Origin of the sequence: Nocardia sp. NPDC051750, from assembly GCF_044453135.1 — a bacterium.
Taxonomy (GTDB): domain Bacteria; phylum Actinomycetota; class Actinomycetes; order Mycobacteriales; family Mycobacteriaceae; genus Nocardia.
The window spans coordinates 915,781-973,451 of record NZ_JBITCK010000003.1; the positions used below are offsets into that span (position 1 = coordinate 915,781).

A 57,671-nucleotide genomic window follows, 5' to 3' on the forward strand; every position below is an offset into this window, starting at 1 on the left:
AACAGATGACAGGCTATGCGGGACGCGGCGTCCACGGTACGACGGTGGAACTGCTCGGTTCCCGGATCGTGGACGGCACCATGGCGCCCGGTGAGGTCCTCGATCTGCGGGAGCTCGGCGCGCGGATGGACCTGTCGCTGACCGCGCTGCGCGAGGCGATCAAGGTGCTCGCGGCCAAGGGCCTGGTCGATTCCCGGCAGCGCCGCGGGACCTTCGTCCGGGAACGAGCCGAGTGGAACGTACTCGACAGTGATGTGATCCGCTGGCGGCACTCCGCCGGCGACGCGTCCGCGATGCTCGACGAACTCGCCGAGGTGCGGGCGATCATCGAACCCTCCGCCGCGGGGCTGGCCGCGCTGCGCCGCACCGACGAGGACCTCGCAGACTTCGAGCGGGCCCTCGCCGACATGGCCTCCGCCGCCGCGACGGGCACCGCGCAGCAGGCCGCGGCCGCGGACCTGGCCTGGCACGGGCTGCTGCTGCGGGCCGCCCACAACGAGATGCTGGCCAGTATGAACGTGCTCGTCGAACCGGCGCTGATGGTCCGGGATTCCCTCGTGCACAACCACACCACCGACGACCCGGTGCCGAGTCACCGTGCGGTCGTCGATGCTATCCGGGCGGGCGACCCCACGGCCGCGGTGGCGTCGACCCGGGCCCTGCTCGACAAGTCCGCGGACGACCTCTCGCGCGTGCTCAATCTTCTCGACAGTAAGGAATCCGGGTGAAGATCACCGCTATCGATACCTTCGCAGTCGCCCCACGCTGGCTGTTCTGCCGTATCGACACCGATGCCGGCATCGTGGGCTGGGGCGAGCCGGTGGTCGAGGGCCGGTCCGATACGGTCCGCGCCGCGGTCCACGAACTCGCCGAACTGCTCATCGGGAAGGATCCGCGCACTGTCGAGGCGCACTGGCAAGTCCTGACCAAGGGCGGCTTCTACCGGGGCGGCCCGGTGCTTTCGAGCGCTGTCGCCGGCATCGACCAAGCGCTGTGGGACATCCTCGGCAAATCGCTGGGCGTGCCGGTGCACCAGTTACTCGGTGGCGCGGTGCGCGACCGGGTCCGCGTGTACGGGTGGGTCGGCGGCGACGAACCGAACGAAGTCGCCGACGCCGCCCATGCCCAGATCGAGGCCGGTCTGACGGCGCTGAAGATGAACGCGTGCGGACGGTTCGGCCGGTTGGCGACGTCCGCCGAACTGGACGGCGTCGTCGCGCGCGTCGGCAAGGTCCGGGACGCGATCGGCGACCGGAACGATATCGCGGTCGACTTCCACGGCCGCGTGGGCGTTGCGGACGCGCGCCGGCTCGTGTCGATGCTCGCACCCATGCGGCCGCTGTTCGTCGAGGAACCGGTCCTGCCGGAACTGAGCCACCGGTTGCGGGATGTGGTGGAGTCGACCACCGTGCCGATCGCGACCGGCGAACGCCTCTACTCGCGCACCGAATTCCTGCCCGTGCTCGAGTCGGGCGTCGCGATCGTGCAACCGGACCTCTCGCATGCCGGCGGTATCTCCGAGGTCCGGCGCATCGCCACCCTGGCCGAAACGTTCGGCGCGCTGCTCGCCCCGCACTGCCCGCTCGGCCCGCTGGCGCTGGCGGCCAGTCTGCAGGTCGCGCTCGCGACCCCGAACTTCCTGCTGCAGGAACAGTCCATCGGCATCCACTACAACGAGGGCAGTGCCGAGCTGCTCGACTATGTCCTCGACCGCTCCCCGTTCCGGTTCGCCGACGGGCATATCGAGCGGTGGGACGCTCCGGGGCTCGGGGTCACGATCGACGAGGCCGCGGTCCGCGCGGCCGACGCGGTCGCCACCAGCTGGCACGGGCCGATCTGGCATCACCCCGACGGGTCGTTCGCCGAATGGTGACCCCTGGTGACAGCCGACGATATGAGAACCGACGAAATCGAGGCATCTGATGACCCTGCTCGACGACCTGCGTGAACACCGGCTCCTCAGCATTATTCGTGGCACCGACGCCGCCGCGTCGATCGACACCGCACTGGCTCTCGCCGACGAGGGTGTCCGGCTGTTCGAGGTTTCGCTCACCTCCGCCGACGCGCTGCGGGTGATCGAGGCGATCGCGACCAGGCTGGACGGACGGATCCAGCTCGGCGCGGGCACCATCCTGACACCCGACGACGTGATCCGGGTACGGGACGCCGGCGCTACCTACGTCGTCACCCCGGGCCTGGCACCTTCGGTGCCCGCGGCGATCGATGCCGGCCTCCCGGTGCTCTGCGGTGCCCTCACCCCCACCGAGATCGTCACCGCGGCCGGGCTCGGTGCGGACGCGGTGAAGATCTTCCCCGCGTCCACGATGGGACCCGGTTACTTCAAGGATCTGCGCGCACCGTTCCCCGATATCCCGCTGATCCCGGTCGGCGGTGTCGGCGCGGACACCGTGCCCGCGTACCTGGCCAACGGTGCGATCGCGGTCGGCGTCGCGAGTCCGCTGAGCGGCGACGCCCCCAACGGCGGCGACCTGGACGCGCTGCGCTTGCGGGCGCGATCCTTCCTAGAGGCCGTGCGGGACCGGGCATGAGCGGGTCAGGCCCGGAGGCGGTAGCGAAGCGTCACCACGCAGGGCCCCCGCTCGTGCCCGATAGACACAGCATGAGCGGGTCAGGCCCGCTCGACGTCGTCACCGTCGGCGAAACGATGGTCGCGGTGCGTGTCGCGGATCGGATCCGGTTCGGTGGTGACGCCACGCTGGCTGTCGCGGGTGCGGAGTCCAACGTGGCGATCGGCCTTTCTCGCCTCGGGCACCGGGTGCGCTGGGGTGGCAGGCTGGGCGCCGACGAGTCCGGTGAACTGGTGCTGCGCACCCTGCGCGCGGAGAACGTCCTTGTCGACACCGTCTCCCGTGACACCGAACGCGCCACCGGCCTGGTGCTGTTCGAGCAGCGGCTGCCGGACGTGACCCGCGTCGAATACCACCGCCGCGACTCCGCGGGCGCCCGGGTCGGTCCGGTGGATTCCGTTGCGGCACTGACGGAAATACCTCGGATCCTGCATGTCACCGGGGTGACACCGGCCCTGTCCGTCAGTGCCGCCGAGGCCGTCACCGAGGCCGTGCGCATCGCCCGCGACGGCGGCGCGCTGGTCTCCTTCGACGTGAATTTCCGTTCTCGGCTGTGGGATTCGGAGATCGCCGCGTCCGCACTCCGGCCGCTGGCCCGCGCCGCGGACATCGTCGTCGCCTCCGAGGACGAACTCGGTCTCGTCGCACGTGATCCCGCCGAGCTCATCGACTGCGGGGTATCGGAGGTGGTGGTCAAGCTCGGCGCCGACGGCGCGGCGGCGCACACCGGTGCAGGCATCACCACCGCTCCGGGGCACCGGGTGAGTGTCGTCGACTCGATCGGCGCCGGCGACGCCTTCACCGCGGGATACCTCTCCGCGCTGCTCGACGGCGGCGATATCGCCGAGCGGCTCGCGCGCGGAAACACCCTCGGCGCGTTCGCGGTGTCGAGCCGAGGGGACTGGGAAGGGTTGCCGAACCGCGACGAGCTGTCCCTGATCGCGGCGACCTCCGGGGCGGCACTGCGATGAACAAAGTGGGCGAGTGGACCGCGCTCGGCGCGGTGCGGCACGAACTCGGCGAGGGCGCGCGGGCGACGGACGACGGATTCGTGTTCGTCGACCTGCTCGCGGGAGTCCTGCTGGAGACCGACGGCAGGCCCTCCATCGGAACCGGCGGCAATCCGTCCCTCGGGACCGAGGCTGATTCGGCGAGTGAGCGATTGAGGCTCGACGTCCCGCTCGGTGCCGTCGCGCCACGTGCCGGCGGCGGCTGGATCGCGGCGGCCGGCACCGGGATCGCGCTGCTCGGCATTCCGGACGATGCAGACTCGGCCGCCGCCGTTGAAATCGAATGGCTGGCACGGCCTTTCGGCGACCCCCCGGTGCCGATGCGAATGAACGACGGTGTCGCCGACCCCCACGGGCGGTTCTGGGCCGGCGCCATGCCCTACGACGGCACCCCCGGCGCCGGGCGGCTGGTGCGGGTCGACCCCGACGGCTGCGTCCAGGTGGTTCTCGACGGGCTCACGATCCCCAACGGACCGGCGTTCAGCCCCGACGGCGCCACCATGTACCTCGCCGACAGTGCGCGCGGGGTGATCCTGCGGTACCGGGTGGGGAAGGATGGCGGAATCGATGGGCCCGCGGAGGTCTTCACCACGGTCGACGACGCGAGTCCCGACGGCATGACCGTCGACGCGGACGGAAATGTCTGGTCGGCGCTGTGGGGTGGCCACCGGCTGCACCGGTACAGCCCCGACGGCGAGCTGATCGACGTGGTGCCCGTACCGGCAGCGCAGCCGACGAGCATCGCGTTCAGTGCCCGCGCACCACACCGGATTCTGGTCACCACCGCGACCCACGGGCTGACCGAACCGGGGCCGTTCGACGGTGCCACCCTGGTCGCTTCGACGACCGTTGCGGGCCTGCCGACGGCACACTTCGGGGTGTGAGACAGCCGGAGTCACGAAATCTGTGCGGGTGGTCGGTGCGCGAGGGTGGGCACCCGTTGCTGCGGCGGGAGGGGTTCCCGGCACGGCCGGCGTCACGCCTTCTGGTTACCGGTCCGGGCGGTCGGGGACGGGTGGGGCCGAACGGACGGCAGGCCAGGGGCGGGGTTCCGGCGTGCCCGCCAGGAGCTGACCAGCCCGCCGGTCCCGACAGTGAGGCGGCGGGTCAGGGAAACCTGGGCGCGGTGGGTGAAGACGGCGAAGTCGCTGTCTTCGATGCGGTCGAGAATTTCCGAGTACAGGATCAGCGCGGTCGTGACGCACGCACGTGATCGCGGGTGCAGCGTCGCGATCCCGCGCTCGGCGTAGGCGTAGTGGTCCCGGACGAGGGCGTGCTGGTGGGCCAGGGCGCGGCGGACACGGGTATCGGTGCGGCGATGGGCCCGGCACCACTGCAGCAGTTCCCGGTCCACACCGTGGGCGGCGAGCTCGTCGGCCGGCAGGTAGATCCGGCCGCGGGCGAGATCTTCGTCGATATCACGCAGGAAGTTGGTGAGCTGGAAGGCGTAGCCGAGCGCGGCAGCGTAGGGCGCGGCTTCCTCCCGCGGCACCACGGTGCCGAGTACGGGCAGGACTTGCAGGCCGATGACCTCGGCGGACCCGTGGACGTAGCGGTCGAGCGCGGCCCGGTTCGGATAGTCGGTGACGGTCAGGTCCATGCGCATGGAAGTGAAGAACGCGTCGAACAACTCGGCGGGAATTCCGTGGATACCGGCGGTGTGCGCGACGGCGGCCAGAACCGGGTCGGCGGCGACGTCGCGGGTGCGGAACTGCTGTTGCAGGGTGTCCAGGTGTGCGGCGCGGTCGGCGACGCTGATCGCGGGGGCGAGGGTGTCGAGGATATCGTCCGCGCGGCGGGCGAAGCCGTAGAGGGCGTGGACGGCGGGGCGCTGGTCGGGTGCGAGCAGCCGGGTGGCGAGGAAGAACGTCCGGCCGTGGCGGGCGTTGAGGGTGCGGCATGCGGTGTAGGACTGTCGCAGTGCCGGGTCGAAGATTTTCGCGGCGTCGAGTTCGCGGCGGGTCATGGTGTCGGGCTCCGGTATGTATGGGTGAGGAGTGGCTCGGCGGCGAGGGCTGTCCGGGCGGTAACAGTGCCGGTGATGCGATCGGCAGCGAGGCGTCCGGATACGAGCACGGGTGGTATGCCCACTCCGGGAACGGTGGAGCTGCCGGCGAGGACGACGTTGTCCAGGCCGCGGATCATGTTGGCCGGTCGCAGCGGTCCGGTTTGGGACAGGGTGTGCGCCAAGGCGAATGGGCTGCCGGCGAGCATGCCTTGGCGGGCCCAGTCCGCCGGGGTGCGCACGTGCAGCACCTCTACGCCGGTCAGCGGGGTGGGTAGGCGACGGTTGACCGTGGCGAGTATTTCCTCGGTGTAGTCGGGCCCGTATCGGTCCCAGTCGATCGGCGCCCTGGCCAGGTTCGGGGCGGGGGCCAGCACCGAGATCAGGTCACGGCCGGGCGGGGCGAGGGTGGAGTCGGTTGCGGTGGGGCGGGTGAGCAGCAGCGACGGGTCGCGCATGGGCCGGCCGTCGGTGAGGAGGTCGTCGAAGGTCTCGTTCCAGGCGCGGCCGAACAGCAGCGAGTGGTGCGCGAGCCGCGGGGCGGGGTCGCAGCTGACATGCACGACGACTGCCGACGGTGCGGGGATCGGTCGTTGCGGGCGCCGTGACCGGTGAGTGAGCAGTTCGTAGGTGTGGTGCAGTTCGGCGGTCGAAACCAGTGCGTCGCAGTCGATGCGCCGGCCGTCGGCGGTGGTGACGGCTCGGACTCGGGAGCCCGATCGTTGTGCCGAGGCCACGGTGGTCCCGTATCGGATGTCCACCCCGGCCCGGGTGGCGACAGTGGCGAGGGCGTCGGGCAGCGCCCGCATACCGCCGAGGGGGAAGAACACACCTCGGATGGTGTCCATGTAGGCGATCACGGCGTAGGCGGCCAGTGCCCGCGCGGGTGCGACCCCGGCGTAGAGGGATTGGAAGGTGAACAGTCTGCGGACATCCGGGTCGTGCAGGTGGTCGGCGACCGCGCGGTCCCAGCGTCGTAGCCCGCCCGCCATGATCAGCCGTGCCGTATCCGGGGTCAGCAGCGAGGCCGGGGAATCGATGTTGGTGGCGATGAACCGTTCGAACTCGGTGTCGTAGAGGCGGGTCAGCCATCGCCGTAGTTTCCGGTAGCCCGCTGCCTCCCGCGGCCCGGCGAAATCGGCTATCGCGCTGCTCATCCGGTCGGCGCCGGTGTGCACGTCCAGTTCGCGGCCGTCGGCGAAGCGGGCTCGGTACGACGGGTCGACCGGGACCAGCCGCAGGTGATCGTCGGTGTTCTCGCCGACGGCGGCGAACACTTCGTCGACCAGATCCGGCATCGTCAGCACTGTCGGCCCCAGATCGAGCCGGCAGCCGCCGATATCGGCGCGGCCGGCGCGACCCCCGGGTACGGTGTCGCGTTCCAGAACGGTGACCGCTCGGCCGCGCCCCGCCAAGTGGATCGCGGCCGAGAGCCCGGCCAATCCCGCGCCGATCACCACGATATGCCCGGCGCGACCGGTTACCTGACGCATCGTCTGCTCCTTGTCCTCAGAATCGGCGAGTCGTGCATCGGGTGGCCAGGCCGTCCAGCACTGTGCGCTGCTGCGCGGGTAGCGGCGCATCGGTGATGACCCGACGCGCGGCGGTGACACGTTCGCTGATCATCGACTCGATCCGTGCGGGTGCGCCGGTGGCGGTGATCAGCGAACGGACTCGCCGGACTGCCGACTCATCCAGCGCCGGCGCTTCCAGGAGAGAACGCAGTTCGCCGCGCAGCCGCGGGCCGGCCATCTCCACTGCGGCCACGAGCAGGGTGGTCGCCTTGTGTGCGGCGATATCGGTGTCGCCGGGCTTGCCGGTGACCTCGGGCAGACCGTAGACACCGAGTACATCGTCGCGCAGCTGGAATGCCTCCCCGATCAGGCGCCCGTATTCGGCCAGCCCTGCACAGACCTGTTCGCCGCAGCCCGCCATGGACGCACCCATGATCAGGGGCCATTTCACCGTGTAGTCACCGGATTTGGCCCGGGCGATCGCCAGCACTGATTCCAGCGACGGCAGCGTCCGGATATCGTTGCCCAGATCGGCGAATTGGCCCAGTGCCAGCTCGATGCGCATCCTGTCGTAGTGCGGCCACACCCGGGACAGCGCCGGCGCGGGCACACCGCTGTCGCGCAGCATCTGCTCCGACCAGACCAGGCACAGATCACCGAGCAAGGTGGCCGCCGACTCCCCGAAACGTCGCGCGCACCCCGGGGCCCCGCGGCCGCGATGCTGATCGGCCAGCCGCACATGCGCCGCGGGTTCGCCGCGGCGCACGGCGGCTTCGTCCATCACATCGTCCTGCAGCAGCGCGAACGCATGCAGTAATTCGGTCGCCGCGCTGGCCCGCAGCGCCGCGGCGTCGTCCTCGGCGCCACACAACCATCCCGAATACATGAAGGCCGGCCGCACGCATTTTCCGCGACCGGTGTACTGCCACAGGACCTGATCCACGGCGATTCCGGCCACGTCGAGGTGCTGGCCTTTCAGGAACTCGTCGAGCTCGGCAAGCACTCGCGCCCGGAGCCGGTCATGCCACTCCGGCACCACCTGCTCGGCCCGGGTAGTTCGTGGCGGCCCGGGGCGTGATCGGGTGAGCTCCGCGATGTCTGCGTCCATGAGCGCTCCTCGGCTCCGATCGGTGACGAGTGTTGCTCCCCACCGTACTCCAAAAGCGATGCATAAGCGATGCATTGCTCAGAGTGAATGTGCAGCGCGGACGAGGTCGCCCAGGGCGTCTTCGAGCGAGTCGATCCGCTGCGCTCCGGGGTAGACCTCGGCTGCGGGGCGGATCCAACCGGGACCGGCCAGCAACACTTTCGCCGGCAGCCGGCTGCCGGCCGGGATCGGCACGGGGGAGGCGGTGTGCCGGGTCTGCGACCACAGCACCACCACCGGGCGGCGCGGTTGCCGGGCGATGGCGGCAGCCAATGCGTCGGCGGGCACCGCGGCGCCGAGCAGTACCGCGGGAATACCGGCCTCGGCCAGTGCCGCGCGTAGCATCTCCAGTGGCAGCACATGGTCCTCGCCCGCGGTGCAGGCCAGCAATATCGGCACGAGCCCGGCCGCGGCGCGCAGCGGCGGCGCGGTGCGATGCAGGCCGGCGGTGATCGCCCAGGACATCACGTGCTCCACGTCGACCAACTCTGTTTCGTGGGCCTGGCGGTCGACGATGTCGGCGAATGCGGGCCGGCACAACCGGTTCCAGGTTCGCACCACCCCGAAGTGTGCGAAATGAGTGGTGAACAGCGCCAGCAATTCGGCGGCGTCGAGGAGGTCGGCGGCCGCCAGTACCGGCTCCACGTCGCCGAGAACGGGGTCCGAGGCGGCCACCGCGGCCCCGCGCACCGCCTTCGCCGCATTGACCGGACTGACCCCGGCGCCGACCAGGTCGACCATACGGCCCAGCATCGCTACGTCACTGGAGGTGTAGTACCGGTGCCGGCCCGGGTTGTGACCCGAAGGGCCCAGATCGTAGCGCTGATTCCAGCTGCGCAAGGTCGCGACCGGGATCCCCAGGGTCCGCGCCACGGCGCTGACGGTGAATCCTGCCACCGAATCCTCGCCCGGGACATCACCCTCACGTGCGGGCACCTGCGCACCTCTTTCGCGGTCCACCGAACAGGAAGCGAGGCGAGGCCGGGAAAGTGCCTTGCCCGCCGAAGACGACCGGCTGCGCCCGTGCGGGCGCGGCCCCGCTCAGCGCATGGACACACACCCCTGCAAGGTCTGGAAATCCCCGGCGAATCCGGGACCGCCCGTGCAGGTCGGCGCCGACGTCCCGGTGACGGTCACCGACGCGCCGGGCCCGGCGATGCCGATGGACAGCCCGGGCCGCACCCCGGTCGTGGTCGCCCGGGCGCCAGGCCCGACCGCGATCGCCGCGGGCCCGGAGAGGAACTGTGACGTCGAGGTCGCGGTGCCGCCGTTCTGTGCGATGGCCAGCGACAAACTCGTGGCCGCCGCCTCCGCGCCGGCGGTGCCGTCGATCCCGTACGCCGCGGCGGCGCCACCCGCAGTGCTCGTCGCGGAGCAGGCGGCGCCGGCGTCTCCGGCTCGAACGGCCGCGGCACCCGGGGCCGGGCAGGAAGCGGGGGGCGCGGCCGCTGCTGTCGGCCCCCCGACGAAAGCCCACATCGTCGCCGCGCTCACGCTCACCAGCAAACCCAGCGAGCGTGCGGTAGTGATATGAAACATGACGGTCTCCTCCATCGTGTCGAAGCCGCGCCCCGAGAGGAAAGGGCCGGCGGCCGAACTGAAAATTTCCGTCTATGACCCCCTTCACAGTACGCCTCGAATGATGCAAACTCGATGCATCAATAGAAATAACCGCGGGGTGCACGACCCACCGGAGCCGCAGGCTCGACCAGCGCCATTGCACGACCCGATCTGAGCCATCGGCAGCAAGGCGCCCCGCCCTTCGAGAAGGGGCACGATATGAGAATCCGCAAGAGCTCCGCGGCATTGATCGCCGCACTGTCGGCGATCGCGATCGCCGGCTCGGCATGCGCCGAGGAAACCGCAAACTCCGAACCGTCCGCATCGGACACCACAGTGCCGGTGGCACCGGAGGAGGAAGCCGTCATGGCCGGACCGGTAGGACCCGGGTGTGCCGACTACGCCCAGCAGGTACCGGACGGGCCGGGATCCATCGACTCGATGGCCCGGGAGCCGGTGACAGTGGCCGCGTCGAACAACCCGCTACTGACCACCCTCACCGCGGCGGTTTCCGGTCAGCTCAACCCTGAGGTGAACCTGGTCGATACCCTCGACAGCGGTGAATTCACCGTCTTCGCGCCGGTGGATTCCGCGTTCGCCGCACTCGACCCCGCGACCCTGGAAACGCTGAAAACCGACTCGGCGCTGCTGACCACCATCTTGACCTACCACGCCGTCCCGGGCCGCCAGGCGCCGGACGCGGTGGCCGGAACCCTGCGCACCGCAGAAGGATCCGACCTCACCGTCACACGCGCCGGTGACCAGATCACGGTCAACGACGCCTCGGTCATCTGCGGCGGCGTCCAAACCGCCAACGCCACCGTCTATCTCATCGACACCGTGCTGATCCCGCCCACCGTCGGCGGCGCCTGACCGTTACACCTGGGCGAGGGCCCGGAGTCATCCTCCGGGCCCTCACTGCGGGTAGGCAATCGGCACCCTTGCCGGCACTCGGTGCCGCGGGCGGGCTCAGACGGCCTTCGCCAGTGGGTCGACACCGACGAGTTGGGCGAGAGTCGCTCCCATGATCTTCTTGCGGTCCTCGAGCTCCAGCTCGTCGAGCTCGTCGACCCAGGTCACCGGGTCGAATATGCCCTCGGGATGGGGATAGTCCGAACTGTACGACCTGTACGGCCTCGGGGTCGTGCGGCCGAGAAGATTGTGTGCTTCGGACGCCTCGCACTCCGTGGGATGTCCGGCCCGGCAGGACGGGCAGTGACCGCACGAATCGAAGCTGAGCAACGCCGTCGCCTCCAGCCCGTAGAACTTCTGTCGAAACCGGCCATGGAACCGGCGTCCATCAGCGGGAGTAGGTAGTCGAGGTAATCCGGCGTGATCACACTCGCGCAGTGGCTGGTCGGCAACTTGTTGCACCCGTTCCCGGGCGTAGCGGTGTGCGCGTGGTCGATGGTGAGAGGTAGGCATTCCACTGGGATGGAGCCGGTCAACACTGCATACTGACGTTGACATCGACATTGATGTCGATGTGTTGCCACGCCCGGCCGGTGAGTAGCGGAAACCGTCGCTCGGGGCCGGTTTCCCGGGCAACTTGGTGGAAGGCGGTCCCATGAACAGCCCAGTGATGAGTTACGGGAGACGGCTGGCCGAGCTGGCCCGGAATCATTCGAACGATCCGGCAGTGCGGTTCGTCCTGGTCGATGGCACGGAGTCCGCGTTCACGTGGCGGGAACTGGACGATCGCTCGGGGCAGGTCGCAGCAGCTCTGTCGGCGCGGGGTCTGGCGGTCGGGGACCGGCTCGGCCTGGGATTGCGCAACACTCCGGAATTCATGCTCGGGGCGCTCGGTGCGTGGAAGCTCGGGGCCGTCCCCGTGCCGGTCCGCTGGGATCTGCCGGACTGGGAGTTGTCCTGGTTGCGAGAAGTCGTCGACGCGAAGGTGTACCTCGACGAATCGGATATCTCGTGGATCCGGGCGACCGCCGAGTCCGCCGTGCCCGATCTTCCGGATGCGGTCGCCCCGCAACGCTTCGGCATCTGCAGCAGCGGATCCACCGGTACGCCGAAGGTGATCCTGCCCGGGGAGCCGGGGATCTACCAGGAGTGGCGGGCGGCCCCGTTCGCCGAAATCTGGCAGCCGATCCCGCGGCCCGAGACGATCATGGTGCTCGCGCCGCTCTATCACACGAATGGTTTCTCGACGCTGCTGAACCTGCTGGCCGGTGACCGGCTCGTTGTCCTGGAGAAATTCGGGGCGGCGCGCGTGGTGGACGTCATCGAACAGCATCGGGTGTCGACGTTCACCGCGACGCCGACCATGCTGAAGCGCATCGCCGATGTTCCCGGGATAGACCGGCGTGACCTGTCCAGTCTGCAATGGTTCCTCCAGGGCGCGGCGCCCATGCCGCCGTCGCTGGTACGCCGCTGGGCCGAGCTGATCGGCCCGGAGCGAATTTTCATGGCGTACGGCATGACCGAGGGTTTCGGGCTCACCGCCTTGCGCGGTGACGAGTGGCTGACCCACGAGGGAAGTGTCGGCCGCGGATTTCGGGACACCGAACTGCGCATCCTGGGCGAGGAGGGTGAGGAACTTCCCGTGGGGGAGATCGGCACCGTGTATCTGAGGTCGTCCGTGGGGGGTTCGTACACCTACCTCGGTGACGCGCCGCGCGCCGCCACGACCGCCGACGGCTTCAGCAGCGCCGGCGATATGGGCTACCTCGACGACGAGGGATACCTGTATCTGAAGGACCGGGCGGTGGATCTGATCATCTCCGGGGGCGCGAATGTGTTCCCGGCCGAGGTGGAGGCCGCGCTCATCGACCATCCGAAAGTCGCCGACGTGGTGGTGATCGGCCTGCGCGACCCGGAGTGGGGGCGCCGGGTGCACGCCGTCCTGGAACCCGCCGACCACACCGACCCGCCCACCTCCGACGACATCATCGCCTACGCCAAAGGGCGTCTGGCCGCGTACAAGGTGCCCAAGACAGTCGAGGTCGTCGATGCGATCCCCCGCAGTGCCGCGACGAAGGTGAATCGCAAGGCCATGGTGGAAGCGCGAGGCGGCTGAGCACCGCCGGCGGCTGCCGGTCGGCCGCCTACTCGTGCTGAACGAGTCGTGGTCTGCGACGGCGGATACCAGGATTTCGCCACATCGACGACGAGCTACCAGTAATCTGTGGCTCGGCAGCAATGTCGACGTCGATATCGATGTTGCTGATTGGATGATCGATATCGCGCAATGTCTCCCGGCTGCGGCGGCCGGGCGGCCGAGCCGATATCGGAAGCTCAGCACGACTCCGGGAGGACCAATGACGGTCGAACCCTCTGATGGCAACCACCGCCTACCTGCTCGTGGGCGCGGGCTCCGCCGCCACCTCCGGCCCCACGCCGCGCACCCCGGGACGAGGTTTCGACCCTGACTTCGACATATCGGCGGGATTCCGCCAGAGGGCAATGTCCGTGCCCACCCCAGTTCGACCCGAGATGAGGTTCAATGACAAACCTGGTTCCTTCTGCTGCCGGTTCCGCGCCGGTGAAATCCCACTCGCTCAGAAATCTGACCGGCCTCGGCTGTGCCGCGATCATGGCCGTAGGACTATGGTCGGCGGGCGCCGCGCAGGCGGATGCCTTCGTGGCGCTACCCGACGGCCGGGAAACGGCGCCGGGGGTAACACTCACCCGGACCGGCGAGCATGCCACCGTATCGCCGTCGATGGCAGCCAACGGGGCCGGCCGTGTGGCGTGGGTATCCGGCACCATCGTGGCCGAGGTCACCGCTACGCCCGAAGTCGAACGGCCGGGCCCGTATTCGCGTCCCGGCAACGGGAACGGCACCAACAACTCCTCCACCCACGGTGCGTCGCAGGTCAATGCGGGCTACATCATCGGGTGTCAGGTCAGTGTCGGTGACAAGGCGATTTCGGCCGGGATGTCGGCCAATGTCGGCACCACGAGCGCGGGGGTCAGCGGTTCGGTGGGGGTCCAGCTCGGTCCCGGCGAGGTGAAGCTGGTTCAGGTCGGGTTCAAGGACATTCTCGAACCGGGCAGGTATGCGGTCGGCTACCGCGATTTCGGAATCGACCTTCAGGGCTGCGGGGGCTACGCCCAGGCGCGTTCGTATGCCGTTGTCGAAATCATCGGCAACAACTACTCCAAGACCGTCCTCTACGGGGCTCCCTTCAGTATCGGCTGACGGGCAATCCTGTCTTCCGTCTCGATCCGCCGGCACACCCGGTCCTGAACTCTCATGAAAGCACCGATGACGATGCTCCATTTCACCGCGATCGCACGTACTGCGATATTCGCTGCCGCCTCCGCCGTGGCGCTCGGCTTCCTGTCGGCCGGCGCGGCCCGTGCCGATACCTTCGTGCCACTGCCCGGCGGCACCCTCAGCGAGACACTGGCCGACGGGACAACTGTCACGCTGTCGCTGACCGCCGAATCGGCCCTGATCAATCCCTCGATGGGTGCCACGCCGCTCCATCGCAACGTCTGGGTGTCGGGCACCGCGCGGGCGGATCTGGCCGGGGCCAATGCGGCCGGCGCCCGCAGCAAACTCCGCCCGGGCTATGTCGTGGGTTGCCAGGTCAATATCAGTGGCGGCAATGTCACCGGCGGCGCGGGAGTCACGCAGCCCTACGCGAGCGACAGCCTGCAGGGCAGCACCTCCGTGGGTGGTGCGCTGAGCCTGGGGCCGGGCCAGGCCCAGGCCGTGTATCTGCTGGACACCGAGAGTGCTGATGCCTTCGGTGACAGTGTCCACAAACCGTTCAATATGTTCACCGGGCCGCAGGGCAGCGTCACCTGGCGCAACGCCACCATCGGGTTGAACGGCTGCGCGGGCTACGCACAGGCGCGCTCGTTTGTCCGCATCGAAGTCGAAACCCGGCAGGTCAAACAGGATGTGACGCTCTGGGGTCTGCCTTTCAGCCTCGGGTAACCAGAGTGCTGATCGGGGCGGCGGGTTTTCACATGAGCGCCCGCCGCTCCGCGTTTCCGAGCGGAAACTCTTGTGTGCCAGGTCACAAGACGCTATCGTTCGGATGACCGGTGTTGAGGTACAAGCACCGGTCATTGCACGCTCATCCTCTGTCACGCACCTTCCGTACGGGCTGCGAGTTCCGGAACCGCCGTCTTGCTTCTCCGGTCCGAGATGCGCGGACCTCGACCCTGTCGGGCGCGCGGCCGTCGGCCGTCTCGGAATTCATGTCCCAGCGAAATCCTTCGTGACTCGGCCGGTGTCGCACGACCAGTTCTACGAAGGGACCGATCCATGACGAGCATTCCGCACTGGTGCTCCTATGTGGCCGGGAAATGGCTGGACGGCGGTGACGTGTTCACCGTCGAGAACCCGGCCGACGAATCGGCTGTAGCGGAGGTCGCCGCCGCACCGGTGGGCGATTTCGGGCAGGCGATCGAGGAGGGGCGCCGCAGCTTCGACAGCGGCGTGTGGGCGGACCTGCCCGCGCGGGCGCGGGCGCGGACGTTGCACGCATTCCTCGACCACCTCGAGGCCGTCCATACGGCGCTCATCGATGTGATCGTCGCCGAATCGGGTCAGCCGGTGTTCTTCGCGGAGGGGACCCAGTTCCGGACCTCTCTGACGATGGCGCGGGAGACGATCGAGCTCTACCTGTCGATGACGCACGAGGAAGCCGGCCCGGTGCCGGTCGCCGAGCTGGTCCGGGGCGGAACGACGTTGAGTATCCGCCGGTACGAGCCGGTGGGGGTGGTCGCCGCGATCACGCCCTGCAACGCGGCGCTGATCATGGGCTTGCAGAAACTGATCCCGGCGTTGATGGCGGGAGCGTCGGTCGTCGTGCGGCCGAGCCCGCTGACACCGATCTCGTCCCTGATGTTCGGTGCCGCGGCAGAGGTCGCCGACATACCGCCCGGGGTGCTGAGCGTGGTAGTGGAGCCGGGAGCAGCCGGTGCGGCGCTGCTCACCACGCATCCGGACGTGGATATGGTGTCGTTCACCGGGTCGACCTCGGTCGGGCGGATGATCCTGGCCCAGGCCGCACCGACGGTGAAGCGGGTCGCCTTGGAGCTCGGCGGTAAATCGGCTCAGGTCTATCTGCCCGACGCGGTGGAGCGTGCCGCCCGAGGTGCCGCCGCCGTGGTGGCGGCCACGGCGGGTCAAGCGTGTGCCGCGGCCACCCGCATGCTGGTGCCGCAGGAACGCAAGGACGAAGTCGTCGCGGCAGTCGCCCAGGCGTACGCGGGCATCACGGTGGGTCCGCCGAGCGAGCGCACTGCCCTGATGGGCCCGCTGATCAGTGCGGCCCAGCGGGAACGGTGCGAGCGGTATGTGGCGCTCGCGCAGAACGCCGGTGCCCGAGTGGCATTCGGGGGTGAGCGGCCCGAAGGACTGGACCGGGGCTACTACTTCCAGCCGACCGTTCTCGACCTGCCGGACAACGGGAATCCGGCGGCGCGGGAGGAGATCTTCGGCCCCGTTCTCGGGGTGATCGGTTACCGGGATATCGAGGACGCGGTGCGGATCGCCAACGACAGCGAGTATGGACTCTCGGGCCAGGTGTACGGCGCTGATGTCGCAGCGGCCACGGCGGTGGCTCGCCGGCTGCGAACCGGTGCGGTCACTGTCAATACCGGGATGTACAGCGCGTACGCACCGAGCGGTGGGTACAAACGCAGCGGTCTGGGCCGGGAGCGGGGCACCGACGGGATCCGCGCGTTCCAGGAAGTCAAACATCTGGCCATCGCGGATCTGCGCTGAGCCCGGCCCGGCCTACCGAAAACCGCCACCGGCCTCGGGCGAAGGTCGATGACAACATCCACCAGGCCCGGACGCATCTTCCCTCGTGAGGCTCGCCCCGCAGTGAGGCAGGCGGAATCGGTGTGCCCGAACACTGTTCAGCGGCTGGTCTATTCCGGCTTCGGGGTGTAGCGCATACCGAGCGCGTTCACCCAGATACGCGTGAGTTGTTCGGTGGCGGTGTCCGGATCGAAGTCGTTCTCGGTGTTGAACAGGCGGTCGGTGAAATGGGCGACCATGCCACCGAGCGCATGGGCCGCGTAGGCGGGTTCCAGCCCGGGGTCGGCGTCGCCCGATTCCTGGAGCAGGCGGATCCGTCGTTCGATGGCCTGCGCGAAGGCGTTCTGCCGCTGCAGCCGGATATCGCGGACCTCGGGATCGATGGTGGAGACCTGATGGATAACGCTCATGATCTTGGCGTTGGCGCCGTAGACCTGCAGATAGTGCTCATTGGCCAAGCGGATGCGCTGCACCGGATCGGTGTCCTCGGGCGTGGGTTCGGTGGTGAGCAGCTCGAGTTCGACCGAATCGGCCACCTCGGTGAAGATTTCTTCCTTGGTGACGAAGTAGGTGTAGAACGAGCCGTGCGAGATGCCGGCGGCAGTGCAGATATCGGTGATCCGGGCATGGACGAAACCGTCGCGTTCGAAAACCTCCACGGCGGCCTCGAGGAGCCGGCGTCGCGTCTCACGGCCTCGCTGGGTGCGTCCGGTGCCACGTCGCTTCTCCGGTTCCGCGGCGCCGCGGCCGCGGCTGGCGTTGGAGATGGCCGGTTTCCGGCCGGTGACTTTCGGCATCGGTGTCCTCTCTCGCGGGATGATCGCGGACATTGCCACGGCGATCGTGTCGGGCCGGACGTGACCGTGCGGTGCGGCGGGCCCACCCGCAACGGCCGACTATAGCGACCCCGGTATCGGTGTCGGGTTTCGTGCGGTCGCGCTGGGCGGATCCCCTCGGATCATCGTACCGAAGACCAATATCGATATCGATATCGAAAATATCTGCCACCTCTGCTCGAATGATGCTGGGCAGCCCGCCGGTGGCCCGCCGGTGGCCCGCGATTGACGCCGTCACCACCCGGCGCCCCGGGCAGCATCCGCCGCGACGGGCGACATCGAGCAACCTAACGGGGGTGCCCGGTGCCGTCGAGCCATTCGGCCGACGGCCAGGCGCCGGACTCGACGAGAGTGCGCACCACCGCGACGATTTCGCGTGCGACGACCTCCGCGGCCGGGGCCGGGCGACCGGTGCGGGGGAGACCGAGGACGAGGTCTCGGGTCGCCTCGGGATCCTGGAGCGGGGCGGCGCTCAACGAACCCGCTGCCACGTCCGAGGCCACGCCGGCGGCGGGCAGAATTGTCCATCCGGAGCCGGCCAGGACGAGTTGTTTCTGGACGTGCATGGAGTTGGTTTCGATCGCGATCTCCGGTGTTCCCCCGGCCCGGGCGTACACCTGATCGATCAGGGTGCGGAGTCCGTGTCCGGCCGCCGGCATGACCATGGGCCGGGCGACCAGGTCTGCAAGGGGAAGGGGTCTGCTCATGGTGAGTTCCGCGTGTGGTGGTGCGACCGCCCACAGTTGCTCCCGGAGCAGCGGCCGGACGTGCAACGACGGGGTGCTGCGCAAGTTGTAGAGCAGGGAGAGGTCCACATCGCCCTGGTCGAGCCAGTGCTGCAGATGTCCCGAGTAGGCGGTGAGCAGGCGTAGCCGGATTCCGGGTTGCCGGCGCCGCATATGGTCGACCAGGGGAGCGGCGATCACCTCGAGTGTGCTCTCCAGTAAGCCCAGGGTGGCGATTCCGGTGACGGGTCCCGGGGCGGGGCGTATCTCGGCCCGCGCCCTGTCGAGTTCGGTGATGGCCCGGCGTGCGCGTTCGACGAGGACGGTGCCGGCGGTCGTGAGGCGCATGCCGTGCCGGGTGCGTTCGAACAGCGGGACCCCGAGTTCTTGTTCGAGGGTCTTGATCTGCCGTGTCACCGCGGGCTGCACCAGGTGCAGCAGCTGGGCGGCCTTGGTGACGCTCCCTGCTTCCGCGACCGTCACCAGCGCGGTGAGCTGTTTGAGGTCCATCTCGCGCTCCTATGCGCCCGAAGAATTCGGACATCACAAATCGGCATTTCACAATACCGTGGATCAGGAGTAATGATGGATGTCGTGGTCACGCGCCCCGGCTGGCTCGAAGGAGCACTGGATGTCCACACACATCGCAACGCCGCGTCGCAGAGTGGTCGCCCCCGGCCCGGACCGGGCGGCCCGTCGCGCCCGTCTCCGCGCGGTCGCCCGGTGACCACCTCTGCGAAAGGATTGTCCGGAATGTATGAATTGGACGAGGACGAAGCGGCCATCGTGGCGCTGGTAGCGGAATTCGTCGATCGCGAAGTCGCCCCCGTCGTCCGCGAACTCGAGCACAGCAACACCTACCCGGAACAACTCATCGAGCAGATGAAGCGGATGGGGATCTTCGGGCTGGCGATACCCGAACCGTGGGGTGAGGCCAGTGTGTCGGCGCCCTGTTACGCCGCCGTCACCGAGGAACTCGCGCGTGGCTGGATGAGTCTGGCCGGGGCGATGGGGGGACACACGGTTGTCGCGAAACTGTTGCTGGCGTTCGGAACTCAGGAACAGAAGGACCACTACCTGCCGCGGATGGCGACCGGTGAAATCCGCGCCACCATGGCGCTGACCGAGCCCGGTGGCGGTTCGGACCTGCAGGCGATACGTACGTGGGCGAAACGCGACGGCGACGACTACGTGATCAACGGCGCCAAGACCTGGATCACCAATGCCCGTCGCTCCCAACTGGTCGCGTTGCTGTGCAAGACCGATCGCGACGCGGTACCCGCGCATCGTGGCGTGAGCATTCTGCTGGTGGAGCACGGGCCCGGCTTCGGGGTGTCGCGGGATCTGCCGAAGCTCGGCTACAAGGGTGTGGAGAGTTGCGAACTGAATTTCGCCGACTTCCGGGCCCCGGCGAGCGCGCTGCTCGGCGCCGAGGAAGGACACGGATTCGCGCAGATGATGCGCGGATTGGAAATGGGCCGTATTCAGGTGGCCTCGCGCGCACTGGGCGTCGGCCGTGCCGCGCTGGAGGATTCGCTGCGCTACGCGCAGGAGCGCGAGAGCTTCGGCCGTCCTATTTGGGAGCATCAGTCCATCAGCAACTACCTTGCGGAGATGGCGACCAAACTGACCGCGGCCCGGCAGCTGGTGATGTATGCGGCCCGGCGCTACGAATCCGGGCAGCGCGCCGATATGGAAGCCGGGATGGCGAAGCTGTTCGCCTCCGAGACCGCGATGCAGATCGCGCTCGACGCGGTCCGGATCCACGGCGGTTACGGCTATTCCACCGAATTCGATGTCGAACGATATTTCCGCGACGCCCCGCTGATGATCGTCGGTGAGGGCACCAACGAGATCCAGAAGAACGTCATCACCCGCCAGCTGATCAGGCGCGGCAAGGAGCGCGGATGACCGGCGCACCGCCCCGGGCCGGTAGGGAAGGGTTGGGCGTATATCCACTCGAGGGCATCACGGTTGTCGCGCTCGAACAGGCTGTCGCGGCACCGTTCGCCACCCGCGGGCTCGCCGATCTCGGAGCCCGCGTCATCAAGGTGGAACGGCCCGGCGCCGGTCGGCGAGTGGATGATGCAGCCGACGTACTTCTCCGTCTACGGGCAGCAACCGCCACGCCGCACCAGAGCCCGCTATGCCTCGATCGCGCCCTACGGTCGCTATCGCTGCGGTGACAAATCCTCGGTTTTCCTGAGTGTGCAGAACGACCGGGAGTGGTCCCGGCTGTGCGGTGTCGTACGCGGCCGGAACTGGCCGATGATCCGCGCTTCACGCACAACACCGACCGCGTCGCCCACGACGACGAGATCACAGTCGTCCTCGAGAACGTGTTCGCCGCATACACCGCAGACGAAACCGTGGACATTCTCGACGGTGCCGGGATCGCCTGCGCCCGGCTGCGCACCCCCGCCGAATTCGCGGCGCACCCCCAGTTGGCCGCCCGCGACCGGTGGCGCGAGATCGACACACGGGGGGAGCGGTCCGGGCGCTGCTGCCGCCGGTGACAGTGGCCGGCCGGGAGGCGTGGATGGGGTCGGTGCCGCGGCTGGGTGAGCACAATGAAAGCATCACGGCCGAATTCGCCGGTGGGAAGGAAGGTGTCGCGTGAACGATATCGCCGAACGGTCCGAGGTTCTCGTTCGCGGCCCGGCCGAGGGGCCGGCTGCTCTCCTCGGCGTGCCCCTGCCCGACACCGAAACGGGCCCACCGCCGCTGTGGTGCCCGACCGGTACGGCCGGCAGACCCGCCACCGGCCCGCTCACCACGATATGAGTGAGCCCGCCGACGGTGTCACGTCCGGTCCGGCGGTGCGGCTCGCCGACGGCACGACTGTCGCCTGCCAAGTGAGCGGCCCGGCGACTGCTCCGCCGTTGCTGCTCCTCCCGGGCCAGGCGAATTCCCATCGATGGTGGGACGGCCTTCGGCCCGGCTTCGCCCGGCATTTCCGCACCATCTCCTTCGACTACCGTGGAACCGGCGACACCGTGGCCGGCGACACGGACGGCCCGGAGTGGACCACCCGGCTCTTCGCTGCTGACGCCCTCGCTGTCCTCGACGCCCTGCACTGTCCATCCGCTCGTGTCTATGCCACCTCCATGGGCGGCCGGGTCGCGCAGTGGTTCGCGGCCCTGTACCCCGAGCGTGTCCACCGCCTGGTGCTGGCCTGCACCTCGCCGGGCGGAGCCGCCGCCCGCGAGCGGGGGGCCGAGGTCCGGCGGCTGCTCGCCGACCCGGACCCGCACACCAGACGGACCGCTCTGCTGGAGTTGATGTACACACCCGCATGGACTGCCGCGCCGTCACGCCGCTCGACCCTTCTCGGCGATTCGCGAATGACCGCGACCGCTGCGCGGCGGCATCTGCGCGCCAGCAACGGGCACGACGCGTCCGAGGTGCTCGGCGATATTCACGCACCCACCTTGGTGTTACACGGCAGCGACGACCGCATGGTGCCCGCGCACAACGCGAGTCTTCTCGGCGATGCCGTACCGCGTGCCGTCGTGGAGATCTTCCCGGGTGGGCGGCACGGCTTCTTCGACGAATTCCCGGCTGTCAGCGATAGGGTGACCGAGTTCCTGCTGTCCGATCGATAAGGCGCATACTCGTGCTACTGCCCTGGATCCGGCGACCCATGCGTAGTGACGGTTCAGGGCTCGGTGATCGGCGCATGGACAAGCTTGTCGGGGAGCAGTAGAACAGCGAGCCGCTCGAGGAGTTCGGCCGCTTCGCGGGCCGCTTCGGGGTCCCGCCTGCTGATCGTCGACCTCGGTCAGCGGGGCCGTGCGCCTCGGAGGAAGAGGCGCACGGCATGTTCGAGGTGTCGTTTCTCCTGCTGCTCGGACCGGTAGAAACCGAAATCTGCCAGTCTGCCGGGAACCAGTTCCACCATCGCCAGGAAGTGCTCGGCCGCCAATTCGATATCGTCGAGCTCCACTTCGCCCGCCGCCGCGCCACGACGCAGCACCTCCACCACGGCTCGCTGCCGGCCGGACCACATCATGGAGTCCGCGGTGACGGCGAATTCGGGGAACCGCGCCGATTCGCTCATCGCGATGCGGGTCAGGCGCACGTTCTCCGGGTTCACCGCGCGCTGCAACGCGACGCGGCCGATCTCGAGCAGTGCGGTCTCGATGTCTTCATCGCCTACTACGGCTTCGTGGTCCGATGCCTCGTATCGTGAGAGGGCCCAGGGGATCACCTCGGCGAAGACCGCACGCTTGTCGGGATAGCGTGCGTACAACGAGCGCTTGGTGATACCCGCGGCCTTGGCGATCGCCTCCATGGTCGCTCCGGCGTACCCGAACTCGAGAAATATCGCGACAGCGGCCTCTCGGACCGTTCGGTCCAGCATCTTGGCCTCGGCATGAGTAGGTCGCCCCCGTCTGGTCGTCGACATCCGATAAATATACCACCCAGGATATTTATCGCGTTGGTGCGATGGTGTCGGGCCCGGTCGTCCGGACTGTTCGGTGCGACCGGGAGTTGTGTCGCGAGGGGTGGGAGAAATCGGATTAAGTATACGCCGAAGGGTATTTATGGATACCCTGAAAGCCGTTGACGCTGTAGTTCCAGCCCGGCGGCCCGTGCGGTCGACGACGAGAGAGAAACATGACTGGCGCAAACCGTTTCGTGCCCATGATCTACGACGGCGGCAAGGAGGCTGTAGCGATCGGCCGTGCCCGCGTGTGGCGTCGTGGGTCCCGTATGCGGATGGTGGTGCTCGCGGCCAATGCGAGCGACGCGGTGCGCGGAGCGGGGGGCTGGCTGTTCGACCGGTCGATGGCCGGCTGGGATATCACCGTGCTCGCCGACAGCATGACCGATTCGCGATCGGTGCGAATCCTGGGTGCCGACGCCCGGGACCTGTCGTCTGCACTCGGCCCCCGCGTTCGGGGGTCACAGCCGCAGGCGCTGGCGGTTTCCTCGGCGTTGCTCGCAGGGAACGCCCGGGTGCGCGATGAAGTACTGGGGGTCCTCGATCGCGGCGTCACCGAGGTAACGGTCTGGGGGCGCGGCCGACCGGCCGCACTGGAGGGCCGCATGGGATCGACCGCCCATCGGCTGAGCCGGGCGGCGTGGGTCTTCAAATGTCACGCGCTGCACGCCACCGGCGCGGTGGGTGCGGACGTGTCACTGACAGAGTCGTTCGGCACGAACCACTTTCAATGGTGTGACCGCAGCTGCCGGGACTTCGGGCCCGTCCGTTGAAGACCTCCGACACCGCCGGTGAATGTGGTGGGCAGGACGCTACCGGTCGGTGCGGCCGTCGACGATGACGTCGGTGGACGCTTCGATCGTTTTCACGATCGTGGTGAAATCCGACTCTGCGCCTTGATCGTCCAGAGTCTTCTCCCACAACCCGGCGACGGCGCTCGCCAACTCGGCGGGAGTTCCCAGCGCCAGGGCCTCCTGGAGGTAGAGTCGCACATCCTTGACCATCAAACCCGTGGCGAACCCGAAATCGAAGGTGCGGGGCAATACCGCACGGGGGAACTTGTCACGGCTGGCGTGGGTGGCGCCGGACCCGGCGTTGAGCACCTCGATCATCACCGCCGGATCCAGTCCGGCCTTGACGCCCGTCACCATCACTTCCGCGGTCGCGGCCAGCGTCGTGGCAGCCATCAGGTTGTTCACCAGCTTCATCGTCTGTGCGGCACCCGGCTGGGCACCGACGAAGATCGTCCGGCCCAGGAGGTCGAGAACCGGTTCGGCGACGGCGAATTCGCCAGGGGGCCCGGACACCATGATCGCCAGTGAACCCGCGCGGGCTCCGGCTACGCCGCCGCTGACCGGGCAGTCCAGCGCCGCGATGCCGCGCTCGGCCAAGAGCGTCGAAATCTGCTGTGCGGTGCGGGCGCCGATGGTGGACATGTCGAGGAAGCGCCGCACCCGCTCGCCTTCGATGACACCGTCGCTCATGGTGGCTACATCCAGAGCTGCCTGCTCCGAGGGCAGGCTGGCGAGGACCGTCTCGGCGCGGTCGGCGACATTCCGAGGGGAGAGGGCGGCCTCGGCGCCGAGCGCGACCGCGCGCCGGGTCGTCTCGGCGCTGACGTCGAACACCACGACCCGGTGACCGGCCTGCAGCAGCCGCGTGGCCATCGGAAAACCCATGTTGCCCAGGCCGATGAACCCGATACACACGGTGGTCACCTGCTCTCGTCGAGGTCGGCGAACGCTTCGCGGGCCACGCGGAAACTGTCCACCGCCGCCGGTACCCCGGCGTAGATCGCGACCTGCATGAATATCTCCCGGATCTCGTCGCGGCTCACACCGTTGTTGAGCGCTCCTCTGACGTGGGTACGAAGCTCGTGCGGCCGGTTGAGCAGCGCGATCATCGCCAGGTTCAGCATCGACCGGGTCTTCAGCGGCAAACCGTCGCGACCCCACACCGCGCCCCAGCAGTACTCGGTCACGAGATCCTGTAGGGGGCCGCTGAAGTCGTCGCCCGCGGTATTGCGGACGTAGGATTCACCGAGCACCTGAGTGCGGATCCGCCGGCCTTTGTCGTAGGTCTCCTGGTCCATGAAACCCTCTCTCGCAAAACTGTTCGGGTGTCGGGACACCTGCCGCTGTCCGGCAGGTGTCACAGCTTGATCACCACGGTCTTGGTGGCCGTCATCGCATCGAGGGCATCGAGGCCCTTTTCCCGTCCGTATCCGGACTTCCGGAAGCCGCCGAACGGTAATTCGACTCCGCCGCCCGCGCCGTAGGTGTTGACGTAGACCTGGCCCGCGACGATATCGGCGGCCAGGCGGTGCGCTCGCGAAAGGTCTCGCGTCCACACTGCGGCCAGCAGGGCGTAGTCGGTGCCGTTAGCCAGCGCCAGCGCCTCCTGCTCCTCGGTGAACGTATTGACGGTCAGGACCGGCCCGAATATCTCGTCCTGGGCGATCGGCGCCGTGGGGTCCACGCCGTCGATGAGCGTGGGCGCGAAGAAGGCCCCGTCCGACAGGCCGGGAACGTTGGGCGGACCACCGCCGCAGAGGATCTCACCCTGCGTGACCTCGCTCAGCATGGAGGTGACCCGGGTCTGCTGTGTGCGTGAGATCAACGGTCCGAGATCGGGGTCGTCGAGGCCGCGCCCGAGACGTACACCGGAGAAACGGTGTAAGACCTTTGCTACGACGGCGTCGTGCACCGATGCCTCGACGAGCAGCCGGGACCCCGCTGAGCAGGTTTGTCCGGCGTTCTGCAGGATCGCCTTGGCGACGGTGTCCGCGGCGGTATCCAGATCGGCATCGCCGAACACGATCTGGGGTGACTTTCCGCCCAGCTCCAGCACTGCCGGCACCACCCGATCCGCTGCCGCGTGGGCGATTTCGGAGCCGACGCGTGTCGAACCGACGAAACCGATCGAGTCGACCCCCGGATGCGCCGCGAGTGCGGCACCGGCCTCGGCGCCGATACCCGTCACAATGTTCAGTACCCCGGCGGGTAGCCCGCAATCGAAGGCCAATTCGGCCAGGGCGACCGCGGTGCGCGGGGTTTCGTCGGCGGGTTTGGCGACTACGACATTTCCCGTGGCGATCGCCGGGGCGACTGCGCGCGACAGCAACTGCATCGGATAATTCCAGGCCAAGATGTGCCCGACAACGCCCAGTGGCTCGCGGCGGGTGTAGACGTGCAGATCGTCGGCCAGCGGGATGCTGTGCCCATAGTAGGTGTCGATCGCATGGGCGTAGAAGCGAAAATACCGGGCCGATACGGTGATATCCGCGCGGGCTTGGCTGAGCGGTTTTCCGGTGTCCTGGCACTCGTAGCGGGCCAATTGTTCGTGCTGGGCGTCGATCGCTTCCGCGATGCGACCGAGAACGGTGGCCCGCTCCGCAGGCGGGGTTCTGCGCCACGTCGCCAGCGCCTTCCGGGCGGCACGAACCGCTCGATCCACTTCGTCGGCTCCGCCCCGGGAGGCGGCCCCGAGAGGCTGCGACGTGGACGGGTCGACGATGTCGTACGTGTCGGCGGATACTACGGAACAACCGTCGATGAACGACGAGGCCACATCCATGGATCACCTCTAGACCTCTTCGAAACGGGCCGTGCGATATGCACCGCCTATCCATAAGTACCCATATGCGTATACTTTGTCAACGGTCGAAGGCGGGCAGGCCGTCCGGCTCGTGTCGTGGCGGTCCTGTCGGAGGGTGGTGCCAGACTCGGGAATGTGAGATGGGCGGTGGCGGACTCGGGCGACGGGGGTGCGTACCTGTGTCCACTCGGTCCGGACGGCCGGCCCGCCGGAGCGGTGGTCTCCGAGCGCTCGCTCGCCGAGGCGGTGCGGTCACGCCCCGAGGTCGAGCGGTGGGTGTGGCGGTCCACCGCCGGAATCTACCGATCCCTGCTGGCGGCGGGCGTGCGGGTCGAGCGCTGCTACGACGTGGAGGCCGCGGAGGCCCTGCTGATCGGGTACGAGGAGGGACAGTCGGGGCAGCCCCGTTCGCTGGCGGCCGCGTGGGCTCGCCTGCGGAATTTGCCTGTGCCGCCGGACGCGCCCGCGCGGGCTGCCGAGGTCCAGCCGTCGTTGTTCGAGTCCGGCCCGGTCCCACTGCCACCGGGCACCGACGAATTCACGGCGTTGCTGGAGGTCTACGCGGGTCAGGTCGCCCGGACGGCGGCCACCGAGTATCCGGAGCGGATGCGGCTGCTGCTCGCCGCCGAATCGGCGGGCATGCTGGTTGCCGCGGAGATGTCGCGGTCCGGGATACCGTGGCGCGCGGACGTCCACCGCGAGTTGCTGGACACGCTGCTGGGTGAGCACTTTCCGGGCGGGTCGCCACCGCGCCGGATGGTGGAACTGGCCGATGACGTGTCGCGAGCTTTCGGCGACGGGGTGCGGGTCCGTCCGGACTTGTCCGGCGATATCGTCAAGGCCTTCGCCCGCGCGGGGATCGAATTGTCCTCCACACGGAAATGGGAACTCCAGCAGATCGATCACCCCGCGGTAGCGCCACTACTGGCCTACAAGTCGCTGTACCGCCTGCACACCGCACACGGTAGGTCCTGGCTCGACCAGTGGGTACACGGCGGCCGCTTCCGCCCCGAATACCTGCCCGGCGGCACGGTGTCCGGCCGCTGGACCACCAACGGTGGCGGCGCTCTGCAGATCCCGAAAGTGATCCGCCGGGCGATCCGTGCCGATCCGGGCTGGACCCTGGTGGTCGCCGACGCCGACCAGATGGAGCCGCGGATCCTGGCCGCCGTCTCGCGCGATCCGGGGTTGATGGAGGTGGCCGGCCGGGGTGCGGATCTGTACGCGGATCTGGCGGCCCGTGGCTTCGCCGGTGACCGCGGGCAAGCCAAACTCGCCCTCCTGGGCGCCATTTACGGCCAGACCTCCGGCGATGCCCTGACCCATCTGGCAGGTCTGCGCCGGCGTTACCCCGCCGCCGTGGCCTATGTCGACGACGCCGCGCGTGCCGGTGAGGAGGGCCGTCTGGTCCGCACCTGGCTCGGCCGGACCTGCCCGCCGGTCTCGGTCGCCTCGTCGGACGAGGAAGATCTGTCCCGGGCGAATCGCAGCGAGTACGGCACCACGTCGGCGGCGCGTGCCCGCGGCCGCTTCACCCGTAACTTCGTGGTGCAGGGCAGCGCCGCCGACTGGGCCCTGCTGGTCCTGGCGGGACTGCGTCAGGCACTGTTCCGTGCCGGTTTCCGCGCTGAGCTGGTGTTCTTCCAGCACGACGAGGTGATCGTGCACTGCCCGTCGGAGGAGGCGGCGCGGGTCGCCGAAATGATCGCCACCGCGGCCGATACCGCTGGTCGACTCGTTTTCGGGCCGACACCGGTGCGGTTTCCCTTCACCACGGCGGTGGTGGAGTGCTACGGGGACGCCGAGTAGAGACCCGAAACCGTTGGCCACGCAATGCAACCCGGGCTTTCGCCTTGCTAGTTTGTCAGGGCACCGAATCCGGACCGCCGGCGCGGACCGATTCCCACAGGACAGAGAAGAAGGCCGATGCCGGAAAAGAACTATTCGTCCGACCGCCACATGGTCGGGCGCGCCATTGCCGACATCACCGGAGAACCGGCCGAGGTCGGCATGCTCGGCTACGGCAAGGCCGATCAGAAGACCACCGGAATCCACCTCCGTTTGCGCGCCCGGGCTTTTGTCTTCGTGGATCCGCTCGTCGATCGGCGGGTGTTGCTGATCGTGACCGACCTGCCGCTGATCTTCTCCAGCATCACCCAGGAGGTGCTGCGCCGCCTGGCTCAGCGCTTCGGTGACACCTATACCGAGTCCAACGTGATGCTCACCGCGACCCACACCCACTGCGGGCCAGGCGGCTATTCGCATCACCGGCTGTACAACGGCTCGACCGGGTTCCGCCCCGCAACCTTCGCGGCGATCGTCGACGGCATCGTCGAGGCGGTCGAGGGAGCGCACGAGGATCTCGCGCCGGCCACCCTGCGCCTGGCGCACGGCGAGCTGCGCGACGCCAGCGTCAATCGCTCGCGGGCGGCTTTCGACCGCAACCCGCAGGAGGACAAGGAATTCTTTCCCGACGCCATCGACCCGCAGACGACCCTGCTGCGCATCGATCGCGAGGGTGAACCGGTCGGTGCGGTCAACTGGTTCGCCACGCACGGCACCTCGATGACCAACCGGAACACGCTGATCAGCGGCGACAACAAGGGATACGCGGCCTATCACTGGGAGCATCTGGTCGAAGGCGTCAACTATCTGGCGGATCCGGATCCCGATTTCGTCGCGGCCTTTGCGCAGACCAATGCCGGGGATATGTCGCCCAACCTGGACGGCAGCCCCGGTCACGGCCCGACCGGCGACGAGTTCGAGAACACCCGGATTCTCGGCCTGGGGCAATACGAGGCCGCGGCGAAACTCGCCGCCGAGTACATGCCGCGAATGGCGGGCACCATCGATTACCGCTTCGTGTATGTCGATCTGTCCGCGGTGACCGTGTCGGCGGAGTACACCGGAGACGGACGCGAGCACCGCACCGGCCGGCCTGCCGGGGGAGCGGCCGCCTTCGCGGGCGCGGGATACGACGGACCCACCCACTGGAAGACCTTTCACGAAGGCCGTAATCCGGGCTGGGATTTCCTGTCCCGGCTGGCGTACCGGTTCGCGCCCACGTTGCGGGATACGCAGGCGCCCAAGGCCATCGTCGCTCCGGGCGGACTGCTCAACCGGTTCCGGCCGTATGTGCAGGAGATCGTCCCGGTGCAACTCATCCAGATCGGGGAGCTGTATCTGCTCGGAATTCCGGGCGAGGTGACGATCACCGCCGGCCTGCGGTTGCGGCGCACGGTAGCGGCCGTGGTGGGCGCCGAACCGGCCGACGTACTGATCGCCGGATACAGCAACGCCTATTTCCATTACGTCACGACTCCCGAGGAGTACGACGTACAGCACTACGAGGGGGCGAGCACCCTGTTCGGCCGATGGCAGCTGCCGGCCCTGCAGCAGGTCGCGGCGCAGCTCGCGACCGCGCTGCGGGACGGCGGCACCGTACCGTCCGGACCTGCGGCGCCCGATCTGTCGGAGCTGTGGAAATCCTCGAAAATCACTACGCCCCCGGACTTTCCGCCGGTGGGTCGGCAGTTCGGCGATGTACTCACCGAGCCGTCGCCGGCCTATCGCGCCGGGGAGCAGGTAAGCGTCGAATTCGCCGGCGCGCACCCCAACCACGACCTCCATCGCGGCAGCACGTATCTCATGGTTCAGCGGCACGACGGTGCGCGCTGGCGCACGATCGCCGACGACGGCGACTGGGAGACCACCTTCAGCTGGGCGCCCGGGCCGGCCTCCAGCTCGCGCGTCACCATCGTCTGGCACAGTCCCGCCGACGCACCACCCGGCAGCTACCGGATCCGGTACTTCGGCGACGCGGTGGAATCGGGCCGCGACCGTGCCCCCATCAGCGGGACTTCACCCGAGTTCCGGATCCACCATGAGGACCACGGCAACTGATCACCTCTCTCCCGGCCGGACTCGCTCACCGGCCACCTCGGCAGCCGGATATTCGATGCGGCGCGCCGGGGGGTTGTACACGGCGGCGCTCGCCCGGTGACCGGCACGTGCCCGCGCATCTTCCTCAGCCGGCGGTCCCTGCCCGCGCGTGGATGATTGCGGCCAATTCGGCCGGGCGTTCCTCCGGAACCCAGTGGGTGGCGTCCAGGATTTCGTGGCCGAACGGCCCGGTGACGTATTCGGCTGTCAGTTGGGCGCCCTTACGCGCGATGAACACGTCTCTGGTGCTCGATACGTGGGTGGTAGGTGCGCTGACTTTCTGCCCCGCCCGCCGCCGGTCGACGATCGGCATGGCGCGGTACCAGTTCAGGGCGTAGTGCAGGGCGCCGCCGTCGACGATATCGCGGCGCACCCGGCCGAACTGTTCGTCGTCGAACCCCGACAGGGCCGCCGCGCGCCGTCGCAGCCCGGTATCGCCGGCCGAGCCGGCCGCGCGGAACGCGGCGGACAGTACGACCTCCGGGATCCAGGGCACCTGGAACAACGCCATATAGCAGGTGCGCAACGCCTGACTACTGCGCACGAGCGACCGTGCGAAAGCCATGGGATGCGGTACCGAGACCGAGGTCAGCGTACGGACCAGGTCCGGATGCCGCGCCGCGGTAGCCCATGCGACGGTCGATCCCCAGTCGTGCCCGACGAGATGCACGGGTTGGTTGCCGAGGGTGGTGATCAGCGCCGCCGTATCACCGGCCAGCGCGCTGATCCGATACGCGTAACGCCCGCGGGGGCGGGCGCCGGGCGAGTATCCGCGCTGGTCCGGGGCGATCGTGCGGTAGCCGCGTTCGTGCAGGAACGGCGTGAGGCGCGACCATTGCGCGGCCGTCTGCGGGAACCCGTGCAACAGCACGATCGGGGTGCCGTCGAGCGGTCCCTCGTCGAGCACATCGAAGGTGAGTCCGTCGTTGACGAACGATGTCAACCGTGTCCCCGGGGGCCGCTCGGGCGGTGTATCGGACTGCATGGTGAAACGCTACGGCAGATCGCCTCGCGCCGCCCGGATCCGTGCGACCGGATCACGAGAGCGCAGCACCCGTTCACGCTTTCGCTCTGCCCCGGTGGACGATCAGGCCCACCAAGCGTTGCGCCGCGGAAGAAGGCCGCGGCCTCGTACCACGACCGCTTCGGCATCCACATGCGTCGGCGACAGGCCGGCGTGCGGCGATGAGAGCTAACCCCTGGGCCTGGCGCCCCGCCCGAAAGTGATATCGGCGTGCTCGGGATCCCAGCGGTTGCGGAACACCACCTCCTCGAGTGGCCGCCGGCGCACCGGTCCGTGCTGCCCGCGCGGCCAGCCGACGACGATATGCCCGGCCAGGAACCATTCGTCGGGGATGCCGATCGACTCGCGCAGAATCTGCCCGCCGTCGTAGGAAGCCCAGCTGGTCAAACAGGCGCCCAGCCCCTGCGCCCGCGCCGCGAGGTAGAAGTTCTGCAGCGCGGGATAGATCGAGCCGCCCTGCAGGAACTCCGAGGAGAAATCGTTTTTGAACGCGGTGAAAAGGACCGATGTGTAGTCGCCGGCCCGATCGTGCAGCTCGTAGGTGGCGCGGTTGTTCCGGGCGGCGCGGCTCCGGTCGTCTTCGGGGGGTCTGCTCATCCCGTAGATCGATTCGATCGACTGCAAGGCGATCCGGGCGGCCTGTGCCACCGCGGCGCGCTGTTCGGGCGCGTCCAGGACGATGAAACGCCACAGTTGCGCGTTGGCCCCGTTCGGCGCCCAGGTCGCGGCCTGCAGGCAACGCTCCAGTGTGGCGTCGTCGACCGGCTCGTCGGTGAAGCGGCGAATCGACCGTGCGGTGGACAGCACTTCCCAGACATCGTTACTCGGATCGCGCATTCTCTTGGTCTACTCGACGCAGGCGCAGTTGTCGAGGGGCCCGTGCTGTACGGGAATGGTTGCAGGACTCGGCTTTCGACCTCCGTCCGCTCATTTCCTGCCCGGCCCGCCGCCGCGCCGGCGCCCTTCGGCGGCCGGGCCATCTGGCCTGGGTCTGTGGATCACGCGCTGGTGAGGTTGCGTGACGTGCCGATGAAGTGTCCGGTTCGCCTCGGCACGCGCGACGACCGATCTCACGGCGCGTTGATTCGGTGGTGCGGAGCCGGGTACCCGGGCCGTACGAATGCCCTGCGACCGACAAAGGGGTGGACCCGATGCCTGACAATCGTGCGATGGACCCCGACCCGAGCCGGGATCCCGATCTGGACCGTGGCGGCGGTGTGCCCCCGGGCGCGACGCCGCCGGAAACCCCGCAGACCAGCGGTTTGTCCGCGCCCGAGCCGCGAACCAGCACACGGTTTCCGCCGACCGGGATCCTGGCCATTGTCCTGACCCTCGTGCTGATCGCCGTGGTCGCGGTCGTGGCGGTGGGATTGGTCATCACTCTTGCCGGATGATCCGCTCGGTGCGCGTGGTGAGTCGACTGTCCGGGTGCGGAACGGGGTCGATGGTCAGGCAGGGGTGTGAGTACGCCGCTCGGCCGGTCGGGACCACGCCGGAGCTGGACAGGAGGGCGGCGGTATGACGTCATGGCGTGCGCGGGCCATGATCGCCCGGATGTGGTGGCAGCAGAACAAGAAGTTCTACGCCGATCCCGCGGTCATGCGCGAGCGGCTACCGCAGCACCAATCGCCGGAGCGTGCTCGTCCGCCTCGCCGCATCCACGATTCGTACGATGTCTCTCGCCGCGTGGTCGATGGGGACGACGTCTACACCATCGAACCACCGGGTGGGCCGACCTCGCCGTGGCATATCGTCCACCTGCGCGAGCGGCGGCAACCGCAACCGGCCGCGCTCGCGTTGTTCTCGCCGTGGATCGACCTCGCCACCGACGACCCGCTGTCCCTGACACTCCTCGACAAGCACGAACGTCACACCATCATTGCCGATACGCAGTTGCGGATGTACTGCGTCTTCGCTCCCGCCGTCCCTCCGGGCAGCGACTAGGAACTTCCGGCGCCGCCGGGCCCCGCCTTCACGGCTCGCAGAGCACTGTACGGCCCGCCTCATCGATGCCGATGCGAGCTCGCAGGCGAACCGATCGTCGCCTTCTCCGGGCAGGGAAGCGAAGCGAGCATCCGTCCGAGGGGCGGCGCGGCAGTCCTCTGCCGGACCGTGGCTCGATGGCTTACGGGCCACCGTGCATATGAGCCGTTCATGTGACCATTCATTCTTGAGAATTATCCCTCCGGCGGTCCCGCTCTACCCGTCATGTCGGTCGATCGATTCGGTCACACCTGCGGCGCCTAGCGCTTCGTTCGATAACTGCGCTGTCCGCGGACACTTCGCGACGTTCTCGTCTGTCCATCCCCCAGGCCACTCCATCCTGGACAGCTGTCTGGTACAGCTGGTAAGTTATTGAATATTCCGCTTGTGTGGCGGGCCGGGATTCACCATATTTCGGCGGTGATCGAGCTCAATGAGGAGTGGCGGCATGGATGGACTCAGCAGGCGCAACGCATTGAAGGCCGGTGGGGTGGCGGGGGCTGCCGGGGCGTTCGCGATGGTGGCGGCGACGTCTACGGGGCGGGCGCAGCCGTGGACGTGGTCGCCGGAGGGATCGGTGGCGGGCTCAGGTCCCGGCGCCGACCCGATGACGGTGTGGGACCCCGAGGCCGACGAACTGGTTGCCGGACTGATCGATCGGGGCGAAGTCCCCAGGGTCAACGACTTGTTGCGCACCTGGACGAGGAACGGTCAGCCGTTGCCCGGCGGGTTACCGCCGGAGCTGCGGGACTTCATGGAGTACGCCCGTCAACTGCCGCAGTGGACCGATCAGGCCAAGCTGGGCACAGCCATCGAGTTCAACAAGAAGCGCGGACTGTACCTCGGCGTCCTGTACGGATTCGCCAGCGGAATGATGAGCACCGTTATTCCCAAAGAAGCGCGGTCGGTCTACTACTCCAAAGGTGGTCACGACCTCGAGGACCGCATCTCCAAAACCGCCAAACTCGGCTATGACATCGGCAGCGCGAACGCCTACGCCCCGGACGGGGAAATGGTCGTCACCTGCGTCAAGACCCGGCTGGTCCATGCGGCAGTGCGGCACCTGCTGCCGCAGTCACCCCACTGGGTGCACTCCGCCGAGGAGGACATCCCGATCAGTCAGAACGACATCATGGTGACCTGGCACAGCCTCCCCACGACCGTGATGAAGCATCTGACCTCCTGGAAAGTGCCGATTCCGGTGCACGAATCGGAGGCGTTCCTGCACTCGTGGCAGGTCGCCGGACATATGCTCGGCGTCCGCGACGAATACATCCCGAAATCGTGGCCCGAGGCCAACTCCCAAGCGGCGCAGGTGCTCGATCCCATCCTCGCGCCGACGCCCGAAGGGGTGAAACTGGCCGACCGGCTTCTGAGCCTGGGCGCCAATATCGACCTCACAGTCCTCACCAAGCCCGTCCTCGGCGCATTCACCCGTTTCCTGCTCGGCGACCGGATCGCCGACGGTCTGCACATTCCGCGGGAACCGGTCTGGGATCCGTTGCTCCGGTTCAGCTGGGGCCCCTTCATCGCCGTGCGCGAGGGAATACTCACCGCCGTCCCGCCGGCTGCGGATCCCTACTGGCTCCTCGACGAGTTCCTCCGCAAGGCGGCCCTGATCTACCTGTCCGAATTGCGCATGCCGATCAGTATCGAGATCCCGACCATGAACCGCGATATGAGTGTGCCACCGCGCTGATCCATCGGGGGCGCTGGAACCCTCTCATTCTCGTCACCTTCGGCCTGTCAGCCACCAATCGTCCACAGCAAGGAAACCCGATGACGCCCATCACTATTCGTCTTGCCGTAGCTTCCATCGCTTCAGCGAGTCTTATCGGCACCGCGGCGGGAGCGTCGGCCGGCCCCGGTTCGTCCCCCGCGCCGGTCGCCGAGACCGAATCCGGAACCGGCTCCTCGGCGGCGGACTCCGGCTCGGCGGCGGCGCGATCGGCCGGCGTGCTCGCCGGGAACGGCGACATCATCGGAGTCATCGTTCTTCTCGGTGTCACCCCGTTTCAGATGTTGACCGGCGGCATCTGCGACCTGGCAACCATGTCGGCGCTGCCGAGCCCCTGCACTCCGGGGCCTGCCCACTACACGGGGGCAACCCCGAATACGCGGTAGGCGGCGGGCTGACTACTCGGCTGCCTTCCGCGGGCAACGGGGCGAGCCCGCGGGCCTGTCAGCCGCCCCGTTCGTACAGCCCGCGCACGGTGTCGACCGTATCGGCCTCTGCGGGGGACTTGTCGTCGCGATAGCGCACCACGCGGGCGAATCGGAGCGCCAGACCGCCGGGATAGCGGGTCGAACCCTGCACCCCGTCGAACGCTATCTCGACGACCTGCTCCGGCCGCAGCCGCACCACGTACCCATCGGTCGGGCCGTCGGCGAGTTCGGTGAATCGCCTGGTCTGCCACTCCAGCATGGCGTCGGTCATCCCTTTGAACGTCTTACCGAGCATCACGAACCCGCCGGTGGCGGGATCGAGCGCGCCCAGATGGATGTTGGACAGGGTGCCGGTGCGCCGGCCGGAACCCCATTCGACGGCGAGTACGACGAGGTCCAGGGTGTGCACGGGTTTGACCTTGAGCCAGCCGGCACCGCGGCGCCCGGCTTCGTAGGGTGCCGACGGCGATTTCGCCATCACCCCTTCGTGGCCGGCGGCCAGCGTGCGGTCCAGGAACTGCTGGGCCGCCGCGGTGTCGTCGGTCACCAGGCGGTCGACCCGCTGGTCGCCCGGGACGAGGGCGTCGAGGGCGGCGAGCCGGTCGCGGGCGGGCAGGTCGAGGAGATCGCGGCCGTCGAGACGAAGCAGGTCGAAGAAGAACACCGACAGCGGATCCAGATCGTCCGGATGTTTGCGGCCGAACCGGGCGGCCGTGACCTGGAAGCGATGCGGTCGTCCGTCGGGTCGTAATGCGATCGCTTCGGCATCGGCGATCAGATCGGTCGCCGGTAGGGCGAGGGTGGCCGCTACGACCTCGGGGAGCCGGCCGGTGACCTCGTCGAGACTGCGGGTGTAGATCGAGACCGCGGGCCCGGCACGGTGGATCTGCACCCGCGCGCCGTCCAGCTTGGCTTCGAGAACAGCGGTGCCGCCGAGCCGCTGGAGTGCCTCGGCGACTCCGGTGGCGGTCTGCGCGAGCATCGGACCGACCGGGTGCCCCGGGCGTAGCCGGAACTCCGCCAGCGCCGCCCGGCCCGCGGTGAGCGCGGTGGCCGCGACAGTCGGCAGGGCGCCGGCCAGCATCGCCGCCCGGCGCACCTCGGCGGCGGGGATACCGGCGGCCTCGGCGACCGCGTCGGACATCACCCCCGCCAGCGCGCCCTGGCGCAATTCACCGCTGAGCAGCCGGCGCAGAAACGTCTGCTCGATATCGGACGCCCTGCCGAACAGATCGAGGACCAGTTCGGCGCGTAGGGCGCGGGCTCCCGTCCCGGCGACCTCGCCGATCCGGGTGAACCGCGTGTCGACCTCGGCGATCGTGAGCGTCGGGGTCGCCGCGGGCGGCGGAAGAGCCCGCAGCGCCGCCCAGCCCACGCCGATCTGACGTTGCGGCAGATCACCGGACAGCCAGGACGCGGTCACCGCGATCAGCCGGGCGTCGCCGTCTGCCGCGACGCGGCTCAGCAGCGCGGCGAGACGGGTGGACTTGGCCCGCCGGGCCGACGCCGACGCGATATCGGCGGACGCGGCGGCGACCTCGGCGAGCAGCACGTCAACAGCCTGGCATGCCCACCGGCTCCGGGCAATCAGCGCGCTGTCAACATTCGCTGGTCGCCGGGATTCCGCGCAGGCGCTCGTCCAACCAGATCATCGCTTCGGGATAGCCGAGGCCCGCCGCGATGATGTGTTCGCCGAGCACACCGCGGTAGATCGCGGTGACGCCGAGTGCGCACTGTTCGCGGTAGAGGTTGCGCGCGCCCTCGGCCGGGATCCAGAACTCCTGGTCACCGTTGTAGATGTAGAGCGGTGCCGCCGACGCGAGCCCGGCCATCCGGGTCACCTCGTAGATATCGTGTGCCAGCGCCGAGTGCAGGGGGTCGGCGATATTCGCGGCGATATCGATCGGGAGCAGCAGCACGCCGGGCAGCGCGAAAACGCTCACGCACTGGTCTTTCATCGGCGAGGTGGTCACCCACTGGGCGAGGTGGTTCATCCGGGCCAGGATCTCCGGTCGCTCGCGCCCGATCCCGAAGACGGCCGCCATGAACACGCCCGAGGCCAGATTGCCGTTCATACTGCGGGCCAGGATCTCGTAGTCGGCGGGTACCCCGCCGAGTGCCGCGCCCACCAGTGCCGGTGCGAGTTCGGGCGCGTACCCATCGACCAGTTTCACCGCGCCGTGTGTGGCGATCGCGCCGCCGGAATAGCCGGTCATCGCGAACCTGCTGGCGCCGAACTCGTCCGGCCGCCAGTTGCGGACCGCACGCACCGCGTCCAGTACCGCGTGCCCCGCGACGTAGGGCTCGGCGTAGGCCATCAGCGGGCCCTCGTGATCCGGAACGAGTACGGCGTAGCCGCGCAGCGCGGCCAGGTGGGTGGTGGGCGGTAGGAAGTCGGTGAGTGCGCTGTCGGAGGAGAAGCCGTGTGTCAGTGTGTACCCCGGCGTGCATCGGCGACCGAGGGCGTCGATGGGGAGGTTGTTGACCACCACCGGGCGCGCTCCGGGTACCGGCGAGGCGGTCGCCGGGATCACCAGCGAGGCCGTGGCGAAGGACGGGCGGCCGTGCGCATCGGTGGTCCGGTATTTGAACAGCAGCGCCTGCCGGATCGGCACCACGATCAGCGGCGCGGCCGAGGCGGTGATATCGCGGACCTCGATCACCGCACCCGGGGCGAAGCCGGCGAGATTCGGCGGCCACAGATCGAATATCGGGTCGCCGACCGGCGCGGGCAGCACGGCCTGATACAGCGCCGTCGGCCCCGGGGCCGGGTCGTTCGTCTCCTCCCTCGGCACCGGCTGGGGCGCCTGCCCGATCGGCGGTGGCGGAATCACCTGGTCGATCCACTGCTGGATACCGGGCAGGACTGCGCCGGTCGCGTCCGCGGGCGGTGGAAATACCGGTAGCGCGGGGATCGGGAGGACGGGAGGTGCGGGCGGCTGGGCCGCGGCGTGCCCGGTGAGAGACAGCACGATGGTGAACACAGCGAGAGCGCTTGCACGCAAACATCTCATGGCACACGCCCCTGGGTGCGATGTCGATCCATCTGGCACCCGAGGAGATGCGGGTTTTCGACCCCGGAATGTCCCCTGTTGTACCGGGGCCAGGGGCTCAGATTACGTGACCGGATGCCGGTTGTAGTGATACGTCACAAGATTGAGACGGCGTGCTGCTGATTCGAGACAATGCGGAGCGGCTGCGGCGCCAATTCACAACTCCGTCGCCACCTTCCACGCGGTATGGATCGCGCCCTGTATGTAATCGACCGCTACGGCGTCCCCCACCACATGTACCTCGGGCACGACGCCGGCCAGCGCATCGGCGAGCGGGGCCTGCGCCGAAACCTCGGAAGCGACGACGACCATATCCGCGGCCGCGGACAACGGAGTGTCGCCGACGCGGAATTCGACCGTCTTCTCGGTGATGCGCTGCACCGTGGCCGCTCGATGGATCGTCACGCCGGCCTCGCCCGCGTGCCGGACGGCAGTCCACCGCCGCGGTAGCGCCATCGGCACGCCGAGTTGCCGGCCCTCCGCGAGCAACGTCACGGTGCGTCCGCGCCGAGCCAGGAACTCCGACAGTTCCAGTCCGACCAGCGAGCCACCGATGACGACGACGTTCTTGCCCGTCGGCAGGAACATGCGGGTGACGGCGCGGATCGCGGCCGGGCTCTTGGTGATGCCGCAGAGCTTGCCCAGCGCGGCGGCGGTCCGCAGCAGCGGTGAGACCCGCGAAACCTCTCCGGATCCGGTCAGCAAGGCGCGCAAGGTATCACCGGTGTGCACGTGCGGCAGATCGCTACCGGGAACCGCCGGTCGCCCACGGACCGCGCCCGTGGCGACGACCACCACGTCGGGGGCCAGTGCCCTGATCGCGGGCACGGTGGCCTCGGTCTTCAACCGGATATCGACGCCCAGCAGTTCGACCTGCACCGTCAGCCAGTCCAGCAAGCTCTGGTTGTCCGGCGTGGTGAGGCTGGAGAACCAGAGCGTGCCGCCGAGCCGATCGGACTTGTCCAGCACCGTGACCCGGTGTCCACGCTCGGCGGCCACCCGGGCGGCCTCGAGTCCGCCGGGGCCTGCGCCGACGACGACAATGTGCTTGCGCGCGGTGGTGGGTACCAGCGGAAGCAGCGTTTCGTTACCCAGGGCGGGGTTCACCGCGCAGAGAGGAGTGTCGTCCCAGAAGTTCTCCTGCACGCACACATAGCAATTGATGCAGGGACGGACCTGTTCCGGCGTTCCCGCTCGGAGCTTGTTCACCAGGTCCGCATCGGCGAGCAGTTGCCGCCCCATCGCCACGAAATCGGCGCCGCCTGTAGCGATCGCCTTCTCGCCGACGTCCGGCAGCATCCGGCCGACGGCGATCACCGGCACGGACACGGCCTGCTTCACCGCGGCCGCCAGATCCGTGTAGGCGCCGACCTCGTCGGGCAGCGGACCGTCGGTGAAATTCGAGAACGGATTGCGGCCCCACCCGGTGACGTGGATGGCGTCGGCACCGGCCGCCTCGAACAGTGCCGCGGCCCGCACGGCCTCCGCGGTGGTCAGCGCGCCCTCCTCGCCGAACTCACGTCCGGCGACGCGCACCAGGATAGCCAGCGAATCACCGACCGCCGCGTCGACCGCGCGGATCACCTCCACCGCCAGTCGCGCTCGGTTCTCGAGGGATCCACCGTAGTCGTCGGCGCGCCGGTTGTCCGCCCGGCTGAGGAAGGCACCGAGCACGTAGCCGTGCGCGATATGAATCTCGACCGCGTCCCCGCCGGCGTCGCGCACCCGCCCGGCAGCGTCGGCGAAGCAGCGCACGAGCCAATCGATATCGTCCCGCGTCGCCTCGTGATAGGTGGCCCGTTTGCCGGCCGTGACGGCTCCCAGCTTCCGCAGCTCCTCGGGTGTGTTGTCGGCCAGCGCGGACAGGTCGGCCGGCCCGCTCGGCGCCGACGGAACCAGCAGCGGGCGATCCCGGACGGTGTCGATCCGGGCGATCTTGCCGTGATGTGTCATCTGTACGCACAGCTTGCTGCCGGCGGCGTGGACGGCGTCGGCCAGAGCCTTCAGCCCGGGAACGAACCGGTCCTCGGAGAGCCCGGGTTCCTTGGTGCTCGCGCATCCGATGGGGTAGGCGACGGCGCAGGCGCCGGTGATGATCAACCCGGTCCCGCCGGCCGCGCGGGCGGCGAAATGGTCGATATCGGCCTGCTCGATCTCGCCGTCGTCGCAGAGATTCATATCCATCGCGGGCATGACTACGCGGTTGACCAGTGACATCGGGCCGATGGTCCCCGGAGCGAGCAGGTGCGGGAAGGTCTGGGAGCGGGTCACGAGTAGAAGTTAAGTCGCCCGGCGACGTCGTGAAGCGCCGATTCTCGATCATCGAGACTTCGACCGAGGTGGGTGGTCTCGATGAGCCCGATCAGGGGGTGACACCTGTTCCCAGCCCGTCCGCCGTGGTGGTTCCGTTCGGTTCGGGTGGCACCTCGGGAGCGAACAGGGTGGAGAGTGCTGTGGTTTCCGGCGACCCGCACGGACCGATCGCAGGCGTGGGGTCTTTCCACTGGCTGAGACCGGATCGGCGGGCCGGCGACGGTCTGGATAGCGTCGGATCGGCATAGGACGCGGTGCCGGGGTCATATGGCAGCCGACAGGCGGGCAGGAGTTGGTATGGAGCGCGCGACCATTGCGGGGATGCTGCTCGATCGTCTCGGCGATTCGCACCTCGGAGTGCGGACCCGGGAGCGGGACTGGACCTGGGACGAGACGGTGCGGGAAAGCGCCGCCCGCGGTGCACTCGCCGCCGCGCTGCGGGTCGACGGTCCGTTCCATATCGGGGTGCTGCTCCCGAACACCCCGGAATATCTGTTCTGGCTCGGTGGCGCCGCGTTGAGCGGCGCGGTGATCATCGGTATCAACCCGACCCGGCGCGGTGCCGAGCTCGAGGCCGAGATCCGGTACGTCGATTGCCAGTTGATCGTGACCGATACCACCGGAATGGCACAGTTACGTGACCTCGACCTGGGGCTCGGCGCCGATCGTTTCCTTCTCGTCGACGCACCGTCCTATCTCGACCGGGTACGGGAGTACCGGGCCGACGAGCCGGCCGCGGCCCCGAGCGTGGACGAATCGACGCTGTTTCTGCTGTTGTTCACCTCCGGAACCACCGGTACCTCGAAGGCGGTGCGTTGCAGCCAGGGCCGGCTGGCCAGGCTCGCGCACGCGAACACGGAGAAATACGGGCACGTCCGCGACGATATCGACTACTGCTGTATGCCGTTGTTCCATGGAAACGCCCTGATGGCGCTGTGGGCGCCGGCGCTGGCCAACGGTGCGACGGTCTGCCTCACCCGGAAATTCTCCGCCTCCGGGTTTCTGCCCGATGTACGGTTTTTCGGTGCCACGTTCTTCACCTACGTCGGCACCGCCCTGAGCTACCTGATGGCGACCCCGGAAAATCCCGGCGATATCGACAACACCCTCGTCCGCGGGTTCGGCACGGAGGCGTCGCCGGAGGACCGAGCCGAATTCGCGCGCCGGTTCGGGGCGGAATTGTTCGAAGGCTACGGATCCTCGGAGGGCGCCGGATCGGTGAAATTCGACCCGGACGCACCCGAGGGAGCCATGGGCCGGCCCGCGCACGGCGATATCGCCGTCGTCGATCCGGACACCCGCACCGAATGTGCGCGAGCGAAGCTCGACTCGTACGGCCGGGTACTGAACCCGGACGAGGCGATCGGGGAAATGGTCGACAAGGGTGGCGCGAAGCGTTTCGAGGGGTACTACAAAAACGAGGCCGCGGTGGCGGAGCGGATCCGGCACGGCTGGTATTGGACCGGTGATCTCGGCTATGTCGACGAGGCCGGATACATCTACTTCGCCGGCCGTAAGGGCGACTGGATCCGCGTGGCCGGGGAGAACATGTCGGCGCTGGTGATCGAGCGGATCCTGCGGCGGCATCCGGCGATCATCGCGGCGGGTGTGTACGCGGTGCCCGACCCTCGTTCGGGTGACCAGGTGATGGCCGCGATCGAGGTCGCCGATATCGCGGCGTTCGACCCGGACGAGTTCGCGGTGTTCCTCGACGGTCAGGACGATCTCGGTACCAAGTCGGCGCCCCGGTTCGTGCGGGTGTCGGAGAGCTTGCCGGTCACCGGATCGAACAAGGTACTCAAACGGGAATTGCAGGCGCAGTTGTGGCGTGGCGACGAGCCGGTGTTCCACCGGGTCGGCCGACGAGCGACGAAGTACGTACTGTTCACCGAAACCGACGAGCAAGCGCTGGAACGTGAATTCCACGCCTGCGGCCGCGCGCGGTTCCTACCGGACCCGCGGCGTAGCTGACTCGGTCCGCGTAGCACCCGGTGCCGCCGGACGCAGCTCCCGACTCGGGACCGTCTGCGGAGCCCTGCGTCGCGGGCCTACCGGAGCTTGATGCTGCCGCCGTCGACCATGATGGTCTGGCCGGTGATGTAGTCGGCGTCCGCACTGGCGAGGAATACCGCGACGCGGCCGATATCGGCTTCGGGGTCGCCGAATCGGTGCAGCGGGGTCTTGGCCAGCAGCACGTCTTCGATGCCCGGGTTCGCGGCGATATAGGACTCGACACCTTCGGTCAGTGCCAGCGGTGAGATGAGGTTGACGTTGATGTTGTCGACCGCCCATTCGTTGGCGGCGACCCGGCTGATCGCGCGGATCGCTTCCTTGGCGGCGGCATAGGAGGTCTGGTTCTTCTGCCCCTCGATACCGGCCCCCGAGGCGAAGTTGATCACCGTGCCCTGGTTGGCGGCAAGCTGTGCGTGCGCGGCCTTCATCAGCCACAAGGTCGGATAGAACCCGGTCCCGAAGGAGAGCTCGAGCATGTCCTGGGTGGTCTCGAGCAATGGCGCCTGGCGGGAGGCGTGTGCGTTGTTGACCAGCACATCGAGCCTGCCGAACGCCTCGATCGCCGCCGTCACGATCGTCGTCGCGCTCACTTCCTGCGAGATGTCCGCGTGCAGGAATCTGCCGGCCCCGGCCAATTCGTCTTCCAGTGCCTTCCCTGACTTTTCGTCGATATCGACGACAAGGACCGCGGCGCCTTCCTTGGTGAAGGCGCGGACGATTCCGCGCCCGATACCACCGGCGCCTCCGGTCACGATCGCGACTTTGCCGGCGAGCCTCATCGCGCTCTCCTTCCGATCGGGTGATCGGTCCGATCGGGTACGGCCGGACCGTGCGCACCGCATCACCCGCGGAGCTGTTCACCAGTGACCGCAGGGCGAGCCGCAGTGGCCGGACCATGGTCTGCCGGGACAGGCCGCCTTGTCCTGCGCCGTCTCGCTGAACGAAAACGGACAACCGGACTCGAGCCGCGCACTTGATGGTCCGTAGTACTCCAGCAAGCTCTGCTGAACAGCTCGGTTATGCCATACGGATCGGGTTGCGCAGCGCGGTTATGAGCGCGCCCGGCTGATCAGCTCCCAGGTTCGCTCCCTGCCCACCCCGGCCGCCGCCACCGGCGACATCGCCGCGGTCGCCGGTGATATCACCTCGGGTCCCACGCATCGTAATGCGCCGATGCGGTCCAGCACCTGGAGGACACGGACGAGGTCGAAACAGCCTTCGCCGGGCAGCCGCCGGTGGAAGGTGTCCTCGAGCACACTGCCCTCGAGCGTGGCACCGCCGTCCGAGACCTGCACCGAAAAGACCCGTTCCCCCGAGAGCGCCTCGAGCGCCGCGAAATCGGGATTTCCGCGGAAGAAGTGCCAGGTGTCGAATAGCAATCCGCCGTTCGCGCGCGCCGCCGTCTCGACGATTGTCAGGGCACTCGGCAGATCGCTGATCGCCATGACCGGCATGAACTCCAGCTGGACTCTGGCGCCGATGCCGGCCGCGCGGTCACACACCGCCGCGAAACAACCGGCGAGATCGGCTACCGGGAGGTCGCAGGTCGGCCGGGCCAGCACCGTCAGTGCGGTCGCTTGCAGCGCCTCCGCCATGTCCAGCACCTCGTCGGAACCGAACGCGGCAAGCGGCATACCCGCGGGCGGCTCACCCGGATACCAGGACATGAACCCTTCCAACTCGATATCCACCCCGGCGGCACGCACCGTGCGGCCCAATTCCGTAGCAGTGCAACCTGCCGAAGCTACGTCGATCGGGGACAGCGATATTCGGCGGAAGCCGCCTTCGACGGCAGCGGCCAGGCGACCCTCGATCGAACTGCCGTAACCGACCGTTCCGGCCCACAGTGCCCATTCGATGTCATTCTCGTGCATATCTTTTCCGTTCACATCATCGGCAGCCGGCAGAACCGCCGGGTGCTCACGCCGTCCGCAGTGCGACGGCCCGGGCGTTGTGCAGGTGGGCGGTCATGACCGCGGTGGCCCACTGTGGGTCGCCGGCACGCATGGCCGCGACGATCTCGACATGATGGGCCAGGCTGCGTCGCATCGAGGCGTCGTCGTAGGCATGGAAGTTCCGCGTGACCAAGGGGGTGCGCACCGCTCCGGCCAGCGCCGCCGCGAAGGCGGGGGCGTCGGCCAATTCCACCAACTTCTGGTGGAACGCGGTGTTCAGCGGTATCAGGGCGTCCAGATCCTGGTCCGGGCCGGGTGAGCCGACAGCGACCATCCGAATCGCCAGGTCGTCGAGCTCGGCGAGATCGGCTGCTCCGGCTTTTTCCGTGGCCATCGCGGTGAGCCGCGGTTCGAGTGTGCAACGCACATCGAACACACTCTCCAACTCCGCGACCGACCAGGTGGCCACCCGCGCGCCGCGGTTGGGCGGGAGCTCCACCCAACCCTCCGCTGCCAGTTGACGTAACGCCTCCCGGATCGGCGTCCGGCTCACCCCGAGCTGATCGGCGAGTTCCATCTCGGCCAGCCGGGCCCCGGGCGCGAACGTGTCGTTGAGGATGAGTTCGCGCAGGACATCACTGACCCGCTCGGCCGAAGTCGCCACCAGTGTCGCCACCCCTTCCTGGAATGCCCGCCCCTGGTTGCATGCAATCTACGTGCAGGGCGTCGAAGTAGCAAGGTATTGCCAGAGCTTCGCCAGGAGATGTATACAAGATTGGTGACTCTGTGGCGTGGAGCACAGTCGGGGGCCGGGGAAGAAGGAGTTCTGGATGACCGACGCATTGGGTTGGCGGCTGAAAATCGGGGTCGTCACTCCCTCGGTGAACACCGTTGTACAGCCCGAATACGACGATATGCGCCCTCGCGGGGTGACCAATCACGTGGCGCGCATCCACATCCGGGACTGGGCGGTCAGCGACGACGACGACTTCGACGGGCTCGTGCGCGATATCGACCGCGGTGTCGACGACGCGGTGGAGCGGGTGCTGACCTGCGAGCCGGCCTGCGTGGTGCTCGGTGTGTCGATCGAAGCGGTATACGGCGACCCGAAAGCCGGTGCGGCGATCCGGGAACGGCTACGCGCCAAGTTCGGCGCGGACCTCCAGTTCGTGCACGCCGGAGACGCGATCCCCGCCGCCCTGCGGGCTGTCGGAATCGACGAGGGGCCCATCGGTGTGCTCACGCCGTACCAGCCCGGATCGGAGCCGCATCTGCGGACATTCGTGGAAAGCTGCGGCTACCAGCTGCATACCGCGGTGCATCTGTGCTGCCCGACGGCCGTGCAGATCGCGCACACGTCGCGGAGCACGCTGCAGCGGGAGCTGACGGCGATAGCGCAGACGCGGCCACGCGCGATCGTCCAGTTCGGCGCGAATATGGCGGTCGGGCGGGTTGCCGCCGAAGCCGAGGAGTGGCTGGGGATACCGGTGATCGCGGTGAACACCGCCACCTATTGGCATGCCTTGCGCAGCAACGGAATCAACGATCAGATGGAAGGTTTCGGCCGGCTGCTGGCCCAGTGCTAGTCCGCAACCGAACACCGACGGTGAGGGCACGCATGTCCGATAGCAATTACTCCACCTTGTTCTCCCCGATCGCCCTGGGGCCGCGCACGGCGCGCAATCGAATCTGGATGACGGCACACGCCACGGAGTTCTCCACCGACGGGACCTTCGCCGATGCCAGCGCCGAGTACTACGCCGAGCGCGCTCGCGGCGGGGTGGGTGTCATCACGATGGAAGCCATGGCGGTGCATCCGTCGAGCCGGCCCCGGCGCGGGGTGATCAATGCCTTCGACCCTGCGGTGGTGGACAGTTACCGCAAAGTGGCTGCCGCCGTTCACCCGCACGGCGCCTTGCTCATGGCCCAGCTGTGGCATCGCGGGCGGCAGACCGACGGTATTATCTCGCGGCTGCCCACCTGGGCGCCCAGCCCGCTGCCCGACACCGTGTATCGCGAGATCCCGCACGAGATGACCCACGCGGAGATCGATGTCCTGGTGGCGCACTACGTGCTGTCGGCCAGGCATGCGATCGAGGGCGGTGTCGACGGTATCGAGGTGCACGGCCTGGCACACGGCTATCTGCTCGGGCAATTCCTCTCCCCGGCGACCAACCACCGTAGCGATGAGTACGGCGGTTCGTTCGAGAACCGGATGCGCATCGTGCGCCGCATTGTCGAGGACGTACGGCAGGTGGTGCCGTACGACAGGATCCTCGGGATACGGCTCAACAGCAGCGACGGTGCGGTGGAAAACGGGCTCGGCAACGCGGACTGGGTGCGTATCGCGGCCGAGGTCGAACGCTGGAGCGCCCTGGACTATATCTCCACCACCCAGGGGACCTACCTCGACCGCATGAACATCTACGGCACATCCACCGCACGGCAGGCGGGCTACGAGGTGGCCGATACCGCCAATATCACCGAGGCGGTCTCGCTGCCGGTCGTGGCGGTGGGGCGGATCACCACACCGGAAATGGCCGAGGACATCCTGCTGTCGAAGAAGGCGCAGTTCGTCGGGATGACCCGGCAACTCATCGCGGACCCGCTGTGGCCCACCAAGGCTCAGCGCGGACGACCGGATGAGATCCGGCCGTGTATCGGCGCGAACTGGTGTGTCGCCTCGTTCGCCCGCGGCCCCGTCTCGTGTATTCACAATCCGGCGGTAGGGCGGGAACAAGAGTTCCGGCGCGATGACAGCCGGCGACGACGGCGTCGGCAGGTGGCAGTTATCGGCGGCGGGCCGGCCGGGCTGCGTGCCGCGCTGACCGCAGCCGACCTCGGTCATCAGGTCACCCTCTTCGAACAGAGCGATACGCTGGGCGGCCAGGTCAATCTCATCACCAGAGCCGCCTCCTACCGCGAGTGGTCCGGCGTCACCGACTGGCTGTCCGGCAGGCTGGACGAGGCGAAGGTCGAGATCCGGCTGTCGCACCGGGCTACCGCGGACGACCTTGCCGGCCGGTACGAGGCCGCCGTGATAGCGACCGGCTCGACGCCGATACGGCACGGCTGGACTGCCCGGCATCCCACCCGGTGGGCTCCCGGCGCGGCAGCGGTGCCGGGAGCCGGCCAATGGAACATCTACACCCCGGACCAGATCCTCAGCGGACGCCGGGACCTGCCCCACCGGTTCCTCATCGTGGACGACACCGGAGACCGGCAAGCCTTCATCACCGCCGAATACCTGACCCAGCACCGCCGTCCGGTGCATATCGTCTCGCAATATCCCCAGCTCGGCCATTCGTTCGCGGATGGTCACGACCTTCCGTTCGCCTTCGGGCAACTGCGCCGGGCCGGCGTCACGTTCACCCCGAATGTCGAAGTCACCGCAATCGACGAAGACACCGTTGCCCTGACCGACGTCTACACCGGCGACGTCTCGCGCCTGTCCGACATCGACGGCGTGGTGTTCATTCTGGGCAATATCGCCGACGACAGCCTGGCTCGCGAGCTCGCGGGCACCGAACTGGATATCCACGTCGTCGGGGACGCGCAAGCGCCCCGGCGCATCTTCAACGCCATCTGGGAAGCAGAAACCGCCGCGCGAAAACTCTGAGCCGGAGGCCGCGCAGCGGCTACCGGTCAGCGGCACAGAGCAAGGAATTCCTATGGACTATTGCGCACCGACGCAGACTCCCGAGGTCGACCGGGCCGCCTTGAGACAGAAGTACCTGGCCGAGCGTGACAAACGGCTGCGCCCGGAGGGGCAGAAGCAGTATCTGGAAGCGCAGGATGAATTCGCGGACTTCTACGAGGCCGACCCGCACCTGCCGGTGGTGCCGCGAGCACCGATCACCGACAAGATGGAAGTGGTGATCCTCGGTGGCGGTTTCGCCGGCCTGATCACCGCGCATCGGCTGTGGGAGCAAGGCGTTTCCGATTTCCGGATCCTCGAGCTGGGCGGTGATTTCGGCGGGGTGTGGTACTGGAACCGCTATCCCGGCATCCAGATCGACTCGGACGCTTACTGCTATCTGCCGCTACTGGAGGAAACCGGCTACCTGCCGAAGGAAAAATTCTCCCACGGCGACGAATGCTACGAACACGCCCAGCGAATCGGCAGGAAGTTCGGCTTCTACGACAATGCCCTGTTCCACACGCTGGTCGAATCGCTGGAATGGGACGAACAGATCAGCCGCTGGCATATCCGTACCAACCGCGGCGACGATATCCGTGCCCGCCACATCATCATGTGCCAGGGTCCGTACAACCGGCCGAAACTACCCGGTATCCCGGGCATCACGGACTTCACGGGGCACACGTTCCACACCGCACGCTGGGACTACGAGTACACTGGCGGTAACTCCCGTGGTGGGTTGGACAAGATCGCCGATAAGCGGATCGCCATCATCGGCACGGGCTCGACCGGCGTCCAGGTGATCCCGCACCTGGCCCGCGGTGCCGAACACCTGACCGTGTTTCAGCGCACCCCGTCCTACACCTTCGAGCGCGGCGACGAATTCACCGATCCCGAGTGGGCCGCGTCGCTGGAGCCGGGCTGGCGGGCGGCCCGGCAGCGCAACTTCCACAACGCGGCTTTCGCGTTCTACTCACCCGGCGAGCCGGACCTGATCTGTGACGGCTGGACCGAGGTCGCCCGTAACCTGGCCGCCCAACTCAATTCCGGCGATGGAAGTGGCTGGGCCGCACTGGCCGACCCCGAGAAGTTCCTGGAACTCAAGGAGATCGAGGACTACCGCGCCATGCAACGGCTGCGCGACCGGGTCGACGAAATCGTCGAGGACCCGCGGACCGCCGAGATCCTGAAGCCGTACTACCGCAATATGTGCAAGCGGCCGTGCTTCAGCGACGAGTACCTGCCGACCTTCAACCGCCCGAACGTCACCCTCGTCGATGTGTCGGAGTCGAAGGGCGTCGAGCGCATCACCGAAAAGGGCGTCGTTGCCGGAGGCGTCGAATACGAGGTCGACTGCATCATCTTCGCCAGCGGCTTCGAGATCACCACCGCTCTCGACCGCCAGTACGACATCAAGCCTTTCGCGGGCCGCGCGGGTCGCTCGCTCTACGACCACTGGGACAAGGGGTTCCGCACCCTGCACGGCGTAATGGCCAACGGGTTCCCCAACCTCTACTTCACCGGTTTCATCCAAGGTGGCGTGACCGCCGCGACGACGCTGATGTTCGAGCAGCAGGCCGACCACATTGCCTACATCGTGAAAACGGCCCAATCGCGGGGGGTCGCGACCGTCGAGCCCACCGAGGACGCCGAGGCCGGCTGGGTCGGGACCATCCGCGCGAATTCGGTCGACAACACCACCTTCGTCACCGAATGCACGCCCGGCTACTACAACAGCGAGGGTGAGCCGAACGGCCGGGGCTTCCTCGGTGATCCCTACTGGGGCGGCTTCTACGAGCTCTCCGACCTGTTCGAGGCATGGCGTAGCGCCGGGCAACTGGAGGGCCTCGCCCTCGAAGGGTGACTGTGAAGTGACTATCTAGAATAGGCAATCATTACAAGGATTGCAATTCTTGCAATGTTGGTCGGCGCGATATTAGACTTACCTCCATTACCAGTGGCCTGCGTCACGTTGCCGGAACGTTCGCGACTTGCAGCGCCCATGTCGCACTGTCGTTCTCACCGGTGCGGAGCCCACCTGGCACGGGCAGCCGGATCAGCGCATTTAGGAGCGGAAATGTCCTCGATTGTCACCGAAAAATTGAGTGAGGCTGTCGGAGTAGAGGTTCTCGACGTCGATGTCGACCGTCTGCTGAATGACGACGACCTGCCCGGCGCGACGCTGGAGTTGCTCGAGGAATACGGCGTCGTACTGTTTCGTGAGCTGTGCGCGGACGACGACACGCAGGCGGCGTTCAGCGGGAAACTGGGTGAGCTGGCTCAGTTTCCGCTCTATCCCAACCCGAATGTCATGGAGATCAGTTTCGATCCGGACAATCCGAATGCCGAGTACTTCGCGAGCAACGACTACTGGCACCTCGACGGTTTCATGGACGAAGTGCCGGCGAAGGCGTCGATCCTGAGCGCCCATGTGGTCAGCGAGGAGGGTGGCGAAACGGAGTTCGCCAGCACCTACGCCGCCTACGACAACCTGTCGGCGGAGCAGAAGGAACAGTACGAGGACCTCCGGGTGATCCACTCGTTCGAGACCATTCAACGCCTGACCTACCCGGACCCGACACCGGAGCAGCTGGCGGTGTGGGCCCGGCGGGGTGTCCGCGAGCACCCACTGGTGTGGAAGCACGAATCAGGGCGCCGCTCACTGGTATTCGGGGCGATGGCCTCGCATATCGTCGGCATGGACATCGACGAAGGCAGAGCGCTGCTGCACGACCTGCAGGAGCGGGCCACCGCGCCGGACCGGGTCCTGCGCCATACGTGGTCGGTGGGCGACATGGTGATCTGGGACAACACCGGTTTGCTGCATCGCGCTTGCGCTTTCGACCGGTCGAAACCGCGCAGGATGCATCGTTCGACCGTCGTCGGGCACGAGTCGATCAAGTGAGTGCCTGCACGGCGATCGTGGCGGGTAGCGGCTCGGGCAGCGGAATAGCGGAGGATCGACATGGCAGGTCCGGACGGTGCGGTCGCGCTCGTCACCGGTGCGGGGACGGGTATCGGTGCGGCGGCGGCGCTGGCGCTGGCGGCGGCGGGAGCGAAAGTTGTCGCTACCGGTCGCCGCAAGGAGAAACTCGAGGAACTGGTCGGCAGGATCGAGGCGGCCGGCGGCACCGCGCTTGCGGTGGCCGGTGACGTCTCCGTCGAAGCCGACGCCTGCCGGGCGATCGGCGAGGCTGTGGCAACATTCGGGCGTCTCGATATCGTGATCAATTCCGCCGGCGTGAACGAGGCGGGCGGAATCCGGAATCTGTCGATCGAGCAGTGGCGCCGGGTGATCGACATCAACCTCATGGGCACGATCTACACCTGCAAGGCGGCCGTGCCGCACCTCGAGGCCGCCGGTGGTGGCGACATCATCAATATTTCCTCGACCGCGGGGCGGCGCGGGTCCGGCCCGTTCGGTTCCTATGCCACGAGCAAATTCGGTGTCACCGGTTTTACCGAGGGCATCCGCCAGGAATTGGGAAAAAGTGGTATCCGCGTATGCGTTCTCGCGCCGGGCGCGACGGCCACTGATATTGCCGACAGCGTTTCCGACCCCGTTCTGCGGGAGACGGTGCACCGGCATGTGACTCATGAGGACGCGATCGCCGCGTCCGATGTCGCTGATGCCATCATGTTCGTTCTCACCTTGCCGCGCCGGGCCAACGTCTCGGACATATTGATTCGTCCGACGACGGATACGCGGCCGACGTAACCGGCGCGCGCTTCTCCCGGAGTTCGGGGGCGCGGCGACACGCTCCGAGCGGATGAGGCGGTACGAACTCGACAGGTCCTCGGGGGCGACGATCCGGTATTCCGGCCGCCGGCAACATATTCGGGAGTAGAAAAGATGCGTCTACAGGGCAAGGTGGCGGTGATCACTGGTGCGGGTTCGGGCATGGGGAAGGCTACGGCGGAACTGTTCGCCGCCGAGGGCGCCGAGGTCGTCTGCGCGGATATCAGCGGAAAACAGCGGGATGTCGCGGCGGCGATCGGCGATGCGGCGCTCGCGGTACAGACCGATGTCGCCGAAGAGGCCGACGTGCGCGCAATGATCGGCGCCGCCGAGGATCGGTTCGGCCGGGTCGACATTCTGATCAACAACGCCGGCTTCGGTGGCGGCATGGCCCCGTTGCACGAACAGACCGCCGAGAACTGGGACCGAATCCATTCGGTGAACCTGCGCGGGATGTTCTTCGGGATGAAGTATGCGGTGATCTCGATGATGAAAACCGGGGGCGGCGCGATCGTGAACACCACCTCGGCGACCAGCATCGTCGGCTGGAAACACCACAGTATCTACGGCGCGGCCAAAGCCGGAGTGAACCAGCTGACCAAAACCGCCGCGCTCGACTATGCCGACCACAATATCCGCGTGAATGCGGTGGCTCCCGGCACGATCTGGACCGGACTCGTGGCGATGTCCGAAGAGCATCCCGAGCCACCGCCGGGCGGTTTCCGGTTACCCGGAATCCCGCTGGACCGCTGGGGTACCGCCCGCGAGATCGCGGCCGCCGCGCTCTTCCTGGCGAGTGACGAGGCGTCGTACATCACCGGCCACGTCCTGCCGGTCGACGGTGGCTATTGCATCGGCTTTTCCGGGATGGGGGCGGAGAACACCGGCGCACCCGACTGAATACGTGCGACGGCCCCCGCATGTTCGTTGATCCGGCAGCCTGTTGACCGGATCACTCCTGAGGGCGTACGGTGACTGCACTCACAGATTGAAACGTTTCAATGACGAGGCGGAACTTGGATGCCCGACACACTCGAACGAGTCTGTTTCCTGCTGACCCTGCGCCCGGAGCGGATGGACGACTACCTCGCCGCCCACACCACGGTGTGGCCGGACATGCTGGACGCGCTGCGCGCGGCCGGTTGGACGAACTACTCGCTGTTCCTGCGACCCGAAGACGGTCTGGTGGTCGGCTACCTCGAAACCCCGGACTTCGCGCAGGCCCAGGCCGCGATGGCGGCCACCGAGGTCAATGCGCGCTGGCAGGCGACCATGGCCCAGTATTTCCAGGAGCCCGCGATCTCCCGGGAGGAGCAGGGTGCGCGGCCGGACGAGACGATGCACCGCCTCACCGAGTACTTCCACCTCGAGTGAGCCCACGGCTCGCCCGACTCCGCTCCGAGAACCCTGCTAGACCCTAGGAAGACCATGAAGGTAGGCGCACGATCCACCACCGGGTGGAAAGCGACCATCTCCGTCGCGATGTCCAATTACATCGAGGCCGGCTCCATCATCGCCATCGCCACCAGCCTGACCTTCTGGCAGGACGCGTTCGGCATCAGCAACTTCGCCGTCGGCCTGCTCGCCGCGCTCAGCGCCAACGCCTTCGGCGCGGCGATCGGCGCAGGAATCGGCGGGCCCCTGTGTGACCGCTTCGGGCGCAAGGCGATCTACACCTACGACCTGCTGGTGTACATGGCGGGCGTGCTGCTCGCGACATTCGCGATGAACTTCGGCATGCTGCTGGCCGCGTTCGTGATCACCGGTATCGCGGTCGGGGCGGGTGTGCCCGCGTCCTGGACCTATATCGCCGAACAGGCTCCCACCGACGGCCGCGCCCGCCACGTCGGTACCGCGCAGCTGGCCTGGTCGGTCGGCCCGCTGATCGGTTTCGCCCTGGCGGCCGCGCTGGCGCCGCTGGAACTGCTCGGCTCCCGGTTGATCTTCCTGCATCTTTTCGTGGTCGCGGCGGTGGTCTGGTGGATCCGGCAGGGCCTGGCCGAATCACAGATCTGGAAGGACGAGACCAGGTCCGGCACCGGGTCGGCGACGCAGGCCACGACCGGTGGTCAGGGTATGCGCGGGCTGTTCTCCCGGCGGATCAATATCACCGCCCTGCTGGTGCTGATCGGTATCTACGGCTTCTGGAACACTGTCGCCGGCCAGGCGGGCATTTTCATGCCCCGGGTCTACGACAGCGCGGGCGTGCACAGTGCGGTTCAGCAGAACCTGCTGCAGGTCCTGGTCTGGGGCGCCACCGTGCTGGCAACCTACTTCGGTTTCATGGCCTACGCCGATCGGATCTCGCAGCGCACGCTCTACGTGACCGGCGCCGCGCTCGGCATCCTGGCCTGGTGTGTGCTGGTGTTCTTCACCGACGCCGGAATGCCGACGCTGCTGATCTTCGCGGTGCTCTGGGGCGTCTCCAGCGGTATCGGCGCGCAGGCTTTCTACAGCCTGTGGACCAGCGAACTGTTCGCCACGCCGTACCGGGCCAGCGCGCAGGGCTTCATGTTCTTCGTGGTGCGCTCGGCGACCGGCCTGCTGAGCTACTTCTTCCCGACCATGCTGGCCGCCACCGGGCTCACCGTCGTCGGTTTGCTGCTGATCGGCCTGCTCACCGTCGCGCTGGCGATCGGCGCGATATTCGCCCCGCGGACACAGGGCAAGACCTTGCGCGAGATCGAGGTCGAACGCTACGGCAGCCCGGTCACCGAATCTGCCGCCGGTGTGCTCCCCGAAGCCGGGACCGGTCGCGGTCTCGAAGGCGCGCAGGTGGGAGGGCACTGATATGCCGAGCCCATCCGATACGAAAGGAGCATTGTCTGTGTCCATCGACACCGCCCTGCAGTCGCTGGCGATCGAATTGCCGTCCTGGGCATTCGGTAATTCCGGGACCCGGTTCAAGGTGTTCGGCACGCCGGGCACGGCCCGTACGGTCCGGGAGAAGATCGCCGACGCGGCCACCGTGCACCGGCTCACCGGCCTCGCGCCGGCCGTCGCCTTGCACATCCCGTGGGACACGGTCGACGACTACGACGAACTCGGCCGCTATGCCGCGGAGCTCGGCGTCCGGCTGGGCACCATCAACTCCAACACCTTCCAAGACGACGACTACAAGTTCGGCAGCCTGACCCACACCGACAAACGGATTCGGCAGAAGGCGATCGACCATCATCTGGCCTGTCTGGAGATCATGGGGCAGACCGGTTCCCGGGACCTGAAGATCTGGCTCGCCGACGGCACCAACTACCCGGGGCAGGGCGATATCCGGGGCCGGCAGGACCGGCTCGCCGAATCGCTGGCGACCATCTACCAGCATGTCGGTGAGAACCAGCGGTTGGTGCTGGAGTACAAGTTCTTCGAGCCGGCCATGTACATGACCGATGTGCCGGACTGGGGTACCGCCTATGCCCAGGTGAATGCGCTGGGGGAGCGGGCGGTGGTGTGCCTGGATACCGGTCATCACGCGCCCGGCACCAATATCGAGTTCATCGTGGCGCAATTGCTGCGGCTGCGGAAGCTGGGGTCGTTCGATTTCAACTCCCGCTTCTACGCCGACGACGACCTGATCGTCGGTGCAGCCGATCCGTTCCAGCTGTTCCGCATCCTGTTCGAGGTATTACGCGGCGGTGGTCTGGACCCGGCGAACGGTGTGGCGCTGATGCTCGACCAGTGCCACAACATCGAGGACAAGATCCCCGGCCAGCTCCGCTCGGTGCTCAATGTCGAGGAGATGACCGCACGGGCCGCGCTGGTCGATCTCGACGCACTCACCGCCGCCCAGGAGTCCGGCGATGTACTCGGCGCCAATGCCGTGTTCATGGACGCCTTCTACACCGATGTCCGGCCGTTGCTGGCTGCCCGGCGCGCCGAACGTGGGTTGCCGGCGGATCCGATGGCCGCCTACGCCCGCTCCGGACAGCAGCAACGGCTCGCCGCCGAACGCACCGGACCCGCCGCCTCCTGGGGCGCCTGACCACACCGACACCAGAAAGAGGAAATATTCGTCATGACCCACCCCACGGTCGCGGAACTCATCGCCCGGTCCAACCGGCTCGGCGCCGATCCGAAGAACACCAATTACGCGGGCGGTAACACCTCCGCCAAGGGCACCGACATCGATCCGGTGACGGGTGAGCCCGTCGAGCTGATGTGGGTCAAGGGCTCCGGCGGCGATCTCGGCACCCTGACCGAGACCGGACTCGCAGTCTTGCGGCTGGACCGGTTGCGTGCCTTGACCGGTGTCTACCCGGGGGTGGAGCGCGAGGACGAGATGGTCGCCGCGTTCGACTACACGTTGCACGGTCGCGGTGGTGCCGCGCCCTCCATCGACACCGCCATGCACGGTCTGGTGGAGGCGGCGCATGTGGACCATCTGCACCCGGATTCCGGGATCGCACTGGCCACCGCCGCCGATGGCCCGGAGCTGACCGAGAAGATCTTCGGCGACCGGGTGGTGTGGGTGCCGTGGCGGCGTCCCGGATTCCAGCTCGGCCTGGATATCGCCGAGATCCGCCGGCGCAATCCGCAGGCTATCGGCACCATCCTCGGTGGGCACGGCATCACCGCCTGGGGGGATACCTCCGACGAGGCCGAGGCGCACTCCCGGGAGATCATCGAAACCATCGAAAGGTTCCTGGCGGTGAACGGGAAGGCGGAGCCGTTCGGACCGGTGCTGTCCGGATACGAGGCGCTGCCGGAGCCGGAACGCCGGGCCAAGGCGGCCGCGCTGGCGCCGTTCCTGCGCGGGCTGGCCGCCACCGACCGCCGCCAGGTCGGGCATTTCACCGATACCGCGACGGTGCTGGAATTCCTGTCCCGCGCCGAACATCCGCGACTGGCCGCCCTGGGCACCAGCTGCCCGGACCACTTCCTGCGCACCAAGGTCGCGCCGCTGGTACTCGACCTGCCCGCCGACGCCTCGCTCGAACAGTGCAAGGAACGGCTCACCGAGCTGCACGAGGCCTACCGGGCGGAATACCGCACCTACTACGAGCGGCACGCCACCGACGATTCGCCGGCCATGCGCGGCGCCGACCCGGCGATCGTGCTGATCCCGGGCGTCGGGATGTTCAGCTACGGCGCGGACAAACAGACCGCGCGGGTGGCCGGTGAGTTCTACCTGAACGCAATCAATGTCATGCGGGGCGCGGAGTCGGTGTCCCGGTATCAGCCGATCGACGAGTTGGAGAAGTTCCGGATCGAGTACTGGGCGCTGGAGGAGGCCAAACTGGCGCGCCGCCCGAAGCCCAAGCCGCTGGCCACTCGGATCGCGCTGGTCACCGGCGCGGCCTCCGGCATCGGCAAAGCCATCGCGCAGCGACTCGCCGCCGAGGGCGCCTGCGTGGTGGTCGCGGACCGGGACGGCGACAAAGCCGCCGAGGTCGCGGCCGAGATCGGCTCGGCCGATGTGGCGATCGGCTTCGGCGCCGACGTGACCGATGAGAGCCAGGTGCAGGCGGCGGTGGACGCGGCGGTGCTCGCGTTCGGCGGGTTGGACCTGGTGGTCAACAATGCCGGTCTCTCACTGTCGAAGTCGCTGCTCGAGACCACCGAAGCCGACTGGGACCTGCAGCACGACGTCATGGCCAAGGGCTCGTTCCTGGTCTCCAAGGCCGCGGCCCGCGCACTGATCGACCAGCGCATGGGCGGCGATATCCTCTACATCTCGTCGAAGAACTCGGTGTTCGCCGGACCGAACAATATCGCCTACTCCGCCGCCAAGGCCGATC

General features: G+C 67.8%; 49 protein-coding genes and 2 pseudogenes (1 of these 51 running past the window's edge). 32 read left to right on the forward strand and 19 right to left on the reverse strand.

Annotation, left to right across the window (positions count from 1 at the left end):
- The first annotated feature begins 5 nt into the window (after window positions 1–5).
- From ACIA75_RS17410 to ACIA75_RS17430, 5 genes are all read left to right on the forward strand, one after another.
- Window positions 6–728: a FadR/GntR family transcriptional regulator gene (locus ACIA75_RS17410; RefSeq protein WP_397104908.1), complete on the forward strand. Its 723-nt coding sequence runs from the start codon at window positions 6–8 to the stop codon at window positions 726–728.
- The gene (dgoD, locus tag ACIA75_RS17415) at window positions 725–1,873 is read left to right on the forward strand and encodes a galactonate dehydratase (RefSeq protein ID WP_397104910.1); all 1,149 of its coding nucleotides are present in this window, start codon (window positions 725–727) and stop codon (window positions 1,871–1,873) included. The genes ACIA75_RS17410 and dgoD overlap by 4 nt, the downstream gene beginning before the upstream one ends.
- Before the next feature lie 49 nt (window positions 1,874–1,922).
- Entirely contained in the window at window positions 1,923–2,549 is a 627-nt protein-coding gene (locus ACIA75_RS17420; protein ID WP_397104913.1) for a bifunctional 4-hydroxy-2-oxoglutarate aldolase/2-dehydro-3-deoxy-phosphogluconate aldolase, read from the forward strand.
- 71 nt (window positions 2,550–2,620) lie between these two features.
- Entirely contained in the window at window positions 2,621–3,559 is a 939-nt protein-coding gene (locus ACIA75_RS17425) for a sugar kinase (protein ID WP_397104915.1), read from the forward strand.
- Window positions 3,556–4,482: an SMP-30/gluconolactonase/LRE family protein gene (locus ACIA75_RS17430; protein WP_397104918.1), complete on the forward strand. Its 927-nt coding sequence runs from the start codon at window positions 3,556–3,558 to the stop codon at window positions 4,480–4,482. Before ACIA75_RS17425 ends, ACIA75_RS17430 begins: the two co-directional genes overlap by 4 nt.
- Before the next feature lie 92 nt (window positions 4,483–4,574).
- On the opposite strand, the gene ACIA75_RS17435 is transcribed toward ACIA75_RS17430, so the two are convergent.
- From ACIA75_RS17435 to ACIA75_RS17455, 5 genes are all read right to left on the reverse strand, one after another.
- Window positions 4,575–5,564 (reverse strand): phytoene/squalene synthase family protein, encoded by a 990-nt coding sequence (locus ACIA75_RS17435; RefSeq protein ID WP_397104921.1) that lies wholly within the window; start codon window positions 5,562–5,564, stop codon window positions 4,575–4,577.
- The gene (crtI, locus tag ACIA75_RS17440; protein ID WP_397104923.1) at window positions 5,561–7,096 is read right to left on the reverse strand and encodes a phytoene desaturase family protein; all 1,536 of its coding nucleotides are present in this window, start codon (window positions 7,094–7,096) and stop codon (window positions 5,561–5,563) included. Before crtI ends, ACIA75_RS17435 begins: the two co-directional genes overlap by 4 nt.
- 16 nt (window positions 7,097–7,112) lie before the next feature.
- On the reverse strand, window positions 7,113–8,225 hold the full coding sequence (locus tag ACIA75_RS17445) for a polyprenyl synthetase family protein (protein WP_397104925.1): 1,113 nt from the start codon (window positions 8,223–8,225) through the stop codon (window positions 7,113–7,115).
- Window positions 8,226–8,303: 78 nt separating this feature from the next.
- The gene (locus tag ACIA75_RS17450; RefSeq protein ID WP_397104927.1) at window positions 8,304–9,200 is read right to left on the reverse strand and encodes a MerR family transcriptional regulator; all 897 of its coding nucleotides are present in this window, start codon (window positions 9,198–9,200) and stop codon (window positions 8,304–8,306) included.
- Between the two features lie 105 nt (window positions 9,201–9,305).
- The gene (locus tag ACIA75_RS17455) at window positions 9,306–9,803 is read right to left on the reverse strand and encodes a DUF6764 family protein (protein WP_397104930.1); all 498 of its coding nucleotides are present in this window, start codon (window positions 9,801–9,803) and stop codon (window positions 9,306–9,308) included.
- 240 nt (window positions 9,804–10,043) lie between these two features.
- On the opposite strand from ACIA75_RS17455, the gene ACIA75_RS17460 reads away from it, so the two are divergent.
- The 5 genes from ACIA75_RS17460 (at window position 10,044) to ACIA75_RS17480 (ending at window position 16,524) form a co-directional block, all read left to right on the forward strand.
- The gene (locus tag ACIA75_RS17460) at window positions 10,044–10,697 is read left to right on the forward strand and encodes a fasciclin domain-containing protein (protein ID WP_397104932.1); all 654 of its coding nucleotides are present in this window, start codon (window positions 10,044–10,046) and stop codon (window positions 10,695–10,697) included.
- 694 nt (window positions 10,698–11,391) lie between these two features.
- Window positions 11,392–12,852, forward strand: coding sequence for a class I adenylate-forming enzyme family protein (locus ACIA75_RS17465; RefSeq protein ID WP_397104934.1), 1,461 nt, complete (start codon window positions 11,392–11,394; stop codon window positions 12,850–12,852).
- A 516-nt stretch (window positions 12,853–13,368) separates the two neighbouring features.
- A complete protein-coding gene (locus ACIA75_RS17470) occupies window positions 13,369–13,977 on the forward strand; it encodes an MspA family porin (RefSeq protein ID WP_397105372.1) in 609 nt (202 codons plus the stop codon).
- A gap of 66 nt (window positions 13,978–14,043) precedes the next feature.
- On the forward strand, window positions 14,044–14,724 hold the full coding sequence (locus tag ACIA75_RS17475; RefSeq protein ID WP_397104935.1) for an MspA family porin: 681 nt from the start codon (window positions 14,044–14,046) through the stop codon (window positions 14,722–14,724).
- Between the two features lie 333 nt (window positions 14,725–15,057).
- A complete protein-coding gene (locus ACIA75_RS17480) occupies window positions 15,058–16,524 on the forward strand; it encodes an aldehyde dehydrogenase family protein (RefSeq protein WP_397104938.1) in 1,467 nt (488 codons plus the stop codon).
- Window positions 16,525–16,673: 149 nt separating this feature from the next.
- Here ACIA75_RS17480 and ACIA75_RS17485 read toward each other — a convergent pair whose 3' ends face one another.
- Together ACIA75_RS17485 and ACIA75_RS17490 are read right to left on the reverse strand one after the other, a co-directional pair.
- Window positions 16,674–17,360, reverse strand: coding sequence for a TetR/AcrR family transcriptional regulator (locus ACIA75_RS17485; RefSeq protein WP_397104941.1), 687 nt, complete (start codon window positions 17,358–17,360; stop codon window positions 16,674–16,676).
- A 326-nt stretch (window positions 17,361–17,686) separates the two neighbouring features.
- Window positions 17,687–18,634: a LysR family transcriptional regulator gene (locus ACIA75_RS17490; protein WP_397104943.1), complete on the reverse strand. Its 948-nt coding sequence runs from the start codon at window positions 18,632–18,634 to the stop codon at window positions 17,687–17,689.
- A gap of 243 nt (window positions 18,635–18,877) precedes the next feature.
- Between ACIA75_RS17490 and ACIA75_RS17495 the strand changes: the two genes are divergently transcribed.
- From ACIA75_RS17495 to ACIA75_RS17510, 4 genes and pseudogenes are all read left to right on the forward strand, one after another.
- On the forward strand, window positions 18,878–20,035 hold the full coding sequence (locus ACIA75_RS17495; RefSeq protein ID WP_397104946.1) for an acyl-CoA dehydrogenase family protein: 1,158 nt from the start codon (window positions 18,878–18,880) through the stop codon (window positions 20,033–20,035).
- Window positions 20,032–20,744 (forward strand): annotated as a pseudogene (locus tag ACIA75_RS17500) (CoA transferase). Before ACIA75_RS17495 ends, ACIA75_RS17500 begins: the two are co-directional and overlap by 4 nt.
- A complete protein-coding gene (locus tag ACIA75_RS17505) occupies window positions 20,741–20,908 on the forward strand; it encodes a hypothetical protein (protein ID WP_397104949.1) in 168 nt (55 codons plus the stop codon). The pseudogene ACIA75_RS17500 and the gene ACIA75_RS17505 overlap by 4 nt, the downstream one beginning before the upstream one ends.
- Window positions 20,905–21,729 carry an alpha/beta fold hydrolase gene (locus ACIA75_RS17510; protein WP_397104952.1) on the forward strand — a complete coding sequence of 275 codons (825 nt, stop codon included), beginning with the start codon at window positions 20,905–20,907 and terminating at the stop codon, window positions 21,727–21,729. The genes ACIA75_RS17505 and ACIA75_RS17510 overlap by 4 nt, the downstream gene beginning before the upstream one ends.
- 176 nt (window positions 21,730–21,905) lie before the next feature.
- On the opposite strand, the gene ACIA75_RS17515 is transcribed toward ACIA75_RS17510, so the two are convergent.
- Entirely contained in the window at window positions 21,906–22,532 is a 627-nt protein-coding gene (locus ACIA75_RS17515; RefSeq protein ID WP_397104954.1) for a TetR/AcrR family transcriptional regulator, read from the reverse strand.
- A gap of 212 nt (window positions 22,533–22,744) precedes the next feature.
- Between ACIA75_RS17515 and ACIA75_RS17520 the strand changes: the two genes are divergently transcribed.
- Window positions 22,745–23,344, forward strand: a complete 600-nt coding sequence (locus tag ACIA75_RS17520) for a hypothetical protein (protein WP_397104956.1) — start codon at window positions 22,745–22,747, stop codon at window positions 23,342–23,344.
- A 39-nt stretch (window positions 23,345–23,383) separates the two neighbouring features.
- Here ACIA75_RS17520 and ACIA75_RS17525 read toward each other — a convergent pair whose 3' ends face one another.
- Genes ACIA75_RS17525 through ACIA75_RS17535 form a run of 3 tightly spaced genes read right to left on the reverse strand, consistent with a single transcriptional unit; the run spans window position 23,384 to window position 26,147 of the window.
- Window positions 23,384–24,280 (reverse strand): NAD(P)-dependent oxidoreductase, encoded by an 897-nt coding sequence (locus tag ACIA75_RS17525; protein ID WP_397105374.1) that lies wholly within the window; start codon window positions 24,278–24,280, stop codon window positions 23,384–23,386.
- A 5-nt stretch (window positions 24,281–24,285) separates the two neighbouring features.
- Window positions 24,286–24,663: a carboxymuconolactone decarboxylase family protein gene (locus ACIA75_RS17530; protein ID WP_397104959.1), complete on the reverse strand. Its 378-nt coding sequence runs from the start codon at window positions 24,661–24,663 to the stop codon at window positions 24,286–24,288.
- 59 nt (window positions 24,664–24,722) lie between these two features.
- Window positions 24,723–26,147, reverse strand: coding sequence for an aldehyde dehydrogenase family protein (locus ACIA75_RS17535; RefSeq protein ID WP_397104961.1), 1,425 nt, complete (start codon window positions 26,145–26,147; stop codon window positions 24,723–24,725).
- A gap of 156 nt (window positions 26,148–26,303) precedes the next feature.
- Between ACIA75_RS17535 and ACIA75_RS17540 the strand changes: the two genes are divergently transcribed.
- Together ACIA75_RS17540 and ACIA75_RS17545 are read left to right on the forward strand one after the other, a co-directional pair.
- Window positions 26,304–27,977, forward strand: coding sequence for a bifunctional 3'-5' exonuclease/DNA polymerase (locus tag ACIA75_RS17540; protein ID WP_397104963.1), 1,674 nt, complete (start codon window positions 26,304–26,306; stop codon window positions 27,975–27,977).
- Window positions 27,978–28,094: 117 nt separating this feature from the next.
- Window positions 28,095–30,071, forward strand: coding sequence for a neutral/alkaline ceramidase (locus ACIA75_RS17545; protein WP_397104965.1), 1,977 nt, complete (start codon window positions 28,095–28,097; stop codon window positions 30,069–30,071).
- Window positions 30,072–30,195: 124 nt separating this feature from the next.
- Here the strand turns inward: ACIA75_RS17545 and ACIA75_RS17550 are convergent, their stop codons facing one another.
- Window positions 30,196–31,095, reverse strand: coding sequence for an alpha/beta fold hydrolase (locus ACIA75_RS17550; protein WP_397104967.1), 900 nt, complete (start codon window positions 31,093–31,095; stop codon window positions 30,196–30,198).
- Window positions 31,096–31,302: 207 nt separating this feature from the next.
- Entirely contained in the window at window positions 31,303–31,971 is a 669-nt protein-coding gene (locus tag ACIA75_RS17555) for a nitroreductase family protein (RefSeq protein WP_397104969.1), read from the reverse strand.
- Window positions 31,972–32,285: 314 nt separating this feature from the next.
- On the opposite strand from ACIA75_RS17555, the gene ACIA75_RS17560 reads away from it, so the two are divergent.
- The 4 genes and pseudogenes from ACIA75_RS17560 to ACIA75_RS17575 all read left to right on the forward strand — a co-directional run bounded on the left by ACIA75_RS17560 (window position 32,286) and on the right by ACIA75_RS17575 (window position 35,241).
- The gene (locus ACIA75_RS17560) at window positions 32,286–32,528 is read left to right on the forward strand and encodes a DUF6480 family protein (protein ID WP_397104971.1); all 243 of its coding nucleotides are present in this window, start codon (window positions 32,286–32,288) and stop codon (window positions 32,526–32,528) included.
- Window positions 32,529–32,976: 448 nt separating this feature from the next.
- A pseudogene (locus ACIA75_RS17565) lies at window positions 32,977–33,078 on the forward strand (ectoine synthase); the annotation flags it as partial.
- A 487-nt stretch (window positions 33,079–33,565) separates the two neighbouring features.
- On the forward strand, window positions 33,566–34,816 hold the full coding sequence (locus tag ACIA75_RS17570) for an oxygenase MpaB family protein (protein ID WP_397104973.1): 1,251 nt from the start codon (window positions 33,566–33,568) through the stop codon (window positions 34,814–34,816).
- Between the two features lie 80 nt (window positions 34,817–34,896).
- Complete coding sequence (locus ACIA75_RS17575) at window positions 34,897–35,241, forward strand: hypothetical protein (protein WP_397104975.1); 345 nt, start codon at window positions 34,897–34,899, stop codon at window positions 35,239–35,241.
- Between the two features lie 58 nt (window positions 35,242–35,299).
- Here the strand turns inward: ACIA75_RS17575 and ACIA75_RS17580 are convergent, their stop codons facing one another.
- The 3 genes from ACIA75_RS17580 to ACIA75_RS17590 form a co-directional block, all read right to left on the reverse strand.
- On the reverse strand, window positions 35,300–36,835 hold the full coding sequence (locus ACIA75_RS17580) for an ATP-dependent DNA ligase (protein ID WP_397104977.1): 1,536 nt from the start codon (window positions 36,833–36,835) through the stop codon (window positions 35,300–35,302).
- Between the two features lie 46 nt (window positions 36,836–36,881).
- Window positions 36,882–38,297: a lipase family protein gene (locus tag ACIA75_RS17585; RefSeq protein WP_397104979.1), complete on the reverse strand. Its 1,416-nt coding sequence runs from the start codon at window positions 38,295–38,297 to the stop codon at window positions 36,882–36,884.
- A gap of 195 nt (window positions 38,298–38,492) precedes the next feature.
- Entirely contained in the window at window positions 38,493–40,607 is a 2,115-nt protein-coding gene (locus ACIA75_RS17590) for an FAD-dependent oxidoreductase (protein WP_397104981.1), read from the reverse strand.
- A 339-nt stretch (window positions 40,608–40,946) separates the two neighbouring features.
- Here ACIA75_RS17590 and ACIA75_RS17595 point away from each other — a divergent pair, with 339 nt between their 5' ends.
- The gene (locus ACIA75_RS17595) at window positions 40,947–42,620 is read left to right on the forward strand and encodes an AMP-binding protein (protein ID WP_397104983.1); all 1,674 of its coding nucleotides are present in this window, start codon (window positions 40,947–40,949) and stop codon (window positions 42,618–42,620) included.
- A 77-nt stretch (window positions 42,621–42,697) separates the two neighbouring features.
- On the opposite strand, the gene ACIA75_RS17600 is transcribed toward ACIA75_RS17595, so the two are convergent.
- The 3 genes from ACIA75_RS17600 to ACIA75_RS17610 all read right to left on the reverse strand — a co-directional run bounded on the left by ACIA75_RS17600 (window position 42,698) and on the right by ACIA75_RS17610 (window position 45,233).
- Window positions 42,698–43,441, reverse strand: a complete 744-nt coding sequence (locus tag ACIA75_RS17600; protein ID WP_397104985.1) for an SDR family NAD(P)-dependent oxidoreductase — start codon at window positions 43,439–43,441, stop codon at window positions 42,698–42,700.
- A 270-nt stretch (window positions 43,442–43,711) separates the two neighbouring features.
- Complete coding sequence (locus tag ACIA75_RS17605) at window positions 43,712–44,536, reverse strand: sugar phosphate isomerase/epimerase family protein (RefSeq protein ID WP_397104987.1); 825 nt, start codon at window positions 44,534–44,536, stop codon at window positions 43,712–43,714.
- 46 nt (window positions 44,537–44,582) lie between these two features.
- Window positions 44,583–45,233 (reverse strand): GntR family transcriptional regulator, encoded by a 651-nt coding sequence (locus tag ACIA75_RS17610; RefSeq protein WP_397104989.1) that lies wholly within the window; start codon window positions 45,231–45,233, stop codon window positions 44,583–44,585.
- Window positions 45,234–45,387: 154 nt separating this feature from the next.
- Between ACIA75_RS17610 and ACIA75_RS17615 the strand changes: the two genes are divergently transcribed.
- From ACIA75_RS17615 to ACIA75_RS17660, 10 genes are all read left to right on the forward strand, one after another.
- Complete coding sequence (locus ACIA75_RS17615) at window positions 45,388–46,143, forward strand: IgiC (RefSeq protein WP_397104991.1); 756 nt, start codon at window positions 45,388–45,390, stop codon at window positions 46,141–46,143.
- Between the two features lie 32 nt (window positions 46,144–46,175).
- On the forward strand, window positions 46,176–48,176 hold the full coding sequence (locus ACIA75_RS17620) for an FAD-dependent oxidoreductase (RefSeq protein ID WP_397104993.1): 2,001 nt from the start codon (window positions 46,176–46,178) through the stop codon (window positions 48,174–48,176).
- Between the two features lie 52 nt (window positions 48,177–48,228).
- Window positions 48,229–50,061: a flavin-containing monooxygenase gene (locus ACIA75_RS17625; RefSeq protein ID WP_397104996.1), complete on the forward strand. Its 1,833-nt coding sequence runs from the start codon at window positions 48,229–48,231 to the stop codon at window positions 50,059–50,061.
- A gap of 213 nt (window positions 50,062–50,274) precedes the next feature.
- On the forward strand, window positions 50,275–51,102 hold the full coding sequence (locus tag ACIA75_RS17630) for a TauD/TfdA dioxygenase family protein (RefSeq protein WP_397104998.1): 828 nt from the start codon (window positions 50,275–50,277) through the stop codon (window positions 51,100–51,102).
- A 60-nt stretch (window positions 51,103–51,162) separates the two neighbouring features.
- Window positions 51,163–51,915: an SDR family oxidoreductase gene (locus ACIA75_RS17635; protein ID WP_397105001.1), complete on the forward strand. Its 753-nt coding sequence runs from the start codon at window positions 51,163–51,165 to the stop codon at window positions 51,913–51,915.
- A gap of 135 nt (window positions 51,916–52,050) precedes the next feature.
- Window positions 52,051–52,836: an SDR family NAD(P)-dependent oxidoreductase gene (locus ACIA75_RS17640; protein WP_397105003.1), complete on the forward strand. Its 786-nt coding sequence runs from the start codon at window positions 52,051–52,053 to the stop codon at window positions 52,834–52,836.
- Window positions 52,837–52,956: 120 nt separating this feature from the next.
- The gene (locus ACIA75_RS17645; protein WP_397105006.1) at window positions 52,957–53,310 is read left to right on the forward strand and encodes an L-rhamnose mutarotase; all 354 of its coding nucleotides are present in this window, start codon (window positions 52,957–52,959) and stop codon (window positions 53,308–53,310) included.
- Window positions 53,311–53,364: 54 nt separating this feature from the next.
- A complete protein-coding gene (locus ACIA75_RS17650; RefSeq protein WP_397105008.1) occupies window positions 53,365–54,726 on the forward strand; it encodes an MFS transporter in 1,362 nt (453 codons plus the stop codon).
- A 1-nt stretch (window position 54,727) separates the two neighbouring features.
- A complete protein-coding gene (gene rhaI, locus ACIA75_RS17655; RefSeq protein ID WP_397105010.1) occupies window positions 54,728–55,915 on the forward strand; it encodes an L-rhamnose isomerase in 1,188 nt (395 codons plus the stop codon).
- Between the two features lie 33 nt (window positions 55,916–55,948).
- Window positions 55,949–57,671, forward strand: the 5' portion of a protein-coding gene (locus tag ACIA75_RS17660) for a bifunctional aldolase/short-chain dehydrogenase (protein ID WP_397105013.1). It continues 314 nt past the right edge of the window; the window shows 1,723 of its 2,037 coding nt (coding positions 1–1,723); its start codon is at window positions 55,949–55,951; its stop codon lies beyond the right edge, outside the window.

Bases quoted from the DNA above. Each gene is read 5' to 3' on its own strand.
- ACIA75_RS17410 (WP_397104908.1), top strand. From the start codon at position 6: ATGACAGGCTATGCGGGACGCGGCGTCCACGGTACGACGGTGGAACTG.
- ACIA75_RS17420 (WP_397104913.1), top strand. From the start codon at position 1,923: ATGACCCTGCTCGACGACCTGCGTGAACACCGGCTCCTCAGCATTATT.
- ACIA75_RS17425 (WP_397104915.1), top strand. From the start codon at position 2,621: ATGAGCGGGTCAGGCCCGCTCGACGTCGTCACCGTCGGCGAAACGATG.
- ACIA75_RS17430 (WP_397104918.1), top strand. From the start codon at position 3,556: ATGAACAAAGTGGGCGAGTGGACCGCGCTCGGCGCGGTGCGGCACGAA.
- ACIA75_RS17435 (WP_397104921.1), bottom strand. From the start codon at position 5,564: ATGACCCGCCGCGAACTCGACGCCGCGAAAATCTTCGACCCGGCACTG.
- crtI (WP_397104923.1), bottom strand. From the start codon at position 7,096: ATGCGTCAGGTAACCGGTCGCGCCGGGCATATCGTGGTGATCGGCGCG.
- ACIA75_RS17445 (WP_397104925.1), bottom strand. From the start codon at position 8,225: ATGGACGCAGACATCGCGGAGCTCACCCGATCACGCCCCGGGCCGCCA.
- ACIA75_RS17455 (WP_397104930.1), bottom strand. From the start codon at position 9,803: ATGTTTCATATCACTACCGCACGCTCGCTGGGTTTGCTGGTGAGCGTG.
- ACIA75_RS17460 (WP_397104932.1), top strand. From the start codon at position 10,044: ATGAGAATCCGCAAGAGCTCCGCGGCATTGATCGCCGCACTGTCGGCG.
- ACIA75_RS17465 (WP_397104934.1), top strand. From the start codon at position 11,392: ATGAACAGCCCAGTGATGAGTTACGGGAGACGGCTGGCCGAGCTGGCC.
- ACIA75_RS17470 (WP_397105372.1), top strand. From the start codon at position 13,369: ATGGCCGTAGGACTATGGTCGGCGGGCGCCGCGCAGGCGGATGCCTTC.
- ACIA75_RS17475 (WP_397104935.1), top strand. From the start codon at position 14,044: ATGACGATGCTCCATTTCACCGCGATCGCACGTACTGCGATATTCGCT.
- ACIA75_RS17480 (WP_397104938.1), top strand. From the start codon at position 15,058: ATGACGAGCATTCCGCACTGGTGCTCCTATGTGGCCGGGAAATGGCTG.
- ACIA75_RS17485 (WP_397104941.1), bottom strand. From the start codon at position 17,360: ATGCCGAAAGTCACCGGCCGGAAACCGGCCATCTCCAACGCCAGCCGC.
- ACIA75_RS17490 (WP_397104943.1), bottom strand. From the start codon at position 18,634: ATGGACCTCAAACAGCTCACCGCGCTGGTGACGGTCGCGGAAGCAGGG.
- ACIA75_RS17495 (WP_397104946.1), top strand. From the start codon at position 18,878: ATGTATGAATTGGACGAGGACGAAGCGGCCATCGTGGCGCTGGTAGCG.
- ACIA75_RS17510 (WP_397104952.1), top strand. From the start codon at position 20,905: ATGAGTGAGCCCGCCGACGGTGTCACGTCCGGTCCGGCGGTGCGGCTC.
- ACIA75_RS17515 (WP_397104954.1), bottom strand. From the start codon at position 22,532: ATGTCGACGACCAGACGGGGGCGACCTACTCATGCCGAGGCCAAGATG.
- ACIA75_RS17520 (WP_397104956.1), top strand. From the start codon at position 22,745: ATGACTGGCGCAAACCGTTTCGTGCCCATGATCTACGACGGCGGCAAG.
- ACIA75_RS17530 (WP_397104959.1), bottom strand. From the start codon at position 24,663: ATGGACCAGGAGACCTACGACAAAGGCCGGCGGATCCGCACTCAGGTG.
- ACIA75_RS17535 (WP_397104961.1), bottom strand. From the start codon at position 26,147: ATGGATGTGGCCTCGTCGTTCATCGACGGTTGTTCCGTAGTATCCGCC.
- ACIA75_RS17545 (WP_397104965.1), top strand. From the start codon at position 28,095: ATGCCGGAAAAGAACTATTCGTCCGACCGCCACATGGTCGGGCGCGCC.
- ACIA75_RS17550 (WP_397104967.1), bottom strand. From the start codon at position 31,095: ATGCAGTCCGATACACCGCCCGAGCGGCCCCCGGGGACACGGTTGACA.
- ACIA75_RS17555 (WP_397104969.1), bottom strand. From the start codon at position 31,971: ATGCGCGATCCGAGTAACGATGTCTGGGAAGTGCTGTCCACCGCACGG.
- ACIA75_RS17560 (WP_397104971.1), top strand. From the start codon at position 32,286: ATGCCTGACAATCGTGCGATGGACCCCGACCCGAGCCGGGATCCCGAT.
- ACIA75_RS17570 (WP_397104973.1), top strand. From the start codon at position 33,566: ATGGATGGACTCAGCAGGCGCAACGCATTGAAGGCCGGTGGGGTGGCG.
- ACIA75_RS17575 (WP_397104975.1), top strand. From the start codon at position 34,897: ATGACGCCCATCACTATTCGTCTTGCCGTAGCTTCCATCGCTTCAGCG.
- ACIA75_RS17585 (WP_397104979.1), bottom strand. From the start codon at position 38,297: ATGAGATGTTTGCGTGCAAGCGCTCTCGCTGTGTTCACCATCGTGCTG.
- ACIA75_RS17595 (WP_397104983.1), top strand. From the start codon at position 40,947: ATGGAGCGCGCGACCATTGCGGGGATGCTGCTCGATCGTCTCGGCGAT.
- ACIA75_RS17600 (WP_397104985.1), bottom strand. From the start codon at position 43,441: ATGAGGCTCGCCGGCAAAGTCGCGATCGTGACCGGAGGCGCCGGTGGT.
- ACIA75_RS17605 (WP_397104987.1), bottom strand. From the start codon at position 44,536: ATGCACGAGAATGACATCGAATGGGCACTGTGGGCCGGAACGGTCGGT.
- ACIA75_RS17615 (WP_397104991.1), top strand. From the start codon at position 45,388: ATGACCGACGCATTGGGTTGGCGGCTGAAAATCGGGGTCGTCACTCCC.
- ACIA75_RS17620 (WP_397104993.1), top strand. From the start codon at position 46,176: ATGTCCGATAGCAATTACTCCACCTTGTTCTCCCCGATCGCCCTGGGG.
- ACIA75_RS17625 (WP_397104996.1), top strand. From the start codon at position 48,229: ATGGACTATTGCGCACCGACGCAGACTCCCGAGGTCGACCGGGCCGCC.
- ACIA75_RS17630 (WP_397104998.1), top strand. From the start codon at position 50,275: ATGTCCTCGATTGTCACCGAAAAATTGAGTGAGGCTGTCGGAGTAGAG.
- ACIA75_RS17635 (WP_397105001.1), top strand. From the start codon at position 51,163: ATGGCAGGTCCGGACGGTGCGGTCGCGCTCGTCACCGGTGCGGGGACG.
- ACIA75_RS17640 (WP_397105003.1), top strand. From the start codon at position 52,051: ATGCGTCTACAGGGCAAGGTGGCGGTGATCACTGGTGCGGGTTCGGGC.
- ACIA75_RS17645 (WP_397105006.1), top strand. From the start codon at position 52,957: ATGCCCGACACACTCGAACGAGTCTGTTTCCTGCTGACCCTGCGCCCG.
- ACIA75_RS17650 (WP_397105008.1), top strand. From the start codon at position 53,365: ATGAAGGTAGGCGCACGATCCACCACCGGGTGGAAAGCGACCATCTCC.
- rhaI (WP_397105010.1), top strand. From the start codon at position 54,728: ATGCCGAGCCCATCCGATACGAAAGGAGCATTGTCTGTGTCCATCGAC.